Raw genomic sequence first — 57,671 nt, 5'->3', positions numbered from 1 at the left:
TGGCAATGCAACCGGCTGGATGGCCTGGCGTAACAGCGTGATGTGCGGATGAAACGGCTGTGGGCTTTGATAACAGCCATGTCGGGCGGCCTGCGCCCGCAGCAGGCTGGCGAGCTGAAGCAGGCCGCGAGGCGCGCGCTGGCAGCCGAGCCAGACCACGCCGGGACGCGGCCAGTGCCCGGCATCATCCAGGTCGAGATCGAAACCGGGCTGGACGATGCGGGAGGCCAGCGTCTGCAGGCGTTGTGAGGTTTCCGGTGCAACCTCACCCAGAAACGCCAGCGTCAGGTGCAGATTCGCTGCGACCACGGGCGTGCCGGCCTCTGCAGGAAAGGTGTCGGCCCGCCAGCGCACCAGCTGTTGCTGCATGTCGTCAGGCAGGCTGATGGCAAAAAATAAGCGTTGTGTCGCCATGGCGCTCTCCGGCAAATATCACGGATGGATGCTACAATGCGCGCCATCTTAGCACAGGCAGAAGCGGAGTTTGCTGTGAGCGATTTACCGGTCAGCGCGGTGCTGCCAGACATCCTGGCGGCACTGCGTGACGCCTCTCAAATCCTGCTGGCCGCCCCTACCGGCGCGGGCAAATCGACCTGGCTGCCGCTGCAGTTGTTGCAGCAGGCGGCGCTGCCGGGACGCATCATTATGCTGGAGCCACGCCGGCTGGCAGCGCGTAATGTGGCGCAGCGGCTGGCGGAACAGCTCGGCGAACAGCCGGGTGCCACGGTGGGATTTCGGATGCGTGGCGAAAGCTGCGTCGGGCCAGAAACCCGGCTGGAAGTCGTTACCGAAGGGATGCTCACGCGCATGCTTCAGCACGATCCGATGCTGGAGGGCGTGTCGCTGGTCATCCTCGATGAGTTTCACGAGCGCAGCCTGCAGGCCGATCTGGCGCTGGCGCTGCTGCTCGATGTGCAGCAGGGGCTGCGCGACGATCTTAAAATCATGCTGATGTCGGCCACGCTGGATAATGCCCGGCTGGCGGCGCTGCTGCCGGATGCGCCACTGATTATTTCAGAAGGGCGCAGCTATCCGGTTGAGCGGCGTTACGCGTCGCTGAATCAGAACGTACGCTTTGAAGAGGCGGTCGCGCGTGAAGTCGCTCAGCTGCTGCGCGATGAAGAGGGTTCACTGTTACTGTTTCTGCCGGGCGTGGCGGAAATTGAACGGGTGAAGCGCGAGCTGGAATCACGCATCAGTGACGATGTGGATCTGACGCCGCTCTACGGTGCACTACCGCTGGCGGCGCAGCGCCGGGCGATTCTGCCCGCCGCTGCTGGACGTCGCAAAGTGGTGCTCGCCACCAATATTGCCGAGACCAGCCTGACCATTGAGGGGATTCGTCTGGTCGTCGACAGTGCGCTGGAACGCAGCGCCCTGTTTGATGCCCGCAGCGGCGTAACGCGTCTGCAGACCCAGCGCATCAGCCAGGCCTCAATGATCCAGCGCGCAGGTCGCGCCGGGCGACTGATGCCAGGGATCTGCCTGCATCTGCTGCCGCAGGAGCAGGCGTCACGTGCAGCAGCGCAGAGCGAACCGGAAATCGTGAACAGCGATCTCTCGTCGCTGTGGCTGGATCTGCTGCAGTGGGGCTGTACCGGGCCGCAACAGCTGCAGTGGTTGGATCAGCCGCCCGCCAGAAATCTGATTGCAGCGCAACAGCAACTGACCCGTCTGGGTGCTCTGGACAGCAACGGCCTGCTCAACACACTGGGACGGCGTATGGCACAGCTGGGTTGCGATCCGCGGCTTGCTGCTATGCTCTGTGCCGCAGGCGATGAGCCGGATGCGGTCGCCAGCGCCGCGCTGCTGGTGGCAATTCTGGAAGATCCTCCGCGCAGCGGCAGTGCCGATCTGCGTGATGCGCTGCATCGGCCACAGGCTCAATGGCAGAGGCGGGCGCAGCAGTGGCAGCAGCGGCTTAAAATCCGTGGCGGACGGGTCGATGAAGATCGCTTCGCTGGCCTGCTGGCGGTAGGGTTTGGCGATCGGCTGGCGCGGCGTCGCGACCAGAGCGGTCGCTATCAGCTGGCCAACGGGCTGGGGGCCAGACTCGATGAGCAGGATGGCCTGACGCGCAACGAATGGCTGATTGCACCCGCTCTGTTGCAGGGCAGTGCGACGCCGGATGCCCGGATGTTGCTGGCACTGCCGGTCGATATTGAAACGCTGTGCCAGCAGCAGCCCGCACTGATTGAGCGCCGGACCGAAGTGGAGTGGGACGAAGAGAAGGGCACGCTGCGTGCGTTCAGACGTGAGCAGATTGGCGCGCTGATCCTGAAGACCCAGCCGATGGCGCGCCCGGAGCCGGATGTGCTTCACGCGGCTATGCTGCGCTGGATCGCCGAAAAAGGGCTGTCGGTATTGGGCTGGACGCCGGATGCCGAACAGTTGCGCCTGCGCATTCAGTGTGCGGCGCAGTGGCTGCCGGAAGAGAACTGGCCCGCCATGGATGACGAAAGCCTGCTTGAGAGCCTGCCGCAGTGGCTGCTGCCGCAAATGTCAGCAGTACGCGATCTGCGTAGCCTGCAGTCAGTAAACCTGACCACGGCGCTCTTACATTTACTCACATGGTCACAACGTCAGCGGCTGGATAGTGTGCTGCCAACTCATTACACTGTGCCGACCGGAAGCCGGCTTCCAATCCGCTACGATGCGGATAAGCCGCCCGCGCTGGCAGTCAGGATTCAGGAGATGTTTGGCGAAGCGCAGAATCCCACCGTGGCGGAAGGACGCATCCCGCTGGTGCTTGAGCTGTTATCGCCCGCCCAGCGCCCGTTGCAGATTACCCGTGATCTGGCGGCGTTCTGGCGCGGTGCCTGGCCGGAGGTCAGGAAAGAGATGAAGGGACGCTATCCGAAACACCTCTGGCCAGAGGATCCGGCCACCGCCTTGCCAACAAGGCGAACCAAAAAAATGTCCCCGCAGGGTTGAGTCCGCTGGATCGAATTCAGAGGGTTCTGCCATGCGGCACGCGAGAAAGCAGTTAGAGTAGCGGCGCTGCCGTAAGCACTGCCTGGAGAAGAAAAGTAATGTCTGGGAACGATCGCGAACCAATAGGGCGCAAAGGTAAACCGTTGCCGCCGCGCAGCAGTGCGGGCCGGGGACGACGCAGGGATATCGAACAGGATATCGATCAGGACGATTTTAATGATGACGAGGAGGAAGCGCCGGTGCCACGTAAAGGTAAAGGTGGAAAACCGCCGCGCGGCAAACGCCGTTGGCTGGGATGGATAATTAAACTGTTCCTGGTGTTTGTGGTGGTCATGGCCGCGTGGGGCATCTACCTCGACTCGGAAATTCGCAGTCGTATTGACGGTAAGGTGTGGCAACTGCCCGCCACCGTCTATGGCCGCATGGTCAGCCTGGAACCGGGCATGGCCTACAACAAAAGTGAAATGGTGGCGCTGCTGGAAGGGACTCAGTATCGCGAAGTCTCCCGTATTACGCGCCCCGGCGAGTTTTCGGTGAAGGGCAACACCATTGATCTGCTGCGTCGCCCGTTTGATTTCCCCGACAGTAAAGAGGGGCAAATCCACGCGCGCATGAGCTTTACCAAAGATGAGCTGAGCGAGATTAAAAACCTCGAAACCGGCCGTGATTTTGGCTTTTTCCGCCTCGATCCGCGTCTGATCACCATGCTGCAGTCGCCGAATGGTGAACAGCGACTCTTCGTGCCGCGTACCGGTTTCCCGGATCTGCTGGTCGATACGCTGATCGCCACTGAAGATCGCCATTTCTATGAGCATGATGGCATCAGCCCGTACTCCATTGGTCGCGCCTTCCTGGCGAACATCACGGCCGGGAAAGCGGTGCAGGGTGGCAGTACGCTGACGCAGCAGCTGGTGAAGAACCTGTTCCTGACCAATGAGCGTTCGCTGTGGCGCAAAGCGCGTGAAGCCTATATGGCGGTGATCATGGATGCGCGCTACAGCAAAGATCGCATCCTGGAGCTCTACCTGAATGAGGTCTATCTCGGTCAGGCGGGTAGCGATCAGATTCGCGGCTTCCCGCTGGCGAGCCTCTACTACTTTGGCCGTCCGGTGGATGAGCTGAGTCTGGATCAGCAGGCGATGCTGGTCGGCATGGTGAAAGGGGCGTCGCTCTATAACCCGTGGCGCAACCCGAAACTGGCGCTGGAACGCCGCAACCTGGTGCTGCGCCTGTTGCAGCAGCAGCAAGTGATCGACCAGGAGCTGTACGACATGTTGTCGGCGCGTCCATTGGGCGTGCAGCCGAAGGGCGGTGTGATCACGCCACAGCCTGCCTTTATGCAGATGGTGCGTAACGAGCTTCAGGCGAAACTGGGCGATAAAGTGAAAGATCTCTCCGGCGTGAAGATTTTTACCACGCTGGATCCGGTCTCTCAGGATGCGGCCGAAAAAGCGGTGGTTGACGGCATCCCGACGCTGAAAAAACAGCGCGGCCTGAAGGATCTGGAAACCGCAATGGTGGTGGTTGACCGCTTCAGCGGCGAAGTCCGTGCCATGGTCGGTGGTGCCGATCCGCAGTATGCCGGTTACAACCGTGCGCTGCAGGCGCGTCGCTCTATTGGTTCCCTGGCGAAACCGGCGACCTATCTCACCGCGCTGAGCCAGCCAAACAGCTACCGCCTGAACAGCTGGATCGCCGATGAGCCGATTGCGCTGAAGCAGCCAAATGGCACCGTGTGGAAACCGATGAACGACGACCGTCGCTTCAGCGGCAAAGTGATGCTGGTGGACGCGCTGACCAACTCCATGAACGTGCCGACGGTTAACCTCGGTATGACGCTGGGGCTGGATGCGGTGGTCGATACCTGGAACAAGCTGGGTGTGCCGAAAGAGCAGCTCAATCCGGTGCCAGCGATGCTGCTGGGTGCGCTTAACCTGACGCCGGTTGAAGTGGCGCAGGCGTTCCAGTCGATTGCCAGCGGCGGTAACCGCGCTGAGCTGTCGGCGGTGCGGTCGGTGATCGCAGAAGATGGCAGCGTGCTCTATCAGAGTTATCCGCAGGCGCAGCGTGTTGAACCGGCTCAGGCCGCCTATCTGACGCTCTATACCCTGCAGCAGGTCGCCGATCACGGCACCGCCCGTGCGCTGGGCGCGCGTTTCCCGAATGCGCATCTGGCCGGGAAAACCGGTACCACCAACGATCTGGTCGATAGCTGGTTTGCCGGTATTGATGGCAAAGAAGTGGCGATCACCTGGGTGGGACGCGATAACAACCAGCCGACCAAACTCTATGGTGCCAGCGGTGCGATGCAGCTCTACCGTCGCTACCTCGACAATCAGGCACCGATGCCGTTGCAGCTGACGCCGCCAGAAGATGTGTCACTGATGAATGTGGATTCTGCCGGTAACTTTGTCTGCGGTACGGGCAGCAGCACCTGGCGATCTCTGCCGGTGTGGGCGCTGGATCCGAATGCGCTGTGTCAGCAACAGCAGCAGCAGGTTCAGCAGCAGCAACAGCTGTTTGACCAGCAACAACAGCAACAACAGCAACAACAGCAACCGGCCCAGCAACCGCAGGAGCAGAAAGACAGCGACGGCGTAGCCGGTTGGATAAAAGATATGTTTGGCAAATAAATCAGTCAGACAGGTTAAAAAGGGCGCTTCGGCGTCCTTTTTTTGTTTTTGATTAATACGGGTAAACGGCCCTGCAAACGGCGTCACTGCTGGGATTTCTGCTTGCAGTCGTCGCTGAAGTTCGCATATTATCCAATCCGTTATAATAATCATTATCGTTTCGATTCGCTCGCCTGAGCCTATTTTAAGAGACACCTTTTTATGAATGCGCGAACGACTTTTGCAGACAACACCAAAAAAACATTTTCCCGGCCGCTTCTGGGCGTCATGATCTCACTGAGCCTGAGTACCTCGCTTTACGCTGCTCAGACGGAGACCATGGTGGTCTCAGCGGATGGCGGCAGCGGCGTCGAGGCGGAAAGCGCCTGGGGACCGGCACCGACGGTGGCGGCGAAACGCAGCGCCACCGGCACCAAAACCGATACCCCGATTGAAAAAAATCCGCAGTCTGTCTCCGTGGTTACCCGCGAAGAGATGGAAATGCGCAACGTGACCAGCGTGAAAGGGGCGTTTAACTATACGCCTGGCGTGCTGACCGGCAACCGTGGCAGCTCAGACGTGATTGATGCGCTTTCGATTCGCGGCTTCAGCGAAACCAATACCAACCAGTATCTGGATGGCCTGAAACTGCAGGGAGATAACTACTCCGAGTTTGCCATCGATCCCTACTTTCTGGAGCGCGCCGAACTGCTGCGCGGTCCGGTGTCGGTGCTCTACGGTAAAAGCAATCCGGGCGGTGTTGTCTCACTGGTGAGCAAGCGTCCCACCCAGGAAACCCTGCGCGAAGTACAGTTCCAGATGGGTAACGACAATCTCTTCTCGACCGGCTTTGACTTTGGTGGCGCGCTGGATGATAACGGCGTCTACAGCTATCGCCTGACCGGTCAGGCGCGCAGTCAGGATGCGCAGCAGTCGATGAATAAAGAGAAGCGCTACACCATCGCGCCGTCATTCAGCTGGCGTCCCGACGATCGCACCCGCATTGATCTGCTGACCTATTTCCAGAACGAGCCAGAAACCGGCTATTACGGCTGGCTGCCGCGTCAGGGCACCGTGGTGCCGATCACCCGTGCCGATGGCAGCCAGTACAAACTGCCGACCGACTTCGACGAGGGCGAGCAGAGCAATAAGATATCGCGCACCACCAAAATGGTGGGCTATAACGCCGAGCATACCCTCAATGACACCTGGACGCTGCGCCAGAACCTGCGTTACGCCGACCTGCGCACCGATTACCGCAGTATTTATGGCAATGGTTTCAATACCGCAACCCAGGAGATTACCCGTGGTTCTGCGGCCTCCAGCGAAAAGCTGAATCAGTTTGCCGTAGATACTCAGGCACAGGCAAAGTTTGCCACCGGCCAGGTCGATCATACGCTGCTGCTGGGTGTGGACTTCCAGCGTACGCGTAATGATATCGACGCACAGTTTGGCTCGGCATCCAGCCTGAATGCGGTTAACCCGCAATATGGCGATGATAGCGTGACGCCGTTTGCCGATCCTTATCAGCATCTGAATAAGCAGCGTCAGACCGGCCTCTATGCACAGGATCAGATGGAATGGAACCGCTGGGTGCTGACGCTGGGTGGCCGCTACGACTACGCCATGACCTCGGTTTATGATCGGGTGGCGAATAGCGTTGATCGCCAGAACGATCAGGCCTTTACCTGGCGTGGGGGGCTGAACTATGTGTTTGATAACGGAATCGCGCCTTACTTCAGCTACAGCGAAGCCTTTATTCCGAATGCGGGTTCAACCTATGAGGGGCAGGCATTTGATCCGTCACGCGCTAAGCAGTATGAAGCGGGCGTGAAATATGTACCGAAAGATCGTCCGGTGGTGCTCACCGCCGCGCTTTACCAGCTTACCAAAACCAAAAACCTGACTGCCGATCCGGATACGGTTAATCATCCGTTTGCCAGCGTACAGAGCGGTGAAATCCGGTCGCGCGGCGTAGAGCTGGAAGCTAAAGCGGCGCTGAACGCTAACGTCAATCTGACGGCCTCCTACACCTACACCGATGCGGAATATACTGAAGACACCCAGCTCAAAGGCAAAACGCCGGTGCAGGTGCCGAAGCATATGGCTTCACTCTGGAGCGACTACACCTTCCACGAAACCGCCTTGTCAGGTGTGACAGTGGGCGCAGGTGTGCGTTACGTTGGGGAAAGCCAGGGGCTTTACAGCACCGGCACTGAGCAGAACCAGAACTTTAAGGTAGCCGGTTACACCACGGTGGATGCGGCGCTGAAATACGATCTGGGTCGCTTCGGCCTGCCTGGCTCGACGGTAGGCGTCAACGTCAACAATCTGTTCAATCGCGAGTATGTCGCCAGCTGCTACCGTGAATACGCCTGCTACTGGGGTGCGGAACGCCAGATTGTCGGCACCGCGACCTTCAGATTCTGATTTAACCGGGCGCTTCGGCGCCCGTTCACAGGGATAACCATGCCGCATCCGCACGCAGAAGAGGCAACCTTCAGGCTGGAGAATGCCAGTTTCGAAGTGCCCGGCCGCACTCTCCTCCAGCCCCTGTCGCTGACTTTTCCACCGGGTAAAATGACCGCGCTGATTGGTCATAATGGCTCGGGCAAATCGACGCTGTTGAAAATGCTGGGCCGTCATCATGCGGCCAGTAGTGGAGAGGTTTTGCTGAATCAGCAGCCGGTCGGGCGCTGGCACAGTAAAGCCTTTGCCCGCGAGGTGGCCTATCTGCCTCAGCAGTTACCGGCCGCCGAAGGGATGACGGTGCGTGAACTGGTGGCGATTGGCCGCTATCCCTGGCACGGGGCGCTGGGGCGCTTTGGTCAGGAGGATCGCGATAGGGTAGAGGATGCGATTGCGCAGGTCGGGCTAAAGCCCTTTGCCGGCCGGCTGGTGGACAGTCTGTCAGGCGGTGAGCGTCAGCGCGCCTGGCTGGCAATGATGGTGGCGCAGAACAGTCGCTGTCTGCTGCTGGATGAACCGACCTCGGCGCTGGATATTGCCCATCAGGTTGAGGTACTGGCGCTGATCAAAGATCTGAGCCAGCAGCGCGGCCTGACCGTCATTGCGGTGCTGCACGATATCAATATGGCGGCACGCTACTGCGATCATCTGGTGGCGCTGCGTCAGGGCGCGATGATTGCCGAAGGTGACGCGGAGGCGATTATGCAGCCAGAGGTGCTCGGTGCAATTTATGGCATTCCGATGGGCATTTTACCGCACCCGCAGGGCGGCTCGCCGGTTAGTTTTGTCTGTTAAGGAAAGGATGATGCCCGATCTTTATCGCCGCCGCCTGTTGCTGGCACTGGCGGCCTCGCCGCTGTTTTGTGCGCTTCCTCTGCGTGCTGCCACGCCGAATCCGGGCCGGATTATCGCACTGGAGTGGTTACCCACCGAACTGCTGATAGCGCTGGGCGTTACGCCCTGGGGCGTGGCCGATCTGCACAACTACAACATCTGGGTCGGGGAGCCGAAGCTGCCTGCGGACGTGATTGACGTAGGCCTGCGCACCGAACCCAATCTTGAGCTGATGGCGCAAATGCAGCCGTCGCTGATCCTCTGCTCCAACGGCTACGGCCCGCCTAAAGAGAAACTGACGCGCATCGCACCCATCATGGGCTTCGACCTTCACAGCGGCGACGGAAAACCCTTCACCGCCGCGCGCGCATCACTGCGTCAGCTGGCGGCGCGCCTGGGATTAAATGAGCGCGCGGAGCAGCATCTGCGCGAGGTCGATGATCGGCTGGCAGCGGCGCGTGAGCGGCTGGCACCCTATGCCGGACGCACGCTTCTGCTGATGTCGCTGCTCGACAGTCGTCACGCCATTACCTTCGGTAAAAACAGCCTGTTCCTGGAAGTGATGACGCTGCTGGGCCTGAAAAATGGCTGGCAGGGCGAAACCAACTTCTGGGGCAGCGCAGTGATCGGCATCGAACAGCTGGCGCAGGCCGGGGAGGTGGATGTTATCTGTTTCGATCATGACAATGACGTGGAGATGCAGCAGCTGATGCGCAGTCCGCTGTGGCAGGCCATGCCGTTTGTTCGCACCGGACGCTTTCAGCGCGTCCCGGCGGTCTGGTATTACGGTGCAACGCTCTCGGCGCTGCACTTTGTTCGCGTGCTGGAACGCGCGCTGGAGACGCACTGATGCGCCATGCACTGTTTCCCGCAGTCTTCCTCAGCCTGCTGTTTCTGCTCTCACTCAGCCTGACGCTGGTTAATCTGCACCAGGCACTGCCACAGGCTGAATGGTGGCAGGCATTCTGGTCACCAGCCGTCGATAGTCTGCCGCAGATGGTGTTTCACTACAGCCTGCTGCCGCGCACGGCGCTGGCGCTGCTGGTGGGTGCCGGGCTGGGGTTAGCCGGTCTGCTGTTTCAGCAGATCCTGCGCAACCCACTGGCGGAGCCAACCACGCTTGGCGTCTCTTCCGGCGCGCAGCTGGGCATTACCGTGGCGACGCTGTGGCATCTGCCAGGCGGGGCGTTGACACAGCAGTTTGCTGCGCTTAGCGGTGCGTTGCTGGTGGGCGCGCTGGTGTTTGGTGTGGCCTGGGGCAAACGTCTGTCGCCGGTGACGCTGATTCTGGCCGGACTGGTACTGAGCCTGTATAGCGGCGCGGTGAATCAAATCTTCGCAATCTTCAATCACGATCAGCTGCAAAACATGTTTCTGTGGAGCACCGGCGCGCTGAATCAGATGAGCTGGGAAAACGTGCAGCAACTCTGGCCGCGCCTGCTGCTGGCGTTTGTGCTGGCGCTGGCGCTGATGCGTCCGCTGACGCTGATGGGGCTGGATGATGGTGTCGCAAAAAATCTGGGTCTGACACTCTCTGTGGCACGTATTGGCGGTCTTGGACTGGCGATTCTGCTCAGCGCACAGCTGGTCAATGTCGCCGGTATCATCGGTTTTATCGGGCTGTTTGCGCCGCTGCTGGCGAAGATGCTGGGTGGACGACGACTCCTCACCCGGATGCTGCTGGCACCGCTGGCTGGCGCGCTGCTGCTGTGGCTTGCAGATAGCTGTGTGTTATGGCTCAGCGCACACTGGCGCGATATTCCGACCGGCACGGCCACGGCCCTGCTTGGCGTACCGATTCTGCTGTGGCTGCTGCCGCGACTGCGCACTGGTTCAGTGCCGCCCGCGCTGAATCAGGGTGACTATGTGCCCGCCGAGCGACAGAACCTGCTGCGCTGGGCGCTGATCGGTCTCGCTGTTCTTGCCCTGCTGGCGTGGGGTGGTCTGGCGTTTGGACGTGATGCGCAGGGCTGGAGCGGGGCAGCGGGCGAGATGCTGCAATCACTGCTGCCGTGGCGCGCGCCGCGCGTGCTGGCGGCACTGGTAACCGGTCTGATGCTGGGCGTGGCGGGGAGTCTGATTCAGCGGCTGACCGGCAATCCCATGGCCAGCCCGGAAGTGCTGGGCATCAGTTCCGGAGCTGCCTGCGGTGTAGTGGTCATGATGTTCTTTGTGCCAGGCGATGCGATGGTCTGGCTGCTGCCCGCCGGTGCGTTGGGTGCCGCGCTGACGCTGCTGGTGATTATGGCGGTAGCCAGCCGTGGCGGCTTCTCGCCGGAGCGGATGCTGCTGGCGGGTATGGCGCTTAACAGCGCCTTTGTCACCCTGCTGATGTTGCTGCTGGCCAGCGGCGATCCGCGTATGGGCGGGCTGCTGAGCTGGATCTCCGGCTCGACCTATAACATCAGCGGCAGTCAGGCGATTCAGAGCGCAATTTGCGCGCTGGTGCTGGTGTCGCTTGCTCCATTGGCGAGCCGCTGGCTGACGCTGCTGCCGCTAGGAAGTGCGACCGCGCGCTCGGCGGGCATGGCGCTGACGCCCGCGCGGCTGAGTCTGCTGCTGCTGGCCGCCGCGCTGACCGCCAGCGCGACGCTGACTATCGGTCCGCTGAGTTTTGTCGGACTGATGGCACCGCATATGGCGCGGATGTTGGGGTTCCGGCGGGCCTTGCCGCAACTGCTGCTGTCGGGATTGCTGGGCGGGGGATTGATGATACTGGCTGACTGGTGCGGGCGAATGCTGGCATTTCCGGATCAAATCCCTGCCGGATTGATGGCGACGTTTTTAGGTGCGCCTTACTTTATCTGGCTGCTGCGGCGTTCAGGTTAAAAAAAGACCAGCGCAAACCGGTCTGAGATTATTAACAAAGTCTGGCCCGATTGGCTGTGAGACTGAGCCTGCGAAGGGAACACGGTCAGATCGGAAAGACGCAAAAGCCGTCATCCCTGACACGCTCGGCCCGCGCCGTCCATGGCGCGGGACGCTTTCCTCCTCTGCCCGTGTTCCCTGCGCGTTGAGTTTTATGTTGCTGTGAGATCCTGGACCGGGTGCTGCTGCCGGTCTTCGTCTTTAACGCTGCCGCAATTACAGCTTCGCGAAACAACGACGCGCGGCGTCGACCGTGCGCTGAATATCCTCTTCGCTGTGTGCCAGCGACATAAAGCCTGCTTCATAAGCTGATGGCGCAAAGTAAACGCCCTCCTCCAGCATCAGATGGAAGAAGGTTTTAAAGCGCGCTACATCGCAGCGTGTCACATCGGCATAACAGGTCACGCTGTCAGCGTCGGTGAAGAACAGGCCAAACATCCCGCCCACATGGTTGATCACCAGCGGGATATTTTGCTGTTGTGCTGCCTCCCGCAGACCCTCAGCCAGCTGGCGGGTCAGGGCATCCAGCTTTTCGTGCGTGCCAGGCTGCGCGATCTGCGTCAGGCAGGCAAAACCGGCGGCCATCGCGATTGGGTTACCGGAGAGCGTGCCCGCCTGATAAACCGGACCGGTCGGGGCCAGCGCAGCCATCACGTCGCGACGGCCACCGAATGCACCAACCGGCATCCCGCCACCGATAATCTTTCCGAGGCAGGTCAGGTCAGGACGCACATTGTAGTGAGCCTGCGCGCCACCCAGCGCCACGCGGAAACCGGTCATCACTTCATCAATAATCAGCAGTGCGCCGAACTCATCGCAGATCGCGCGCAGGCCTGGCAGGAATTCCGGCTGCGGCGGAATGCAGTTCATGTTGCCGGCAACCGGCTCAACGATGATGGCTGCGATGGCGTCAGGATATTGCTCAAAGGCGCTGCGCACTGAGTCGAGGTCATTAAAGGTGCAGGTCAGGGTGTGTTTAGCGAAATCAGCCGGTACGCCCGGCGAGTTTGGCTGACCCAGCGTTAAGGCACCGGAACCGGCTTTCACCAGCAGATGATCGGCGTGACCGTGATAGCAGCCTTCAAACTTGATAATTTTATCGCGGCCGGTAAAGCCACGTGCCAGACGAATCGCGCTCATGGTCGCTTCGGTGCCGGAGTTGACCATCCGCACCATCTCCATAGAAGGCACCAGCTCACACACCAGCTGTGCCATGGTCACTTCCATTTCGGTCGGTGCGCCAAAGCTCAGGCCGCGCTGGGCCGCTTCGATCACGGCATTGCGGATCGCCGCGTTGTTATGGCCCAGCACCATCGGACCCCATGAGCCCACGTAGTCGATATAGGCTTTGCCATCGGCGTCATAGAGATACGCGCCATCAGCATGTTCAATAAACAATGGAACGCCGCCCACACCGGTAAATGCGCGTACTGGCGAGTTTACCCCGCCCGGGATCAGGCGTTGTGCCTCGGCAAACAGTTGTTCGGACTTACTCATTTTCGGCTCCAGCGGTTCACAAAAAATATTGCACTATTCTACGGAAGAGGGGCAGCAGACGAAAGGCGGATTCACCCGCAGCGCCCTTAACAGAGGTAAAAGCGGCACAGAGTGCGAAGGGGAGAGCTTGATTGCGCTGAGGTGCTGGCTGATAATAGCGTAATTAAGGTCGTTTTCTGACCTGGGCGTTTACCGGAGTAAAACATGAGTGATGAAGTAGTAGCACTGCCGTTGCAGTTTACCGACGCCGCAGCCACCAAGGTGAAGAACCTGATTGCCGACGAAGAGAACCCGGCGCTGAAACTTCGCGTCTATATCACCGGTGGCGGTTGCAGTGGTTTCCAGTACGGCTTCACCTTTGATGACCAGCTGAATGATGGCGACATGACGATCGAAAAGCAGGGCGTCTCGCTGGTGGTTGACCCGATGAGCCTGCAATATCTGGTGGGCGGTTCAGTGGATTATACCGAAGGTCTGGAAGGCTCACGCTTTATCGTGACCAATCCGAATGCCAAAACCACCTGTGGCTGTGGCTCTTCCTTCAGTATCTGATGACGAAGGCCGTCATCACGACGGCCTCGTTTACCACTCTATTGTGACCAGCCGGTTACTCTGTTTCACACTTCCCTGCGACTGAATCTGACTATGGGTCACGCGTGGCTGCGCGCTTGCCTGTCTGCCGCAGTTCACCTGCGGCGCGGGCTGACCGTTAGCCGTGTTGATTTCACAGCGTGAATAGATGACAAGCCTGGCGCCTATAGAGCCATTAATCGATCCCGCAAATGCAGATCCGGCGATCGATAGCCCTATGGCCAGCAGCAGTGCTCTGGTCATAGATGGTTCCTGGTGTTTTAAAAAAGCGCCGTGGCGCTAAAAGGACGGCAAGCATACGTGGCCGGCTCGTCTCTGGTATTGATTAACGGCAAAAAATGCAGCAACTTTAATCATTTCGCTGGTTTATTCAGCGGGATGCAGGGCCACACAGAGTTGCTGCGCCGCCAGCAGCAGTCGCGGGCCTGGCCGGCTCAGCCAGTCCTCGTTGATGGCAATCACCGGCACAGTGAGCTGTGGCCGCCAGAAGTCACGGATGTTTTCCGCCTGCTGTGCACTGCCCGCTGTCACCACGGCCTGAGGATGGCGCATCAGTACCTGCTCACGGCTAACCTGTGGCCAGCTGACGCGACTGTCGGCAAAGATATTCCTGCCACCACATAATGTAATAATCTCATTCTGCAGCGTGGCTCTGGCGGCGGTAAACAGCGGCTGCTGTCCAAACTGTAAAAAAAGCGGAACCGCAGTCAGGTGAGTATAGCGCTGACGCAGTGCGGCTTTCTGCTGCCGTAACGCCTGAGCCGCTCTGCTTGCCTGCTCCGGGCTGGGACTCCAGCGGCCCAGATCGACCAGCGCCGTGAACATCTCCTCCAGCGTCTGCGGATCAATCCATTTAACCGGTACCCCAAGCTGCTGCAACTGGTCAATCTGACGTTGCGGATTACCGCCGCGCCAGGCTAAGACCAGATCCGGTTTGAGCTGCAGAATGCGTTCGGTCTTGATGCCCTGCCAGTTGGCGACCTGTTCAATCTGTTTCGCCTGCGGCGGGTAGTCAGACCACGCACTGACCGCAATCGGCGTAATCCCGGCAGCAAAGGCGAGTTCAGTAAGGTGGGGAGCGAGGGTGATAACACGGGGCGGGGAGGCAAGCAGGCTGCCGCTCAACAGCAGCAGCCAGCAGAAAAGCAGCGTTTTAGCCACGCGCCAGATGCGCCAGCAGGTTCTCCACCAACAGCGAAGATTGCTTCGCTGCTACGCTTAAGAACTCATCAAAGCTGAGATGAGATTCCTTATCGGCCACGTCGGAAATCGCACGGACCACCACAAACGGTACCTGGAACTGATGACAGACGTGACCGATGGCAGTCGCTTCCATCTCAACGGCAATCGCCTGTGGGAACAGGTTGCGAATGCGCGCCAGCGGTTCGGCACCATTGATAAAGGCATCACCGCTTACCACCAGACCGCGTACGGCATTCAGGTCCAGCTGCTTAATGCAGGCTTCCGCTGCGGCGATAAGCTTGCTGTCTGCCATAAACGCGGCCGGGCAACCCGCCATCTGCCCTGGCTCGTAACCAAAAGCGGTGACATCCGCATCGTGATAACGCACTTCATCTGACACTACGATATCGCCGACGCTGAGCGACGGCGCTAAACCGCCCGCCGAACCGGTGTTGATCACCACATCGGGTTTGCAGAGCTGCAGCAGCAGCGTGGTGCCCAGCGCCGCAGAGGTTTTACCAATGCCTGATTTCAGCAGTGCCACCTCAACGCCCTGCAGGGTGCCGGTATAGATTTCACAACCCGCCAGCGACAGCGTTTGACGGTTTTCAATTTTGTCGCGCAGCAGTGTGACTTCCTGCTCCATCGCGCCAATAATGCCTGCTTTCATAGTGAGTTCCGCTAATGTAAAGAATCAAAATTTAGGGCATAGTCTACCATGGCATCCAGGGGATTAATTCACGAAAAAGTCAGGGGTAATTCATGTCGGCGATCAATTTCAGGAAGAAGATCAGCTTCTCGCGCCCTTATACCAGCCGAAAAGATCCGGAAGGCGAATATTACATTACCCGCCATTTTGAGAGCGATCGTGGACGGATTATCAACTCTGCCGCCATCCGGCGACTGCAGCAGAAAACGCAGGTCTTTCCGCTGGAGCGCAATGCCGCCGTCCGTTCCCGACTGACGCACTCGCTGGAGGTGCAGCAGACCGGACGCTACATCACCAAAGAGATCCTGCAAACCCTGAAGATGCAGGGTGGACTGGCACAATATGGTCTGGATGAGCTTGAAGGCGCTTTTGAAAGCCTGATCGAAATGGCGTGTCTGCTGCATGACGTGGGTAATCCGCCGTTTGGTCATTTTGGCGAGGCGGCTATTAACGACTGGTTTGAAGATAACCTGGCTGCCGAGCTGGTCGATCCGCTGGTGGCGGGGGTTGAAGGCGATGCGCAGCGTAAAGCCTTTGATGAGCTGAACGCCATGATACGCCAGGATCTCTGCCATTTTGAGGGCAACGCGCAGGCTATCCGTATGGTGCATACGCTGCTGCAACTCAATCTCAGCTACTCTCAGGTCGCCTGTATTCTGAAATACACTGCACCTGCCTGGTGGCAGGGTGAAAAGCCTGCCGAATTTAGCGTGTTAATGAAGAAGCCCGGTTTTTATCTCTCTGAGCAGGATTATATTGCCGACCTGCGTGCTGCCACCAATATGGAAGAACACCACCGCTTTCCGCTCACCTATATAATGGAAGCGGCGGATGATATCTCCTATTGTATTGCCGATTTGGACGACGCTGTAGAAAAAGATATCTTTAATGTTGAGAGTTTGTTTGAATTTCTCAATAAAGCCTGGGGGCCGGTTAAAAATAATGACGCTTTCAGCCGAACTATTGGTGAAGCCTGGCGTGAAGCCTGCAGTAAAAAACGCCGCAGCCGCAGCGATCAGTTTTTTATGTCATTACGCGTAAATGTTCAGAGCGTGCTGGTCAGTTACGCGGTGAAACGTTTTGTTGATAATCTTCCTGCAATATTCGAGGGAAGTTTTAACCATGCGCTGCTGGAAGATGAGGGTGAAGAGGGTCGCTTACTGCAACTGTTTAAGACCGTTGCGCGCCAGCAGGTGTTTAATCACTCCGAAGTTGAACAGCTGGAGCTGCAGGGTTACCGCGTGATTAAAGGGCTGCTGGAGATCTATCAGCCGCTGATGCGCCTCAATTATGAAGCCTTTACCACGCTGATGAATGAGGATTTTTTACGCCAGCACCCGATTGAAACGCGACTTTTTCATAAGCTCTCCGGGAAACACCGCAAAGCCTATTTGCACAAGATGCGTAATCTGGTTGTGGAGCATAAATATCAGCGGCTGTTGTGGGAGCGTTATTATCGCTTCCGGCTTATTCAGGATTATATTAGCGGTATGACCGATCTCTATGCCTGGGATGAGTACCGGCGTCTGATGGCAGTAGAATAAGCCGCCGATTGTAAAGAGCGCGAATAAATTTTTACCTTTGACTTAAACTTTTAAAGGAACTTCGCGCTAAAACATTTATCTCACCTTTCGACCACAGCAATGGTCTGAACAGTAATCTTATTGAGAAACGAAAAATGAAAAAAAAGACTTTAGTGTTAAGTGCGCTGGCGTTGAGCCTGAGCATGGCGCTCGCCCCTGTTACTGTTTCTGCTGCGCAAACGGCCTCTTCCGAAAGCCAGCAACTGCCAAGCCTGGCTCCCATGCTGGAAAAAGTGATGCCGTCTGTGGTCAGTATCAGCGTTGAGGGCACCACCACAGTCAAAACGCCACGCATGCCACAGCAGTTTCAGCAATTCTTTGGCGACAATTCGCCATTCTGCCAGGACGGTTCACCGTTCCAGGGTTCACCCATGTGCCAGAACGGTGGTAACGGCGGAGCGCCAGGCCCGGATACCCAGCAGGAGAAATTCCGCGCGCTGGGATCGGGTGTCATCATTAACGCCGAGAAAGGCTATGTGGTCACCAACAACCACGTGGTGAACAATGCCACCAAAATTCAGGTGCAGCTGAGCGATGGCCGTCGCTATGACGCCAAAGTCATTGGCAAAGATCCGAGTTCCGATATTGCGCTGGTGCAGCTGCAGGACGCCAAAAACCTGACCGCAGTGAAGATCGCCGACTCTGACAGCCTGCGGGTGGGTGATTACACCGTGGCCATCGGTAACCCTTACGGACTGGGCGAAACCGTGACGTCAGGTATCGTCTCTGCGCTGGGACGCAGCGGCCTGAATGTGGAAAATTATGAGAACTTTATTCAGACCGATGCGGCGATTAACCGGGGCAACTCCGGTGGTGCGCTGGTTAACCTCAACGGTGAGCTGATCGGGATTAACACCGCGATTCTGGCACCGGATGGCGGCAACATCGGTATCGGCTTTGCTATCCCCAGCAACATGGTGAAAAACCTGACGGCGCAGATGGTGGAGTTTGGACAGGTGAAACGCGGCGAGCTGGGCGTGCAGGGCACGGAACTCAATTCCGAACTGGCTAAAGCGATGAAGGTGGACGCACAGCGTGGTGCGTTTGTCAGCCAGGTACTGCCAGACTCCGCTGCCGCGAAAGCGGGTATTAAAGCCGGTGACGTGATTGTCTCCATGAACGGCAAACCGCTGAGCAGCTTTGCTTCACTGCGTGCAGAAGTGGGTTCACTGCCGGTTGGCACCACCCTGAAGCTGGGCCTGCTGCGTGACGGCAAACCGGTCGATGTTTCTGTTAAGTTGCAGCAGAGCAGCCAGGCGAAAGTGCAGTCCGCCACCATCTACAACGGCATTGAAGGCGCTGACCTCAGCAATGTTGAAACCGGCGATAAAGGCGTTCGCGTTGATAATGTGAAAGCGGGCAGTGCCGCAGCGCGTATCGGCCTGAAGAAGGGTGACGTGATTCAGGGCGTTAACCAGCAGCCGGTAACCAACCTCGGCGAGCTGCGCAAAGTCCTCGATACCAAGCCCGCTGTTCTGGCGCTGAATGTGAAGCGCGGCGATAGCAGTATCTACCTGCTGATGCAGTAACGGAACGATCACTGATAAAGAGGCGGACTGCGGTCTGCCTTTTTTATGCCCGGCGTTTGCCCCGGCAGAGTGTGATGCTTACCGCAAATTCGGCAAATGACCGGCTGGCTCTATGCAAATGCACAATGTGCTGCCTGCTTCCCATGCGTATTCTGTTTCTCCCCCCTCTTTTTCAGGAGTAATGGATGGCTACCTATCACCTTGATGCCCGGCTGGCACAGGATATCGTGGCGCGCACCATGAAAATTATTGACAGCAATGTCAATGTGATGGATGCGCGGGGCCGCATTATCGGCAGCGGTGACCGGGAACGCATTGGGGAGTTGCACGAAGGTGCGCTGCTGGTGCTTTCGCAGGGCCGCGTAGTCGACATCGATGAAGCGGTAGCTAAACACCTTCATGGCGTACGGCCCGGCATTAACCTGCCGCTGCGCATTGATGGTGACATCGTCGGGGTGATTGGCCTGACCGGCGAGCCGCTGGCCTTGAGACACTACGGCGAGCTGGTCTGCATGACCGCAGAAATGATGCTGGAGCAGGCGCGGCTTCTGCATATGCTGGCACAGGACAGCCGTCTGCGTGAAGAGCTGGTGCTGAATCTCATCCGCAGCGATACTCTGTCGCCACAGCTCACCGAATGGGCTCAGCGGCTTGGCATCGATCTTAATCAACCGCGAGTGGTGGCCGTTCTGGAGGTGGATAGCGGTCAGCTTGGTGTCGACAGTGCGATGTCAGAGCTACAGCAACTGCAAACGCTGCTGACCACACCGGAGCGCGATAATCTGATCGCCATTGTGTCACTGACCGAAATGGTGGTGCTGAAACCCGCCCTGAATGGGCATGGACGTTACGATCAGGATGATCATCGACGCCGCGTTGAGCAGTTGCTGCAGCGGATGAAAGAGAGTGGTCATCTTCGGATGCGCATCGCGCTGGGTAACTTCTTTACCGGGCCGGGCAGTATCGCACGCTCTTACCGGACGGCGCGCACCACCATGATGGTGGGCAAGCAGCGTATGCCCGAAGTGCGCAGCTATTTTTATCAGGATCTGGTACTGCCGGTGCTGCTCGACAGCCTGCGAGGCGGCTGGCAGGCCAATGAACTCGCCCGGCCGCTGGCGAAGCTCAAGAGCATGGATAACAACGGTTTGCTGCGCCGCACGCTAATCGCCTGGTTCACCCATAACGTCCAGCCGAGCGCTACCGCACGTGCGCTGTTCATTCATCGTAATACGCTGGAGTACCGCCTGAACCGGATTTCTGAACTGACCGGACTGAATCTGGGCCATTTTGACGACAGGCTGTTGCTCTATGTGGCTTTGCAACTGGATGAGCAGGGGTAGGGAGCAGATTTGCGGCATAAAAAAGGTCAGCAAAGCTGGCCTCTCTTGTCGTAAAGGACATTAACGGCTGTTGCGGGTTAATTTTTCCAGGTCCGATTCAATTTCTGAGATCTTGTGGGCGACAACGCTTTCCAGATGACGCAGGTCATCCAGAATTTTGCGTTTCAGATCCACTTCGACCTGATCGCGCTGGCAAATCTGGTCCAGTTCATCGATGACATAACGCAGATTCGGGCTGATTTCCTGAACTTCTTTGTAGCCCTGCGTCGCGTGATCGGCAACGACAGTTTTGCGCTGGCGCGGATATTTGAATTTAACGCTCTTCGCGAAAAACTCGCCTTTATCTTTGCGGAAGTAGATCTTCAGAATGTCGTTATTGGCTTCCTGACGCAGGCTGTAGCGGTCAATGTCGTCCGGATTACTGATACCTAAGCTTTTCAGATTGTCATACATAGCGTTGTTTCCATCAAAAGTGAGAAGCGCGCAGACTTGTTCATGACGTCCGTCAACTGTAGACATAAATAAGCGGGATGAACATTGCGCGACAGGATTTAACTGGCGCGGATTATGACCTGGATAAAAACTAAACGCACCAGTTAATTCGCGGCGCGAAGCATGTTATTTGATAATGACTGTAAAGAAAAGATGACGGGCTGGTTTCCAGCCCGTCAGATTAATCACTCTATAGTGCGCAGCAGTTCGTTGATACCGGTTTTGCCCAGCGTTTTCGCATCGACTTTCTTCACGATCACCGCACAGTAGAGACTGTAGCTGCCATCTTTGGACGGCAGGTTACCTGAAACCACCACGGAACCGGCAGGCACACGACCATAATGGACTTCGCCCGTTTCGCGGTCATAAATTTTGGTGCTCTGACCGATGTAAACGCCCATTGAGATCACTGAGCCTTCTTCAACAATTACGCCTTCAACGATTTCAGAGCGTGCGCCAATGAAGCAGTTGTCTTCGATAATGGTCGGGTTAGCCTGCAGCGGTTCCAGCACACCACCGATACCCACACCGCCAGAAAGGTGAACGTTTTTACCAATCTGCGCACAGGAGCCGACGGTCGCCCAGGTGTCTACCATGGTACCTTCATCCACGAAAGCGCCAATGTTGACGTAAGAAGGCATCAGCACCGTATTGCGGGCGATACAGGCACCCTGACGGACAGCCGCAGGCGGCACGACGCGGAAGCCTGCAGCTTTGAAACGCGCTTCGTCCCAGCCGGCAAACTTCATTGGCACTTTGTCGTAAAAGCGGGTTTCTGCACCTTCCATCACCTGATTGTCATTGATGCGGAAAGAGAGCAGCACTGCTTTCTTCAGCCACTGATGCGTTACCCACTCGCCGTCGATCTTCTCAGCAACGCGCAGCTCACCGCTGTCCAGCAGAGAGATCACCTGGTTGATGGCATCACGGGTTTCGCTGTCAACGCTGGCAGGGGTGATGTCAGCGCGACGTTCGAAGGCGGATTCAATAACGCTCTGTAACTGTTGCATATTTTTTTCCTGATCTGTCATGTGCGATGCCGGGCAATAACCCGACACAAGTAAAGAGATTAATGTTTACAAATCGAGTCTGGTCACACTTTATCGTTTGGATTAAGGGCCTCTGTCAACCGTTGTTGCAACGCTTTGCGCATTTCTTCGTCCAGCGCCTGACGTTCACTGTTGGCCAGAATAAACAAATCTTCGACCCGCTCGCCGATGGTACTGATGCGTGCGCCGTGCAGCGACACACCGAGATCGGCAAAAACTTCGCCGACCCGCGCCAGCAGGCCTGGCTGATCCAGCGCCACCAGCTCCAGGTAGCTGCGACGATCGGTATGCGTTGGCAGAAAATTGACCTCGGTATCCACGCTGAAATGCCGAAGTTTGGCTGACGGACGGCGGGTACGCGGTGGTACCCAGTCAGACTGGGTGATCGCCTGCTCCAGCGCCTGAATGATCATCGGATGGCGATCCGGCGACAGCGGGCTGCCATCCGGTTCCAGCACAATAAAGGTATCCATGGCCATGCCGTCGCGGCTGGTAAAGATCTGCGCGTCGTGAACGCTGAGATTGCGGCGGTCGAGTTCTCCGGCGACGGCGGCAAACAGGTGCGGACGATCGGGACTCCAGATGAAAATTTCGGTTCCGCCGCGCGTGGCCTGCGGACTGACCAGCACCAGCGGTTTCTTCAGATCGTGAACCAGTAAGTGGCGGGCATGCCAGGCAATCTGATTAGGCGTATGGCGCAGGAAATAATCTGCCCGGCAGCGATTCCAGATCTGGTGCAGGCGCTCTTCATCGATGTTGTCCATCCGAAGCAGCGCCAGCGCCTGCAGGCGATGGTGACGCACCCGCTCACGCAGGTCCGGACTGTTTTCCATGCCGCGTCGCAGCTGCTTCTCGGTGGCGAAAAAGAGCTCGCGCAACAGGCTCTGCTTCCAGCTGTTCCACAGGCTTTCGTTGGTGGCGCAGATATCGGCGACGGTCAGGCAAACCAGATAGCGCAGCCGGTTCTCATTCTGCATCACCTCAGCGAACTGCTGGATCACCGTCGGGTCCTGAATATCGCGCCTTTGCGCTGTCACTGACATCAGCAGATGATGACGCACCAGCCAGGCCACCAGCTGCGTTTCCCGCGAGTTCAGGCCATGCATTTCAGCGAAGTCGAGCGCGTCCTGTGCGCCGAGAATCGAGTGATCGCCACCGCGCCCTTTGGCAATGTCATGCAGCAGTGCTGCCATCAGCAACAACTCCTGCTGCGGCAGACGCGGCCATAACTCTACGCAGAGCGGATGCTGCGGACGGGTGGTTTCATTGGCAAAGCTTTCCAGCTTCTGCAACACGCGGATAGTGTGCTCATCCACGGTGTAGGCGTGAAACAGATCAAACTGCATCTGGCCGACAATATGGCCCCACAGCGGCGTGTAAGCCCATAACACGCTGTGACGGTGCATCGGTACGAGTGCCCGGCTGACCGCGCCGGGATGACGCAGAATCGACATAAAAGTGCGACGCGCTTCCGGAATCTGACACAGCGGCTGTTTAAGATGACGACGCGCATGGCGCAGATGACGCAGGGTAGTGGAGTAGATCCCTTTGATGCTGTCGTTACGCACCATGACATAGAACATGCGCAGAATTGCCTGCGGTTCCCGGGTAAACAGCGTTTCATCGCGCAGGTCGATCAAATCGCCACGCAGCTGGAAATCATCATCGACAGGTCTCGGTTTTTCGCTGGTAGAGAGCGCCAGAATCGCCTCATCAAACAGCTGCAGCAGCATCTGATTCAGTTCGCCGATGCGCCGCGTGACGCGATAGAAATCTTTCATCATTCGCTCGACCGGCTCATTACCTTCACCCTGGTAATTCAGGCGCTGCGCCACGCTGAGCTGGCGATCGAACAGCAGCCGATTATCGTAGCGGGGCAGGGAGAGATGCAGGGCAAAGCGGATGCGCCAGAGAAATTCCTGGCATTCGTTGAGTTCGCTGCGCTCCGCATCGGTGAGGAAACCAAAGCCAACCATCTCATCCAGCGTGGTGGCACCAAAATGGCGTCGGGCGACCCACTGCAGCGTATGGATATCGCGCAGACCACCCGGACTGCTCTTGATGTCCGGCTCAAGGTTATAGCTGGTGCCGTGGTAACGCTTGTGGCGTTCCTGCTGTTCTTCAATTTTGGCGGCAAAGAAGGTGGATGAGGGCCAGAAGCCGTCACTGAAGATGTTTTTCTGCAGTTCCAGAAACAGCGCCACGTCGCCGGTCAGCATTCGCGACTCAATCAGGTTGGTGGCAACAGTAAGGTCTGACAGTCCTTCCAGCAGACACTCTTCCAGCGTGCGGACACTATGGCCCACTTCCAGCTTGAGGTCCCACATCAGCGTCAGCAGATCGCTGGTGCGCTGTGCGGCCTGTTCGTCCAGCGGCTGTCGGCTGAGGATCAGCACATCAATATCAGAGAGCGGATGCAGTTCGGCACGACCATAGCCGCCCACGGCGACCAGCGCGATAGAGGGCATCGCATCAAAGCCAAAGAAGCGCCACAGGCGACACAGTAGCCGGTCAATAAACAGCGTACGCGCATCAATCAGCGGCTCAACGGCTTCACCGGCATCAAATGCGGCAGCCAGGTGCTGCTGAAACTGCTCCAGCCGCGGCTTCAGAATGTCGCGGGTCAGCTGGTCGTTACCCCATTCGGCCGGCGAATCGACCAGACCGTTTTTTACCTCTTCTGACAGACTCACGCTCATGCAGCTTTTCTCTATTTTTAGCCAAAAAAAAGCCGGCTCATCGCCGGCTTGATCTGTGTGAGGAAAATCACCCTTCAGCAACGAGCACGGCAGGGATCGTGTCATCTTTACGCAGGGTTAAAATCTCACAGCCGTTTTCCGTCACCACAATAGTATGCTCATACTGTGCGGACAAGCTGCGATCTTTGGTTTTTACCGTCCAGCCATCTTTCATTGTGCGGATGCGGTAATCACCGGCATTGACCATCGGTTCTACCGTAAAGGTCATGCCTGCCTGCAGTACCACGCCGCTGTCATCGGCATCGTAATGCAGCACCTGCGGCTCTTCGTGGAAGCCCTTACCGATGCCATGGCCGCAATATTCGCGCACCACGGAGAAGTCATTCGCTTCCACATACTTCTGGATAGCCCGGCCCAGCTCGCGCAGACGAATGCCGGGCTTAATCAGACGCAGGGAAAGATAGAGGCTCTCCTGCGTGACGCGGCACAGGCGCTCGCCCTGAATGGTCGGCTTGCCGACGATAAACATCTTAGAGGTGTCGCCGTGGTACTCATCTTTAATCACGGTGACATCAATATTGACGATATCGCCATCTTTTAACGGGCGATCGTCGCTGGGGATGCCGTGGCACACCACTTCATTAACGGAGATGCAGACCGATTTCGGAAAGCCGTGATAGCCGAGGCAGGCAGAGACCGCCTGTTGCTTTTGGGTAATGTGCTCGTGGCAGATGCGGTCCAGTTCACCGGTGGTCACACCCGGTTTAACGTAGGGTTCGATCATCTCCAGCACTTCGGCGGCCAGTCGGCCCGCGACGCGCATTTTTTCGATTTCTTCAGGGGTTTTAATTGAAATTGCCATTAAATTAATCCGCAGTTGTCGAAATTTTCGACAATAATAAGTTCTGTGCTGTCATGTTAGCAGTCAGCAAATGGGCTGCCAAATAGAGAACGCGCTGGCCTCTGTCAGCGATCATTTATTGGCGTCACTGGGCTGGTTGTGATATAAAGCGCGCCGACGATTCTCTGTATGGCCGTCTCGGTCAGCAGGAAACGCATAACTCTCATTATGTGTACTAAAACACACATGTATCGACACATACGCCGGGGTGCCTTGAAAGAGGTCGGTCGTATGGGATACATGGAGGCCCAACCCCAATCAAACTTTAGAGGTTTTATCATGGCAACTGTTTCCATGCGCGACATGCTCCAGGCTGGTGTTCACTTCGGTCACCAGACCCGTTACTGGAACCCAAAAATGAAGCCATTCATCTTTGGTGCTCGTAACAAGGTTCACATCATCAACCTGGAAAAAACGGTTCCTATGTTCAACGAAGCTCTGGCTGAACTGAACAAGATCGCTTCCCGTAAAGGTAAGATCCTGATCGTAGGGACTAAGCGCGCTGCTGCTGAAGCGGTAAAAGAGTCTGCACTGAGCTGCGACCAGTTCTTCGTAAACCATCGCTGGTTAGGTGGCATGCTGACTAACTGGAAAACCGTGCGTCAGTCAATCAAACGTCTGAAAGATCTGGAGACTCAGTCTCAGGATGGTACGTTCGACAAACTGACCAAAAAAGAAGCGCTGATGCGTGCGCGTGAGCTGGCCAAGCTGGAAAACAGCCTGGGCGGTATCAAAGACATGGGCGGTCTGCCAGACGCGCTGTTTGTTGTTGATGCTGACCACGAACACATCGCAATCAAAGAAGCAAACAACCTGGGTATCCCGGTATTTGCTATCGTTGATACCAACTCAGATCCAGATGGCGTTGATTTCGTTATCCCAGGTAACGACGATGCGATCCGTGCTGTAAACCTGTACCTGACTGCCGTTGCGACCACCGTTCGCGAAGGCCGCTCTCAGGACCTGGCTGAGCAAGCTGAAGAAGCGTCTTTAGAAAACGCTTAATTAAGGTTTGCTCTGCATAAGAGCCCTTAGCATTCAGATGTGATCTGTAAGGGGCCTATAGTGGCCCCTTTATTTATCTAAGTCTGTTACGCCCCCAACCGGACGGCGGGACAGAGTAAATTTTCCGCAAATAAGTGTCTGCGGGTACCTATGTACACAGGCACGAACCGAGGATTCTGGAATGGCTGACATTACCGCTGCATTGGTAAAAGAACTGCGCGAGCGTACTGGCGCTGGCATGATGGATTGCAAAAAAGCGCTGACTGAAGCGAACGGCGACATTGAGCTGGCGATTGAGAATATGCGTAAGTCTGGCGCAATCAAAGCAGCGAAAAAAGCAGGCAACGTTGCTGCTGATGGCGTAATCAAAACCAAAATCGTTGGCGACTACGGTGTGATTCTGGAAGTTAACTGCCAGACTGACTTCGTAGCAAAAGATGGCGGTTTCCAGGCTTTCGCAGACAAAGTTCTGGATGCGGCTGCCGCTAATCGCGTCACTGACGTTGAAGTCCTGAAAGCGCAGTTCGAAGAAGAGCGCGTTGCACTGGTTGCTAAAATCGGTGAGAACATCAACATCCGTCGCGTTGCAATCCTGGAAGGCGCAGAGCTGGGCAGCTACCTGCACGGCGCGCGTATCGGCGTTCTGGTTTCAGCGAAAGGCGCTAATGAAGATCTGATCAAACAGATCGCGATGCACGTTGCAGCGAGCAAGCCTGAATTCGTTAAGCCAGAAGACGTTTCTGCTGACGTGGTTGATAAAGAGTACCAGGTTCAGCTGGACATCGCGATGCAGTCTGGCAAGCCAAAAGAGATCGCAGAGAAGATGGTTGAAGGCCGTATGAAGAAATTCACCGGCGAAGTCTCTCTGACAGGTCAGGCTTTCGTTATCGACCCAAGCAAAACCGTTGGCCAGGCTCTGAAAGAGCAGGGCGCTGACGTGATCAACTTCATCCGCTTCGAAGTGGGTGAAGGCATCGAGAAAGTTGAGTCTGACTTCGCTGCAGAAGTTGCAGCAATGTCCAAACAGTCTTAATGCTCTGAAAGAACCGCCAGATGGCGGTTCTTTTTTGTCTGTGAATCGCAACAGACACGTTTTCAGTTTCATCCCAATAGCATTTTCTTTGCGGTAAGCGGATGATCGATCAGAATTTACTTCTCCTTTACACCCAATCTTCCAGGAAGAACTGACCATGGCGACCAACGCAAAACCTGTTTATCAACGTATCCTGCTTAAACTCAGCGGCGAAGCTCTGCAAGGCGCTGAAGGTTTTGGTATCGACGCGAGTGTGCTTGACCGCATGGCACAAGAGGTAAAAGAGCTGGTTGAGCTGGGCATCCAGGTTGGCGTGGTAATTGGCGGAGGGAACCTGTTCCGCGGCGCGAGCCTGCAGCAGGCAGGTATGAACCGTGTCGTAGGTGACCACATGGGTATGCTGGCGACTGTAATGAATGGCCTGGCGATGCGTGATGCACTGCACCGCGCCTATGTGAATGCACGCCTGATGTCAGCGATTCCACTCAATGGCGTCTGTGACAACTACAGCTGGGCAGAAGCGATCAGCCTGCTGCGTAACAACCGCGTCGTCATCTTCTCTGCGGGTACCGGCAACCCGTTCTTTACCACCGACTCTGCGGCGTGTCTGCGTGGCATTGAGATTGAAGCGGACGTGGTACTGAAGGCGACCAAAGTTGACGGCGTCTACTCTGCCGATCCGGTGAAAAGCCCGGATGCGACACTGTATGATCAACTGACCTATGCCGAAGTCCTGGATAAAGAGCTGAAAGTGATGGATCTGGCGGCCTTTACTCTGGCGCGTGACCACAAATTACCTATCCGTGTTTTCAACATGAATAAACCTGGCGCACTGCGTCGCGTAGTGATGGGTGAAAAAGAAGGCACCCTGATTACGCATTAATACCCGAGGCGAGATAAAATAAGGTATATTCTGTCAGCGCGATGAGAATGCATCGCGCACCAGTCAGGATTATCGATGATTATCGATCCCGCTTCCGGTTATGCCGGAACTGGCCAGGTCAAACCGAATCCAAGGGTTTCAACGTGATTAACGACATCAAAAAAGATGCTGACACGCGCATGGAAAAATGCGTTGAAGCATTCAAAACGACCATCAGCAAAGTGCGCACCGGTCGTGCGTCACCTACGCTGCTCGACGGCATCGTCGTCGAATATTACGGCACGCCGACGCCACTGCGTCAGCTGGCTTCTGTCACTGTGGAAGATTCACGCACGCTGAAAATCAACGTGTTTGATCGTTCACTGAGTTCGGCAGTCGAAAAAGCGATCATGAAGTCTGATCTCGGTCTGAACCCAAGTTCAGCCGGTACTGACATCCGTGTTCCGCTGCCAGCGCTGACAGAAGAGCGTCGTAAAGATCTGATTAAAATCGTGCGCGGCGAAGCCGAGCAGGGCCGTGTGTCGGTACGTAACGTCCGTCGCGATGCCAACGATAAAATCAAAGCACTGCTGAAAGATAAAGAAATCAGTGAAGACGACGAACGTCGTGCGCAGGACGAAGTGCAAAAAATGACCGATGCATACATCAAGAAAGTTGATGCTGCACTGTCAGAAAAAGAGACGGAGCTGATGGATTTCTGATTCCATCACTGCCGGACAAAACGCCGTACAGAGAGGTATTCGTATGAATGCGACATCTGGCGGCGTTTTACATTGTGCCTGCGGGCACGCTGACTTCACACGGATAGCCTCATGAAGCGATTAACTCTGCTGGGATCCACCGGCTCGATCGGCACCAGTACGCTGGCGGTGGTTCGCGCCAACCCAGAGCTTTATCAGATTACGGCGCTGGTTGCCGGCCATAACGTGGCGCTGATGGCCGAACAGTGTGCGGCTTTCAGGCCACGCTATGCCTGCATGGCAGACGAGACTTCTGCCGCTGCGCTGCGTGAGCGACTGAGAGCAATCAGGGTCAATACTGAAGTGCTCTCCGGCGTTCAGGCAGCCTGTGAGCTGGCCGCGCTGGATGAGGTGGATCAGGTGATGGCGGCCATTGTCGGTGCATCAGGTTTGCTGCCAACGCTGGCCGCTATTCGCGCCGGTAAAACGGTGCTGCTGGCCAACAAAGAATCGCTTGTCACCTGCGGCCGTTTGTTTATGGAGGCGGTGCGTCATCATAACGCACAGTTACTACCAGTCGACAGCGAGCATAACGCCATTTTTCAGAGTTTACCGGCTACCATCCAGCATCAGTTAGGTTACGCTGGCCTGCGGGATAATGGCATTGAGTCAATTATCCTTACGGGATCGGGTGGTCCTTTTCGTGACACAGATTTAGCGGATCTCAGCGCCATGTCGCCGGATCAGGCCTGTGCACATCCGAACTGGTCGATGGGGAGAAAAATCTCTGTCGATTCGGCCACCATGATGAATAAAGGTCTTGAGTACATTGAAGCCCGTTGGCTGTTTAATGCCAGCGCAGCGCAGATGGAAGTGATCCTTCACCCACAGTCGGTGATTCACTCCATGGTGCGATACTGCGATGGCAGCGTGCTGGCTCAGTTAGGTTCTCCCGATATGCGTACGCCCATTGCCCATAGTATGGCGTGGCCTTCGCGCATCAAAGCAGGCGTGACGCCGCTGGATTTTACCCGCATGTCGGCGCTGAGCTTTGCAGAACCTGATTTTAGTCGCTATCCCTGCCTGAAGCTGGCCATTGATGCCTGTGAGGCAGGGCAGGCGGCGACCACCACGCTGAATGCAGCCAACGAGGTTGCCGTCGCGGCTTTCCTGAATAACCAGATCCGCTTCACCGACATCGCTGCGCTTAATAGCGCGGTGATGGCGGCACAAGTGTGTCCGGAGCCGGATTCGGTGGACGCTGTCCTTGAAATTGATTGCTCCGCGCGCGCGCTGGCGGCAGAAATGTTGCCGCGCTTCACCTCGTGAAGCCGATCGTTATGAGGCCATTTGTTCGCTTCAGGTGAAAATGGTATAGTCGCTGGCTCGCGTTTCACGGTCTGTCACCGAATTCGGTGTGGCCCGGCACCAAAAGCGTGTCGGGATTTGAATCGGGCGCAATGTATTCAGAAACCACAGCATTTCTGATGAAAGGAATTGGTTAAGCGTTATGTCGTCTAACAATCACAACAACACTGATGACCAGCAGGGAAACGGTCCGCGCCATGTCGCTATCATCATGGATGGCAACGGTCGCTGGGCCAAAAATCAGGGAAAATTGCGTATTTCAGGACACAAAGCGGGCGTTAAATCGGTGCGCCGTGCCGTCAGCTTTGCGGTCAGCAACAATCTTGAAGCCCTGACGCTTTACGCCTTCAGCAGTGAAAACTGGAGCCGTCCGGCACAGGAAGTCACCGCATTAATGGAACTGTTTGTCTGGGCGCTCGACAGCGAAGTAAAAAGCCTGCACAAACACAATGTTCGCTTACGCGTCATTGGCGATACCAGCCGTTTCAGCCCGCGTATTCAGGAACGTATTCGCCGTTCTGAGACGCTGACCGCAAATAATAGTGGCCTGACGCTCAACATTGCTGCCAACTATGGCGGCCGTTGGGATATTATCGAAGGCGTGAAAAAACTGGCTGAGCAGGTGCAGGAAGGATTACTGCGTCCTGACCAGATTACCGAAGAGAGCCTGACGTCGCAGCTCTGTATGCAGGAGCTGGCGCCAGTGGATTTAGTGATAAGGACCGGGGGAGAGCATCGGATTAGCAACTTCCTGCTGTGGCAGATTGCCTATGCTGAATTCTATTTTACCGATGTGCTCTGGCCGGATTTCGATGAACACGTTTTTGAAGGTGCACTGAATGCATTCTCTCTGCGGGAGCGTCGTTTTGGCGGCGCTGCACCAGGCGGCGCCTGAGCAATCTGGGGGTAACCTTTGCTGAAGTCTCGTCTGATTACCGCGTTGATATTAATTCCGCTGGTAATAGCTGCACTGTTCTGGTTACCACCTGTGGGCTTTGCTCTCACTACCATCGTTATCTGTATGCTGGCCGCCTGGGAATGGGGCCAGTTTGCAGGGATGGCATCACGGCAACAGCGCGTCTGGCTGGCTGTACTTTGTGGTCTGCTGCTGGCGCTGATGCAGTTTACGCTTCCACCTTATCAACACACGGTGCATCTGCCCCAGGTCGCGACATCGCTTTGGGCGTCGCTGGCGTGGTGGGTCGTTGCACTGCTGCTGGTACTCTCCTATCCCACTTCTGCGGCCTTCTGGCGTCATTCGCGCCCGCTTCGCTTACTGTTTGGCGTGTTAACGCTGGTGCCTTTTTTCTGGGGCATGGTGGCGCTGCGCCAGTATCACTATGAAACCGATCACTTCGCTGGTGCCTGGTGGCTGCTGTTTGTGTTGCTGCTGGTGTGGGGGGCGGATTCAGGTGCCTATATGTTTGGCAAGATGTTTGGTAAACATAAGCTGGCACCGAAGGTCTCGCCAGGTAAAACCTGGGAAGGCTTCCTGGGCGGCCTGGTCTCCTCAGCGCTGATTGCGCTGCTGTTTGCCTCACTGGCACCGCTGACGGTCTCGACCGGTACGCTGGTGATTTGCGCGGTTATCGCAACGCTGGCCTCTGTGCTGGGCGACCTCACTGAGAGCATGTTTAAACGTGAAGCAGGTATCAAAGACAGTGGCAATCTGATACCGGGTCACGGCGGCATTCTTGATCGCATTGATAGTCTGACTGCGGCGGTGCCGGTGTTTGCCTGTTTATTGCTGCTGGTGTTCCGCACCCTTTAAGGACAGGCAAAGATGTTGAGCATAATCTGGAGTTTCTTCGCCTTTATCGTTGCGCTGGGCGTATTGATTACCGTTCATGAGTTTGGCCATTTCTGGGTCGCTCGTCGCTGTGGCGTCAAAGTTGAGCGTTTTTCCATTGGGTTTGGTAAGTCGCTCTGGCAGCGTCGTGACCGCCACGGCACGGAATTTGTCATCGCGCTGATTCCCCTTGGTGGCTACGTTAAAATGCTCGACGAACGTGTCGAAAGCGTGCCATCCGAGCTGCGTCATCAGGCTTTTAATAATAAAGCCGTCTGGCAACGCGCCTCCATCATCGCGGCAGGTCCTGTCGCTAACTTCCTCTTTGCCATCTTTGCCTGGTGGGTGGTGTTTATTCACGGCGTGCCTGGTGTGCGTCCGGTAATTGGTGAAATTTTAAACGGTTCGGTCGCTGCGGAAGCGCAAATTGCGCCCGGCATGGAACTTAAGGCCGTTGACGGTATCGAAACGCCTGACTGGGATGCTGTGCGTATGGCGCTGGTGGGTAAAATCGGCGACAGCAGCACCACGTTAACGGTGGCACGATTTGGCGAGGACGCGACTCAGCAGAAGCAGCTGGATTTGCGTAACTGGCAGTTTGAGCCTGATAAGCAGGATCCGGTCGTCGCGTTAGGCATTCAGCCTCGCGGTCCGCAAATTGAGACCACACTGGCAGAAGTTCAGGCGAATTCGCCAGCCAGTGAAGCCGGTTTGCAAGCAGGCGACAGGATCGTTAAAGTCGATGGTCAGCCATTATCGCAGTGGCAGACGTTTGTCACCCAGGTCCGGGACAATCCCGGCAAAAGCATGACGCTTGAGGTGGATCGCGGCGGTGAATCAATTGCGCTGACGATGACGCCAGAAGCGAAAGCTGGCACGACAGCGGGCTTTGCGGGTGTGATTCCGCGCATTGTTCCGCTGCCCGAAGAGTACAAGACGGTAAGGCAGTATGGCGCGTTTGCGGCTATCGGTGAGGCCAGTGTAAAAACCTGGCAACTGATGAAGCTTACCGTTTCCATGCTGGGCAAGTTAATAACCGGTGATGTGAAGCTGAACAACCTGAGCGGGCCAATCTCGATTGCGCAGGGTGCAGGGTTGTCAGCAGAGTATGGGTTGATTTACTACCTGATGTTCCTGGCGTTGATTAGCGTCAACCTGGGCATTATCAACCTGTTCCCTCTGCCGGTTTTAGATGGTGGGCACCTGCTGTTCCTGGCGATCGAAAAGATCAAAGGTGGACCGGTGTCCGAGCGAGTTCAGGACTTTAGTTATCGCATCGGCTCAATTTTGCTGGTGCTGTTAATGGGGCTTGCACTTTTCAATGATTTCTCACGTTTGTAACCGCTGGAACGCGAACATTCGAGGGATGTGTTAGGAAAACGCATAACAACGATGGCGATGAAAAAGTTGCTCATAGCGTCGCTGCTGTTTAGCAGCGCCACCGTTTACGGTGCAGACGATTTCGTGGTGAAGGATATTCATTTCGAAGGGCTGCAGCGAGTCGCCGTCGGCGCGGCTCTGCTGAGCATGCCAGTACGGGTTGGCGATACGGTGAATGACGATGATGTCAGAAATACCATTCGCTCGCTGTTCGCTACTGGCAACTTTGAGGATGTTCAGGTCCTGCGAGACGGTACAACGCTGATTGTCCAGGTCAAAGAACGTCCTACCATTGCCAGCATTACCTTCACCGGTAACAAAGCGGTGAAAGAGGATCAGCTCAAACAAAATCTGGAAGCTTCAGGTGTCCGTGTCGGCGAAGCGCTGGACCGCACTACTATCTCTTCTATCGAGAAGGGACTTGAAGACTTCTATTACAGCGTCGGTAAATATACCGCTAACGTAAAAGCCGTGGTCACGCCACTGCCGCGTAACCGCGTTGATCTGAAGCTGGTCTTTACGGAAGGTGTTTCTGCCAAAATTCAGCAGATAAACATTGTCGGTAATAAAGCCTTCAGCTCAGATGAACTGATCTCCCGTTTCCAGCTGCGCGATGAAGTGCCATGGTGGAACGTGGTGGGTGATCGTAAATACCAGAAACAGAAACTGGCGGGCGACCTCGAAACCCTGCGCAGCTTCTATCTGGATCGCGGCTACGCACGCTTCAACATCGATTCGACCCAGGTCAGCCTGACGCCAGATAAAAAAGGCATCTACATCACGGTAAATATCACCGAGGGCGATCAGTACAAAATTGCTGGTGTGATCGTCAATGGCAGCATGGCGGGCCATTCAGCAGAAATTGAACATCTGACCAAAATTCCGGCTGGCGAGCTTTATAACGGCGCCAAAGTCACGAAAATGGAAGATGACATCAAGAAACTGCTGGGCCGCTATGGCTATGCCTATCCGCGCGTAGCCACACAGCCTGAAATCAACGACACCGATAAAACCGTAAAACTGCATATCAACGTGGATGCGGGCAACCGTTACTACGTGCGTAACGTCCGTTTCGAAGGCAATGACACGTCAAAAGACTCGGTGTTACGTCGCGAAATGCGTCAGATGGAAGGTGCATGGCTGGGCAGCGATCTGGTTGAACAGGGTAAAGAGCGTCTGAACCGTACCGGTTACTTTGAAACCGTCGATGTGGATACGCAGCGTGTACCAGGTGCGCCGGACCAGGTTGATGTGGTCTACAAGGTTAAAGAGCGTAACACCGGCACCTTTAACTTCGGCGTCGGTTACGGCACTGAAAGTGGTGTGAGCTTCCAGGTCGGGGTCACGCAGGATAACTGGCTGGGCACCGGTAATACCGTTGGCATCAGCGGGACCAAAAATGATTACCAGACCTATGCTGAATTCTCGCTGACTGATCCTTACTTCACCGTTGATGGTGTGAGTCTGGGTGGCCGTCTGTTCTACAACGACTTTAAAGCAGACAATGCGGACCTGTCTGACTATACCAACAAAAGTTATGGTCTGGATGGCACGCTTGGCTTCCCGGTTAACGAAAACAACACATTGCGTGTCGGTCTGGGCTATGTGCACAACGACCTGTCAAACATGCAGCCGCAGGTTGCGATGTGGCGTTATCTGGATTCAGTCGGCAAGCCGCAGCAGCTTAATGATAAAGGCGAATTCTCAGCCGATGACTTCACCTTTAACTATGGCTGGACGTACAACACGCTGGACCGCGGCTTCTTCCCGACATCCGGTAACCGTACCAACCTGAACGGTAAGGTAACGATTCCAGGCTCAGATAACAGCTTCTATAAGGCCACGCTGGATACTCAGCAGTATGTGCCAATTAACCAGGATCGTACCTGGGTGCTGCTGGGCCGTGGTCGTGTGGGTTATGGAGATGGACTCGGCGGCAAAGAGATGCCGTTCTATGAGAACTTCTACGCCGGTGGTTCGAGCACCGTGCGTGGCTTCCAGTCCAACACTATTGGACCGAAAGCGGCTTACTACAATAACAACTCGTCGAACTGCCGAATCGCCGATCCCAATGGCGTCTGTAAGTCTGACGATGCGGTGGGCGGTAACGCCATGGCGATTGCCAGCCTTGAGCTGATTACGCCAACGCCGTTCCTGAGCGAGAAGTATGCTAACTCGGTGCGTACCTCGGTGTTTGTCGATACCGGTACCGCATGGGATACCCATTGGGAAAATACCGCTGAAACACGTGCGGCGGGTATTCCTGACTACAGCGATCCAAACAATATCCGCGTATCAAGCGGTGTGGCGCTGCAGTGGATGTCACCGCTCGGTCCGCTGGTGTTCTCGTACGCCCAGCCGATTAAGAAAGTCGATGGAGACAAGTCAGAACAGTTCCAGTTTAACATTGGTAAAACCTGGTAATGTTCTGAGCATGGATGCATAGCTGAAGTCTTGCTGCCGGACAGTACCTGTTGCTGTTCCGGGGCAAACACTGTGTCGCTGACACAAACGTTGATGGTAAGGAGTTTATAGTGAAAAAGTTGTTGTGTGCCGCAGGTCTGGGTCTTGCTTTAGCGGTTTCCGCTGGTGTTCAGGCTGCTGACAAAATTGCAGTGGTAAACGTGTCCAGCATTTTCCAACAGTTACCGCAACGTGCGACTGTTGCTAAACAGCTGGAAAACGAGTTCAAAGGCCGTGCAACTGAGTTGCAGAGCCAGGAGCGCGATCTGCAAACCAAAATGCAGCGTCTGCAGCGTGACGGTTCTACCATGAAGGCCAGCGAACGCAGCCGTATGGAAAAAGATGTCATGTCTCAGCGTGAAGCCTTCTCTTCAAAAGCGCAGGCTTTTGAGCAGGATAATCGCCGTCGTCAGATGGAAGAGCGTAACAAGCTGCTGAGCCGTATTCAGGATGCCGTGAAGAAAGTCGCTGACAGCGATGGTTATGACGTCGTGATCGACGCTAACGCGGTGGCTTATGCATCAAACGCAAAAGACATCACTGCTGACGTGCTGAAACAGGTTAAATAATTCATGTCATCTATTCGACTGGCTGATTTAGCCCAGCAGTTGGATGCAGAATTGCACGGAGATGGCGATATCGTCATCTCCGGCATTGCTTCTATGCAATCCGCCACAACTGGCCAAATCACTTTTCTTGCAAACAGCCGTTACCGCGAGCAACTCGCCCTGATAAAAGCCTCAGCCGTGGTGCTGACGGAAGCGGATCTGGAGTGGTGCAAAACCGCAGCCCTGGTAGTCAAAAACCCCTACCTGACCTATGCGCGTATGGCACAGATACTCGATACCACCCCACAGCCAGCGCAAAATATTGCCCCCAGCGCGGTAATCGATCCCTCGGCCCGACTTGGCAATAACGTTGCCATTGGTGCCAATGCGGTAATCGAAGCGGACGTTGAGCTGGGTGATAACGTGGTGATCGGCGCAGGCTGTTTCGTGGGCAAAAAAACCCGTATCGGCAGCGGAACCCGTCTCTGGGCCAACGTCTCGGTTTATCACGAGATCGAAATCGGCCAGGATTGTCTGATTCAGTCAGGGACCGTAATCGGTTCTGATGGTTTCGGCTATGCCAACGATCGTGGTAACTGGGTGAAAATCCCGCAGTTAGGCGCGGTAATTATCGGCGATCGGGTGGAAATTGGTGCCTGCACTACTATCGATCGCGGTGCGCTGGATAACACTCTGATAGGCAATGGTGTTATCATTGACAACCAGTGCCAGATCGCTCACAACGTAGTTATTGGTGACAATACTGCGGTTGCAGGCGGTGTGATCATGGCGGGTAGTTTGAAAATTGGACGTTACTGTATGATTGGCGGTGCCAGCGTCATTAACGGCCATATGGAAATCTGTGACAAAGTCACCGTGACCGGTATGGGCATGGTCATGCGTCCTATCACAGAGCCTGGCGTCTATTCCTCAGGCATTCCGCTGCAACCCAACAAAACCTGGCGCAAAACTGCAGCGCTGGTGATGAACATCGATGACATGAGCAAACGCTTAAAAGCCATCGAGCGCAAGGTCGGCAAAGACGACTGACCGCCATCCCAAAACTGACCGGCTTTCATAATAAAAATGTTAAGCAGGGAAGCCCGGCGCCACAGAACCTATTTGCGGCCTGCGGAAGATCATGTTGATCTGTGCAGGCCGTGTTATTGATGTCATCAGATTTTTAGGACAGGAAGAGTATTTTGACTACTGAAACTCATACTCTGAAAATTGAAGAGATTTTAGAGCTGCTGCCGCACCGCTATCCGTTTCTGCTCGTAGACCGCGTGCTGGAATTTGAAGAGCACAAATACCTGCGTGCAGTGAAGAACGTTTCTGTTAATGAACCGTTTTTCCAGGGGCATTTCCCTGGTAAACCGATTTTTCCTGGCGTTCTGATCCTGGAAGCGATGGCGCAGGCCACCGGTATTCTGGCGTTTAAAAGCGTAGGTAAACTGGAACCAGGTGAACTCTATTACTTTGCCGGTATCGACAGTGCCCGTTTTAAGCGCCCTGTGGTACCAGGCGACCAGATGATCATGGAAGTCACTTTCGAGAAAACCCGCCGTGGTCTGACCCGCTTTAAAGGCGTGGCGACTGTCGACGGTAAAATCGTTTGTGAAGCGACCATGATGTGTGCCCGCAGCCGGGAGGCATAATTCGTGATTGATCCAACCGCCACTATCCATCCCAGTTCTGTCATTGAAGAGGGCGCGATTATCGGTGCCCGCGTTCACATTGGCCCATTTTGCTTTATTGGTGCTAATGTGGAGATCGGTGAAGGAACGGTACTGAAGTCACACGTTGTGGTGAACGGCCACACGCGTATCGGTAAAGATAACCAGATCTATCAGTTCGCCTCTATCGGCGAAGTGAACCAGGATCTGAAATATGCCGGTGAGCCAACACGGGTTGAAATCGGCGATCGCAACCGCATCCGTGAAAGCGTGACGATTCATCGCGGCACCATTCAGGGTGGACATGTCACCACGGTGGGCAGTGATAATCTGCTGATGGTTAACGTTCATATTGCGCACGACTGCGTAATCGGCAACCGCTGTATCTTCGCCAACAACGCGACCCTGGGTGGACATGTTACGGTGGATGATTTCGCCATTATTGGCGGCATGACAGCGGTGCATCAGTGGTGCACGATTGGTGCGCACGTGATGGTGGGTGGCTGTTCCGGCGTGGCGCAGGATGTGCCGCCTTACGTTATTGCGCAGGGCAACCACGCTACTCCGTTCGGGATCAATATCGAAGGTCTTAAGCGCCGTGGCTTCAGCAAAGAGTCGTTGCACGCGATTCGCAACGCCTACAAGCTGCTTTATCGCAGCGGCAGAACGCTGGAAGACGTGAAGCCGGAGATTGAAGCGCTTGCGCAGCAGCATAGCGAAGTGCAGCCTTTCTACGATTTCTTTGCCCGTTCAACCCGTGGATTAATTCGTTAATCCATGTCAGCGCGTCCTCTAACGATTGCCCTGGTCGCCGGAGAAACCTCCGGCGATATTCTTGGTGCAGGTCTCATTCGTGCCCTGAAAGCCCGTCATCCTGATGCACGTTTTGTCGGCGTGGCGGGACCACTGATGCAGGCGGAAGGGTGCGAGGCCTGGTATGAGATGGAAGAGCTGGCAGTGATGGGAATCGTCGAGGTGCTGGGTCGCCTGCGACGTCTGCTGACAATCCGCCGCGATCTCACCCGGCGTTTTACCGAACTCCGACCCGATGTCTTTGTCGGCATTGATGCGCCCGATTTCAATATCACGCTGGAAGGCAATCTTAAACGCACGGGCATTCGCACGATCCACTATGTCAGTCCCTCTGTATGGGCATGGCGGCAAAAGCGTGTGTTTAAAATTGGCCGCAACACCAATCTGGTGCTGGCCTTCCTGCCGTTTGAAAAAGCCTTCTACGATCGCTATAACGTTCCCTGTCGCTTTATCGGCCATACCATGGCCGATGCTATGCCGCTGCAACCCGATAAGCAAGCTGCGCGGCGTCATCTCGGTATTGCCGATGATGCGCTCTGTCTGGCTTTGTTGCCCGGCAGTCGTGGAGCAGAAGTGGAAATGCTCAGTGCTGATTTCCTGAAAACAGCACAATTGTTGCGTCGTCACTATCCGGCACTGGAAATCGTGGTGCCGCTGGTTAATGCCCGTCGTCGCGAACAGTTTGAGAAAATCAAAGCCGACGTCGCTCCCGAGCTGCCGATGCATCTGCTGGATGGTCAGGGACGTGAAGCGATGATTGCGAGCGATGCCGCACTCCTGGCGTCAGGTACGGCTGCACTGGAGTGCATGCTGGCAAAATGCCCTATGGTCGTCGGTTATCGGATGAAGCCGGCCACGTTCTGGCTGGCGAAACGGCTGGTAAAAACGCCTTACGTCTCGCTGCCGAATCTGCTGGCCGGGCGTGAACTGGTCAAAGAGCTATTGCAGGACGAGTGTCAGCCTGAAGCCCTGGCCGCGGCGTTAGATCCGCTGCTGCATGCCGGGCCTGAACGCAAAACCCTGCTGCAGACGTTTCATGAATTGCATCAACAGATCCGCTGGAACGCCGATGAGCAGGCAGCGGACGCGGTACTGGAGCTGGTGAATGCCTGATTTTATCTACCCTGTTGCCAGACTGATTGCCGGTGTGGACGAAGTCGGTCGCGGTCCGCTGGTCGGTGCGGTCGTCACGGCTGCCGTCATCCTCGACCCGGCTAATCCGATTACCGGCCTGGCTGACTCCAAGAAACTGTCGGAAAAGCGCCGCCTGGCGTTGTATGACGAAATCAAAGAGAAGGCGCTGGCCTGGAGTCTGGGACGCGCAGAGCCGGAAGAGATCGACCAGCTCAACATCCTGCACGCCACTATGCTGGCGATGCAGCGTGCTGTTGCTGGCCTGAGTATTCAGCCCGACTATGTGCTGATTGATGGTAATCGTTGTCCGGCGTTGCCTGTGCCTTCACAGGCCGTAGTGAAAGGGGATAGTCTGGTGGCCGAAATCAGTGCCGCCTCCATCATCGCCAAAGTGTCGCGCGATCGTGAGATGACTGAGCTGGATCAGCTGTTCCCGCAGTATGGTTTTGCTCAGCACAAAGGTTATCCGACGGCGCTGCATATGGAAAAACTGACGCAGTATGGTGCCACGCCGTTCCACCGTCGCAGTTTTGCGCCCGTACGCAACGCGCTGCTCGATGCTGAAGTACTGGCTGCCCGCCAGGCCCTTACGCTTTAATAGCCTGACGCTGTTTTAACCGGAAACTGATATGGCTGAACCCCGTTTTATACATCTGCGTGTCCACAGTGACTATTCGATGGTTGATGGCCTGGCGAAAACCGGGCCGTTGATAAAGAAGGCGGCTGCCCTTGGCATGCCTGCTATCGCGATTACCGACTTCACTAACCTGTGTGGTCTGGTGAAATTCTACGGTGGCGCGCACAGCGCAGGGATAAAGCCGGTCATTGGTGCCGATTTTAAGGTCGCCAGCGAGCTGATGGGGGATGAACTCACGCAGCTGACCGTGCTGGCGGCGAACAATACCGGCTATCAGAACCTGACGCTGTTAATCTCCCGCGCCTATCAGCGTGGCTATGGCGTGGACGGGCCGATTATCGATCGTGACTGGCTGATCGAATTGCAGGAAGGGTTAATCCTGCTGTCAGGCGGGCGGCGTGGCGATGTGGGCCGCAGCCTGTTGCGTGGCAACAGTACCCTGGTGTCGCAGTGCCTGTCGTTTTACCAACAGCACTTCCCCGATCGTTACTACCTGGAACTCATTCGTACCGGTCGTCAGGACGAAGAGAGCTATCTGCATGCCGCTGTTGAACTGGCGATTGCCGAGGGCATCCCGGTCGTCGCCACCAATGAAGTCTGCTTTATCAATGCGGAAGATTTCGATGCGCACGAAATTCGCGTTGCGATTCATGACGGCTATACGCTGGATGATCCTAAACGTCCGCGCAACTACAGTCCTCAGCAATATATGCGCAGCGAAGAGGAGATGTGCGAGCTGTTCTCGGACATCCCGGAAGCGCTGGAAAACAGCGTAGAGATTGCTAAGCGTTGTAATGTGACAGTCCGGCTCGGGGAGTACTTCCTGCCACAGTTCCCGACCGGCGATATGACCACTGAAGATTATCTGGTGGTGAAATCCCGTGAGGGGCTGGAAGAGCGTCTGGTGTTCCTGTTTCCGGACGAGGCTGAGCGCGCGGAAAAACGCCCGGAATATGATGAGCGTCTGGAAGTTGAACTGAACGTTATCAACCAGATGGGCTTCCCTGGCTACTTCCTGATCGTCATGGAGTTCATCCAGTGGTCCAAGGATAACGGCGTACCGGTTGGACCGGGCCGTGGCTCGGGTGCGGGGTCGCTGGTGGCCTATGCGCTGAAAATCACCGATATCGATCCGCTGGAATTCGACCTGCTGTTCGAACGCTTCCTGAACCCGGAACGTGTTTCGATGCCCGACTTCGACGTCGATTTCTGCATGGAGAAACGCGATCAGGTAATCGAACACGTCGCCGATATGTACGGACGTGAAGCGGTTTCGCAGATTATTACCTTCGGCACCATGGCAGCGAAAGCGGTTATCCGCGATGTGGGCCGCGTGCTGGGTCATCCTTACGGCTTTGTCGATCGTATTTCAAAACTGATCCCGCCTGATCCCGGCATGACGCTGGAAAAAGCCTTTATTGCTGAACCACAACTTCCTGCGATGTATGACGCAGATGAAGAGGTGAAAGCGCTGATCGACATGGCGCGCAAGCTGGAAGGCGTCACGCGAAACGCTGGTAAGCATGCGGGTGGCGTGGTCATCGCGCCAACGAAAATTACCGACTTTGCGCCGCTCTACTGCGATGAGCACGGCCAGTTCCCGGTCACCCAGTTCGATAAAAATGATGTGGAATATGCCGGCCTGGTGAAGTTCGATTTCCTGGGACTGCGAACGCTGACCATCATCGATTGGGCGCTGAAGATGATCAACCCGCGCCGGGAAAAAGAGGGACTGGAGCCGATCGATATCGCCGCGATCCCGCTGGATGATAAGAAAAGCTTTGATATGCTGCAGCGCTCAGAAACCACCGCGGTGTTCCAGCTTGAATCGCGCGGCATGAAAGATCTGATTAAGCGTCTGAAGCCCGACTGCTTCGAAGATATGATCGCACTGGTAGCGCTGTTTCGTCCTGGCCCTCTGCAGTCCGGCATGGTAGACAACTTCATCGACCGTAAGCATGGCCGGGAAGCGATCTCCTATCCCGACATCCAGTGGCAGCATGAAAGCCTGAAGCCAGTACTGGAGCCGACCTACGGCATCATCCTCTATCAGGAACAGGTGATGCAGATCGCCCAGGTGCTCTCTGGCTATACCCTGGGCGGTGCAGATATGCTGCGTCGTGCCATGGGTAAAAAGAAACCTGAGGAGATGGCTAAGCAGCGTTCAGTCTTCCGTGACGGTGCTGAAAGCATGGGCATCGACGGCGAACTGTCGATGAAGATCTTCGATCTGGTGGAAAAATTTGCAGGTTATGGCTTTAACAAGTCACACTCTGCGGCCTACGCGCTGGTCTCCTATCAGACGCTGTGGCTGAAAGCGCACTATCCGGCTGAGTTTATGGCGGCGGTTATGACCGCCGATATGGATAACACCGAGAAAGTGGTCGGTCTGGTCGATGAGTGCTGGCGGATGGGGCTGAAAGTCCTGCCGCCCGATATTAACTCCGGTCTCTATCCGTTCCACGTTAACGAAGCGGGCGAGATCGTGTACGGCATAGGCGCGATCAAAGGCGTGGGCGAAGGTCCGATCGAAGCGATCATCGACGCCCGTAACGAGGGCGGCTATTTCCGCGAGCTGTTTGATCTCTGCGCCCGTACCGACACCAAAAAGATCAACCGTCGGGTGATGGAGAAACTGATCATGTCCGGGGCCTTTGACCGCCTCGGACCACACCGCGCTGCGCTGATGAGCGCACTCGGTGATGCACTGAAAGCGGCCGACCAGCACGCGAAAGCGGAAGCGATTGGTCAGGCGGACATGTTTGGCGTACTGGCAGAAGAGCCGGAGCAGGTCGAGAAATCGTACGCCAGCGTCACACCGTGGCCTGAGCAGGTGCAGCTGGATGGGGAACGGGAAACGCTGGGCTTGTACCTGACCGGCCACCCGATTAATCAGTATCTGAAAGAAATTGAGCGTTACGTTGGCGGGGTGCGGCTGAAAGATATGCATCCTACCGAACGGGGTAAAATTACCGTGGCGGCCGGTCTGGTGATCGCAGCGCGTGTAATGGTAACCAAACGCGGCAACCGAATTGGTATCTGTACTCTGGACGATCGCTCCGGTCGTCTTGAGGTGATGTTATTTACCGATGCGTTAGATAAATACCAGCAGTTGCTGGAGAAAGACCGAATCCTGATCGTCAGCGGACAGGTCAGCTTTGATGACTTCAGTGGTGGACTTAAAATGACCGCGCGTGAAGTCATGGACATCGACGAAGCTCGCGAAAAATACGCGCGCGGACTTGCTATCTCGCTGACGGACAGGCAAATTGATGACCAGCTATTAAACCGACTCCGTCAGTCCCTGGAACCCCATCGATCAGGGACTATTCCGGTGCATCTCTACTATCAGAGAGCCGACGCGCGAGCGAAGCTGCGCTTTGGTGCAGCGTGGCGAATTTCGCCCAGCGATCGTTTACTTAACGATCTGCGCTCGTTGATTGGATCGGAGCAGGTGGAACTGGAGTTTGACTAGAACAGGAACATTATGAGTCTTAATTACCTGGATTTTGAACAGCCAATTGCAGAACTGGAAGCGAAGATTGATTCGCTGACCTCAATTGGTCGTCAGGATGATAAACACGTTAATCTGGATGAAGAAGTTCAGCGTCTGCGTGAGAAAAGCGTTGAGCTGACCCGTAAAATCTTCGCCGATTTAGGCGCATGGCAAATTGCCCAACTGGCACGCCATCCTTTACGTCCTTACACCTTTGACTATGTTCGCAACGCTTTCGACGATTTCGATGAGCTGGCGGGCGACCGTGCTTATGCGGATGACAAAGCGATTGTCGGCGGGATTGCGCGTCTTGATGGACGTCCGGTGATGATTATCGGACACCAGAAAGGCCGTGAAACCAAAGAGAAGATTCGCCGTAACTTCGGCATGCCTGCACCGGAAGGCTATCGCAAAGCGTTGCGTCTGATGGAGATGGCTGAACGTTTCAAAATGCCAATCATCACCTTCATCGACACACCGGGTGCTTATCCGGGCGTGGGCGCAGAAGAGCGTGGGCAGTCTGAAGCGATTGCCCGTAACCTGCGTGAAATGTCTGGCCTGAAAGTACCGGTGATCTGTACGGTCATCGGTGAAGGCGGTTCAGGTGGTGCGCTGGCAATTGGCGTGGGCGATAAAGTGAATATGCTGCAGTACAGCACCTACTCAGTGATCTCGCCAGAAGGCTGTGCTTCCATCCTGTGGAAAAGCGCTGACAAAGCCCCGCTTGCCGCCGAAGCGATGGGCATTACCGCGCACCGTCTGAAAGAGCTGAAGCTGATTGACACTGTGATCCCTGAGCCGCTGGGTGGCGCACATCGCCGTCCTGTGGATATGGCGCAGTCACTCAAGCAGCAGCTGCTGGCTGACCTGGCCGACCTCGATGGATTAACCACCGAAGAGCTGCTGGATCGTCGTTATCAGCGTCTGATGAGCTACGGCTACGCCTGATTTTAGCTCATCCATAAAAGCGGACTCCGGTCCGCTTTTTTTATGCCGCCAGTTCAGCCCCGCACGCGGTCTGACGCCTTTCAGCCTCATCTGATCGTCCCCTTGCTACACCTTCCCTGAGTTAGCGGTTATGCTTGTCCGGTTCCACAACAATCAGGGAGAGGGGCATTGAATATTCTGGCGATCATGGGCGCGCACGGCGTGTTTTATAAAGATGAACCGTTACGCGAACTCGACGCGGCGTTAAATCTGCAAGGCTTCCAACTGCTTTACCCGAAAAACAGTGACGATCTGCTGAAGCTGATCGAACACAATCCGCGAATCAGCGGCGTCATCTTCGACTGGGACGCGCACAATAGTCCTGAGCTGTGCGGTGAGATTAATCAGCTCAACGAATACCTGCCGCTGTACGCCTTTATCAATACCCACTCACAGATGGACATCAGCATCAATGAGATGCGCATGCCGCTGCATTTTTTTGAATATGCGCTGAACGCCGCCGACGATATCGCGCTGCATATCCGCCAATATACCGATGACTATCTCGACCACATTACGCCGCCGCTGACTAAAGCGCTGTTCACCTATGTGAAAGAGGGTAAGTACACTTTCTGCACGCCGGGCCATATGGCGGGCACCGCCTTTCAGAAAAGCCCGGTCGGCTGCCTGTTCTATGATTTCTTCGGGGCTAATACGCTGAAGTCGGACATTTCCATTTCAGTGACCGAACTGGGTTCGCTGCTGGATCACACCGGCCCGCACCTCGAAGCGGAAGAGTACATCGCACGCACGTTTGGTGCCGAGCAGAGTTATATGGTGACCAACGGCACCTCTACATCGAACAAAATTGTCGGTATGTATGCAGCACCGGCGGGCAGCACCGTATTGATCGATCGCAACTGCCATAAGTCTCTGACTCATCTGCTGATGATGAGCGATCTGGTCCCCATCTGGCTGAAGCCGACCCGCAATGCGCTGGGGATTCTCGGTGGTATTCCGAAGCAGGAGTTCACCCGCGAGAGTATTACGCACAAAGTGGCGGCTACCGATCGTGCCACCTGGCCGGTGCATGCGGTGATTACCAACTCTACTTATGATGGGCTGCTCTACAACACTCAGTTCATCAAAGAGACGCTGGATGTGCCGTCGATCCATTTCGATTCGGCTTGGGTGCCATATACCAATTTCCATCCGATTTATGCCGGTAAAAGCGGCATGAGTGGCGATCGTATTCCGGGCAAGGTGGTATACGAGACGCAATCGACCCACAAACTGCTGGCGGCGTTCTCGCAGGCCTCCATGATTCACATTAAAGGCGACTACGACGAACAGACGTTTAACGAAGCCTACATGATGCACACCACCACCTCGCCCAATTACGCTATCGTCTCCTCGATTGAAACTGCCGCCGCCATGCTGCGCGGTAACCCCGGTAAGCGGTTGATCAATCGCTCGGTGGAACGTGCGCTGCACTTCCGTCGGGAAATCCAGCGCCTGCGCGAAGAGTCTGACAGCTGGTTCTTTGATATCTGGCAGCCGGAACAGATCGACGAAGCGCAGTGCTGGGCGATCCAGCCCGGTGAAGAAGAGTGGCATGGATTTACTCAAGCCGATCGCGATCACATGTACCTCGATCCGATCAAAGTCACTATCCTGACGCCAGGTATGAGCGAACTGGGGGAGATGGCAGAAGAGGGGATTCCGGCCGCGCTGGTAGCGAAGTTTCTGGATGAGCGCGGCATTGTAGTGGAGAAAACCGGTCCCTATAACCTGTTGTTCCTGTTTAGCATCGGCATCGACAAAACCAAGGCGATGAGTGTGCTGCGCGGTCTGACCGAGTTCAAACGCGCCTACGATCTCAATCTGCGGGTGAAAAACATGCTGCCGGATCTCTACGCGGAGGATCCCGACTTCTATCGCAATATGCGCATTCAGACCCTGGCGCAGGGAATCCATCAGCTGATCCGCCATCACGATCTGCCGCGTCTGATGCTGCAGGCATTCGACGTGCTGCCAGAAATGAAGATGACACCGCATCAGGCATTTCAGCAGCAGGTGAAGGGCAACATCGAAACGGTAGATCTCAGTGAACTGGTCGGGCGGGTGTCGGCCAACATGATTCTGCCCTATCCGCCGGGCGTTCCCCTGGTGATGCCGGGCGAGATGATTACCGAGAAAAGCCGTGCCGTGCTCGACTTCCTGCTGATGCTGTGCAGCATTGGCCGGCATTATCCGGGCTTCGAAACCGATATTCACGGTGCCAGCCTGACGGAAGAGGGCGAGTACCGCGTCCGCGTACTGAAAAACGATCCCGCTTAACCCTTAAATGACTCACAGCGGCAGGCGGTCTGCGGACAGCCTGCCCGAATCAGGACTTTCACTATGTTGCAGTTAACCGCTATTCACCACATCGCCATCATCGCCTCCGACTATCAGCGCAGCAAAGCGTTCTATTGCGACGTACTCGGCTTTCGTCTGATGAGCGAAGTTTACCGCGAGGCTCGCGACTCCTGGAAAGGCGATCTGGCCTTACAGGATCGCTATACCATTGAACTATTCTCTTTTCCCGAGCCGCCAGCACGTGTCAGTCATCCGGAGGCGTGTGGTCTGCGTCATCTGGCCTTTACCGTACCGGATGTGGCCGCTGCCGTTGCGACGCTGGCCGATAAAGGCGTGGTCTGCGAGCCCATTCGCATCGATGAACTGACCGGTAAACCGTGTACGTTCTTTGCGGATCCGGATGGTTTGCCGCTGGAGCTTTATCAGGCGTAAAATAGCCGCTCAGCGGGCGACATTCAGTGGCCCAATTTTTCGGATGCCGCTATGTCTTTGCCCGCTTTTGACACCCTGTTGCAAAATGATGCCGCGCTGGTAGTCGCATTCAGCGGTGGACTCGATTCAACGGTGCTGTTGCATCAGCTTCGTGGCTGGCAGCAGCAGCATCCTGAATCGCACCTGCGAGCGTTACATGTGCATCATGGTCTCAGCCTGAATGCCGATGCATGGGCCGCCCATTGCCAGACGCTATGCGAGCAGTGGCAGCTGCCATGTGACGTGCTGCGCGTAACCGTGGATTGCAGGGAAAACGGGATTGAAGCAGCCGCTCGCACCGCCCGTTATCAGGCGCTGAGCGCCGCGCTGAAGCCGGGCGAGATATTGCTTACCGCCCAGCACCTCGACGATCAGTGTGAAACCTTAATGCTGGCGCTGAAGCGCGGCAGTGGTCCGGCCGGGCTGGCGGCAATGCCTTCATCGCGCATGCTGGGTTCCCATCAGCTGGTGCGTCCGCTGCTGAATCAGTCGCGGCAGTCGCTGGAAGCTTACGCCGACGCCCATCAGCTGGTGTGGATAGATGATGAGAGTAATCAGGATATTCGCTACGATCGTAACTTCCTTCGTCAGCGGCTGCTGCCTGAGCTTTATCAGCGCTGGCCCCATTTTGCCGAGGCAACGGCCCGAAGTGCGGCATTGTGTAGTGAGCAGGAGCAGTTGCTGGATGAACTGCTGGCCGGGCAACTGGCTGAGCTCATCCAGCCAGATGGCAGTCTGCACTTTCCGCCTTTAATGGCCATGAGTGAGCTGCGCGCTAATGCGTTACTGCGTCGCTGGATCGCCGGGCAGGGCGGCGCGATGCCGTCCCGGGAGGCGCTGAAACGGATCCGCGATGAAGTGATGGCAAGCCGGGAAGATGCACAGCCCCGGCTTCGCTTCGGCCAGGCTGAATTGCGTCGTTACCGTCAGCGACTCTACTGGCTGCCGTTGTTCCCTTCACTGCGCGACACTGAGCTGGCATGGCCCGATCTCCGCCAACCGCTGGATTTACCACAGGACCTCGGCACGCTGCGTGCCAGCCAGTCGCAGAGCCTGTTGCGCTATCCTCAGCCGGATGAGCAGATCAGCGTGCGCTTCCATGTGCAGGGTCACGTCCATCTGGTGGGCCGCAATGGCGGAAGAGAAATGAAAAAGCTGTGGCAGGAATTACAGATACCGCCGTGGCAGCGAGAACGGCTGCCGTTAATTTTTTACAACCAGGCGCTGGTCTGTGTACCGAATCTCTTTGTCACCCATGCTGGCGCGGCCAGTGATCAGCAGGGCTGGCAGATAGTCTGGGACATGACATCCCGCGCAGGAGAGCAATAATAATGAAGCAATGGCTTATCGCCTGTTTCGTGGCGGCCGTGTTACCGGCGTGGGCGGCGGGTGATGCGCAGCGCGGCGCAGAAAAAGCGGCCAGTTGCATGGCGTGTCATGGCGCAGCGGGAAAAGCGGCGGTGCCGTTTTACCCAAACCTGGCCGGACAACACGCTCCTTATCTGGAGCATGCGCTGCAGGCCTACAAAAAGGGTGAACGCAGTGGCGGTCAGGCTGAGGTCATGAAGGCGTTTGTAGCGGGATTAAGCGATAGCGATATGGCGGATCTGGCGGCGTACTACAGTTCGTTACAGCCCTGAAGATTAACAGGGCGGGAAGGTCCCGCCCGGAATGCGTGGATTACTCTGCGCTGACCACGACCGTACCCAGTTCGGGATGGGTAAAGCTGGCGATATGATCGAGACGTAATTCGCGATGTTCACCGGAAAGATCGATAGCCAGATACTCCACATTCTTGCGTGAAAAGATCTCTTTAGCCTTTGCCTTCAGCTGCTCGCCATCTTTCATTTCCAGCGACAGCATCCAGTGATTCTGGCAGGCGAGCTCCAGATTATCGTAATCATCGCAATTGATAGGTTGGTACGCTTCATTTATCAACATAGTCGCTCACCAATAAGTTAGCAGCGGCGTAGGCCGCCTGTTCCCTGACAGAAGAGTTTAGCTCAGTATTTGCGGCAATATCATTAAGTGCCTTTAATGCGCAGCCAATCGCATCCGGTATGTAACCTAAATCCCCGCTGCCGATTTCGGCATATTTCCGGCGAACTAACTCACAATAATTTTGCACGTGGCCCTCCTCAGCAGAGCGTAAATACTCTGGTTAACTGGCGACTATATCATAGCCATTTGGAGGAAATCAGCCCGCGTAAAGCAGGATCAGTGCGCGAATCACTGCTAAAGTGACAGATTCCGCTGTCTCAGGCGGAATGAATCAGAGCACAAAAGGTTAATTTGATGAACAGGTTATCGGAGGTCAATGTGATTAAGGTGTGGGGAGCGCGCTGATGATTATGCTATCCCGTTCGGTTGAGATTCCGGAAAGTGAGATCGAGCTGACGGCGATTCGTGCCCAGGGTGCAGGCGGACAGCATGTCAACAAAGCCAGTACCGCCATTCATCTGCGCTTCGATATTGCGGCCTCTTCACTGCCTGCGTTTTATAAAGAGCGGTTACTGACCGCCAGTCATCACCTGATTACCGGTGAAGGTGTCGTGGTGATTAAGGCGCAGGAGTATCGTAGTCAGGAGATGAATCGCGAAGCGGCATTGCAGCGTCTGGTCAATCTGATCCGGGAGTTGAGCACGGTCGAAAAAGCCCGGCGCGCCACGCGCCCGACCCGCGCCTCGAAAGAGCGGCGTCTGGAAGGAAAAGCGCGACGCAGTTCGACGAAAGCGATGCGCGGCAGGGTGCAATAAAAAACGCCCCGCAGGTGGGGCGTTTAGGATCTGATCAACCAGACCAGCGTGAATCTGGCAGCAACGAATAAGCTCAGAGCGCAGGGAACAGGGGCAGAAGAGGAAAGCGTCCCGTGCCATGGACAAAAACGCCATGCGTTGGCCCGGTTAGGGCACACCTCATTCTTCGGCTGTCAGACGCCCCACAAGCGAGGCATCTGACCATTCCTTCAAAGCTTACTTATTCAGCGCCTTCAGCAGGAAATCAACGATCTCATCCTGCTTAATCATCTGCTTCTCACCGGCGCGACGTGATTTATATTCAATCTCCTGATTGTCGAGATTGCGGTCGCCGATGACGATGGTGTGTGGCACACCGATCAGTTCCATATCAGCGAACATCACGCCCGGACGCTCTTTACGGTCATCCAGAATAACGTCAACGCCTTTGGCACGCAGAGTGGCATACAGCTCTTCCGCCAGCTCTTTAACGCGGAACGATTTCTGCATATTCATTGGCAGAATCGCCACCTCGAACGGTGCCAGTGCGGCTGGCCAGATGATGCCGCGATCGTCATGGTTCTGCTCAATGGCTGCGGCAACCACGCGAGTGATGCCGATGCCATAGCAGCCCATGCTCATCACCTGATTACGGCCATCTTCACCCTGAACGGAGGCTTTCAGCGCGTCAGAATACTTGGTGCCGAGCTGGAAGATGTGACCGACTTCGATGCCGCGTTTAATCTGCAGCGTACCTTTGCCATCCGGGCTTAAATCGCCTTCGACCACGTTACGGATATCTGCAACGCTGGCCAGCGGCAGATCGCGCTCCCAGTTAATACCGAAGTAATGCTTGCCATCGACGTTGGCACCGGCGCTGAAATCGCTCATCTTCGCCACGGTACGGTCAGCGATGATCGGCATCTGCAGACCCACTGGCCCGATGGAACCCGGACCGGCTCCCACAGCGGCGCGAATCTCTTCTTCTGTCGCGAACACCAGCGGTGATGCAACGATAGCTGACTTCTCTGCTTTGATCTCATTCAGCTGATGATCGCCGCGAACCAGCAGGGCAACCAGTGCATGACCGCTCTCTTCAGCACCTTTAACAATCAGCGTTTTCACTGTCTTTTCAACAGGTAAACTGAATTGCTCAACCAGCTCCGCGATGGTTTTGGCATCTGGCGTCTCGACCAGCTGCATCTCCTGCGACGGCGCGGCACGTTCACCGGCGGGGGCGACGGCTTCGGCCAGCTCGATGTTGGCGGCGTAATCGGAATCGGTAGAGAAGATCACATCATCTTCACCGCTCTGCGCCAGCACCTGGAACTCATGTGATGCGCTGCCACCGATAGAGCCGGTATCGGCCTGCACGGCACGGAAATCCAAACCCATACGGCTGAAGATCTGGCTATAGGCGCGATACATCGCGTCATAGGTTTCCTGCAGCGATTCCTGCGAAACGTGAAACGAGTATGCATCTTTCATGATGAACTCGCGTGAACGCATCACGCCAAAGCGTGGACGCACTTCATCACGGAATTTGGTCTGAATCTGATACAGGTTGAGCGGCAGTTGCTTATAAGAGCTCAGCTCATTGCGGATCAGGTCAGTGACTACTTCTTCATGCGTCGGACCCAGCACGAACGGACGCTCGTGGCGATCGGCAATACGTAACAGTTCCGGGCCATATTCCTCCCAGCGACCGCTCTCCTGCCACAGGTCGGCAGGCTGCACAACCGGCATTAAAATCTCAACCGCGCCCGCGTTGTTCATCTCTTCGCGCACGATATTTTCGACTTTCTTCAGCACGCGAACACCGGTCGGTAACCAGGTGTACAAGCCAGAAGCCAGTTTGCGGATCATACCGGCGCGCAGCATCAGCTGGTGGCTGATGACTTCAGCGTCGGAAGGCGTCTCTTTCTGAGTAGAGAGCAGATATTGAGTAGTACGCATTGATTACGGTTCCAGTTGATCGGAAAGTCACAGACAGAATTTTGCTGGCGGCTAGTGTACCAGTGAGATCACCGGCTCAAAAGCGGGTTTTAACGCGGGTCGATAGCGGTCACTTCAGTACCGGCATCGTCAATGCGCCAGCGTACATTAAAATCCATCAGCCAGGCCGCATATTCACGATCCTGCGTTTCACCCTGGCGGTAAGCGGGACGGGGATCCTGTGCCAGCACTTCACTGATAAAACGTGCGAGATTGGGATAGCGCGCCTGTTGCTGAAGCTGCTGCTGTGCCAGCGCGGAGAAGCGAACCGGCATATCCGCCGCCGGTGCCGCCTGAGCAAACCCGGCCTGCGCATGAGGCAGCGCTTCGGCGAAGGGCAGATAAGGTTTGATATCCACCACCGGCGTGCCATCGACCAGATCCAGACTGCCAAGCTGCAGGATCACCTGCTGTTTTTCAATCCTGATCCCTTTTAGTTCAACCAGCGACATGCCAATGGGATTGGGACGGAACGTTGACCGTGTGGCAAAAACACCCATGCGCGCATTGCCGCCCAGCCGGGGAGGGCGAACCGTAGGACGCCAGCCGCCCGCCATCGTCTGATGGAAGACAAACAGCAGCCAGAGGTGACTAAAGTCTTCCAGCCCGCGAACGGCTTCCGGCTGATTGTAAGGTGGCAGCAGGTGAAGTTCGCCGCCGCCATCCTGCACCAGACCCGGCTGGCGCGGCACGGCAAATTTCTCCTTCCACGGCGAATGGATTACCCCAATTTGCGCAAAGGCGAATTCACTCATTGATTGCTGACTTTCAGCGCTGAACCCTGGCAGACGGCCTGACGATAGCAGCCCGGCGTGCCGGTGACGATTTCACACTGATGCAGCAGCACCGCATTGGCTTTCATCTGTGATGCTTTAATCTGCAGACGTTTTCGTGCTGTGGCGATGTTGGCCGGGGAGTTCTGATTACTGATCTGGCAATCTTCAGCGGAGACTTCACCCAGATCGCGGAACGGTTTGCTGACCAGATCGGCGGCATCGGTATAGAGCTTAACCGGGGCCGGTCGTACCACGGGTTTGCGGGTCGGTTGGCTGGATTGCTGCGGCCGGGACGGTGCGCTGCTTATCGGGTGATACTCATGAACACACCCTGTCAGCATCAATGCTAACAAGCAGAGCGGTAAAAAACGCATGGCAACATCCTCAGATTTCAAAAAGTGGCGTTATTGAAACAAGGACGGGAATAAATAACAAGTCGGGCAGGGTACCCAATAACAGAAAGGGCGGCATAGCGCCGCCCTGAAGGAGATGATGAGCTGAATTACCAGCCTTTAACTGCACCGCCGTTAAAGACTTTGTTCGCGGCTTCGTTCACTTCGTCAGACTGGTAAGCCTGGACAAACTTCTTCACGTTTTCCGCATCTTTATTATCTTCGCGGGCAACAATCAGGTTCACGTAAGGCGAATCTTTATCTTCGACGAAAATGCCATCTTTAGCCGGGGTCAGGCCAATCTGGCTGGCGTAAGTGGTATTGATTACGGCCAGCGCGATCTGCTGATCGTCCAGTGAGCGCGGCAGCTGTGGCGCTTCCAGCTCAACAATTTTCAGATGCTTAGGATTCTCAGTGATATCCAGCGAGGTTGGCAGCAAGCCCACGCCATCTTTCAGTTTGATCAGCCCCACTTTCTGCAGCAGCAGCAGTGTACGGCCCAGGTTGGTCGGGTCATTCGGAATGGCAACCTGCGCGCCATCCTGCAGCTCATCCAGCGACTTGATCTTCTTCGAATAGCCCGCAATCGGGTAGACGAAGGAGTTACCTACTGAAACCAGCTTGTAACCACGATCTTTAATCTGCTGATCCAGATACGGTTTGTGCTGGAAAGCATTGACGTCGATATCGCCTTTGCTCAGCGCTTCATTCGGCAGCACGTAGTCGTTAAAGGTGACCAGCTCAACGTCCAGACCATATTTCTCTTTAGCCACTTTCTGTGCGGCTTCAGCAACCTGCTGCTCAGCACCAACAATGACGCCCACTTTGATGTGGTTAGCGTCTTTCTCTTTTTGATCGCATCCTGCCAGCGCAATCGCGCCAATCAGAGCACCCACAGCGGCAATTTTTTTGAATCTGAAAGACATATCCTTTCCTTCTTAATAATGTGAGATTGCTGGCTTACTTATGGGACACTGCACGCACGATGCGGTCACCACAGAATTGAATGAGATACACCAAAACCACTAACAACACCAATACCGTATTCATCACCGTGGCGTTGTATCCGATATAACCATACTGATAGCCGATCTGACCCAGACCACCGGCACCCACTGCGCCACCCATGGCGGAGTAACCGACCAGAGTAATCAGGGTAATGGTTGCAGCATTCACCAGGCCCGGCATCGCTTCCGGCAGCAGGACCTTACGGACGATCTGCATTGGCGTTGCGCCCATGGCTCGCGAGGCTTCGATCAGGCCGGTAGGCAATTCCAGCAAGGCATTTTCAACCATACGCGCAATAAACGGTGCAGCGCCAACGGTCAGCGGAACGATAGCTGCCTGCAGTCCGATGGAGGTGCCGACGATAACGCGGGTAAAAGGAATCATCCAGACCAGTAAGATAATGAAAGGAATAGAGCGGAAGATATTCACCAGCGCGGAGAGCACGCGGTACAGCCCCTGATTCTGCAGAATCTGTCCTGGACGGGTGACATAAAGTAAAACGCCGACCGGCAGGCCCAGTACAAAACCGAAAAAGCCAGAGACGAAGGTCATCATCAGCGTTTCCCATACGCCCCGTCCCAGCAACCACATCATCGCTTCAGACATAACCTAACACCTCTACTTTCACATGATTCTCCTTCAGCCAGGCTATCGCCTCGCGCGTATCGCTTTCTGCGCCATGCATTTCGGCCAGCATAATGCCGAACTTCACACCACCGGCGTAATCCATCTGGGCACTGATAATGTTGTTATTCACGTTGTAACGCCGGGCCGCTTCGGAAAGCAGTGGCGCATCAACCGATTTACCGGTGAACTCCAGTCGCAGCAGCGGTACGGTGCCTTCAGTGGCAGTGGCTGAAAGACGCTGCTGGTAATCATCCGGAATATCCAGATGCAGAGTCGACTGAATAAACTGTTGCGCCAGAGGCGTCTTAGGGTGTGAGAACACTTCACTGACGCTGTCTTTCTCGATCAGCTCACCGTGACTAATGACCGCAACCTGGTCGCAGATGCGTTTCACCACATCCATCTCATGAGTGATCAGGAGAATCGTCAGCCCAAGGCGGCGATTGATATCTTTCAGCAGCTCCAGAATAGAGCGGGTTGTAGCGGGATCCAGTGCGCTGGTGGCTTCATCACACAGCAAAACCTTGGGATTGCTGGCCAGCGCACGGGCAATCGCGACACGCTGCTTCTGACCACCCGAGAGATTTGCAGGCCAGGCATCATGCTTATCAGACAATCCCACCAGTTCCAGCAGCTCAGTGACACGAGCGTTGATCTGAGCGCGGGAGAGATTACCGAGTTCCAGTGGCAGAGAAACGTTGCCCGCAACGGTGCGTGAGTTCATCAGGTTAAAGTGCTGGAAGATCATGCCAATCTGGCGGCGCGCCTGGGTTAACTGACGTTCATTAAGAGCAGTCAGATCGGCTCCGTCGACCAGTACGCGACCCGAAGTCGGGCGCTCCAGCAGATTCACGCAACGAATCAATGTACTTTTACCGGCCCCGGAAGCGCCGATAACGCCATAAATCTGTCCGGCAGGCACGTGCAGGCTGACATCCGTTAATGCCGGAATAGTCCGCGAGCCTTGCTGAAACACCTTAGTAATATTTTCTAGTTTAATCATTATGTTATTAATTATCGTGTTGCGTTGTCCGTGGTGTGGGAAGCCTCGTCACTTTTAATCGCTATAAAAGCTGGATGGATGTTAAGGCATCCAGACGTCTAAATCAATGGAAGTGATTCAATCTGACATTCTCCCTTTTACAGCAATCATGCGATACTGATCGGCAATTTTTACAGCAGGAGTTTCTACGTGGCGAATAAAGTCCCCGCTATTTTTCTTGATCGTGATGGCACCCTTAATATCGACAGTGGCTATGTCCATGAGATCGATGACTTCCAGTTTATTGACGGCACGATTGAAGCGCTGCAGCAGTTGAAGGCAATGGGGTATGCGCTGGTGATCGTGACCAATCAGTCTGGCATAGCACGCGGTATGTTTACCGAAGATACCTTTATGCGTCTGACAGAGTGGATGGACTGGTCGCTGGCCGATCGCGACGTCGATCTTGATGGCATCTATTTCTGTCCTCACCATCCCGAAGCAACTGTAGAAGAATTCCGTCAGGAATGTGATTGCCGTAAGCCACAGCCAGGCATGCTGCTGACCGCACAGGAAGAGTTGCATATTGATATGGCTGCTTCCTATATGGTGGGTGACAAGCTGGAAGATATGCTGGCAGGAAAGGCTGCGGGCGTTGGCACCAAAGTGCTGGTGCGTAGCGGTAAACCCGTCACAGCTGAAGGCGAAGCTGCAGCAGACTGGGTAATTAATAGCCTGGCAGAGCTGCCTGCACGCATTAAACAGGGCTAAAACGGCGCTTTTGTGCAAATTTCAGACGAACAGTAAAAAAGTCTCAATTTGCACTTGCGCTATCTGAACCGTTCCCTATAATGCGCCTCCATCGACACGGCACACCGGCAACGGGAAACGGGTTGAAGGTTCAGGAGACTGACCCGCCGGAGAAAAACTTCTGAAATAGAGGTTGACTCTGCAGGAGGAAAGCGTAATATACGCCACCTCGCGACAGGACGCTAACGCACTGTTCGCACTGCTCTTTAACAATTTATCAGACAATCTGTGTGGGCACTCGCAGGATTGATATCAGCGTCTCCGGACGCACAAAAATATCAAAGCCTCACGAGTGAACACATAATGAAATTCATTATGACGTTTTACAGATGAGCATCGCTGCACTTGTTGCAGCAAATCAAACTTAAATTGAAGAGTTTGATCATGGCT

At 55.7% G+C, this 57,671-nt stretch carries 50 protein-coding genes (1 of these 50 running past the window's edge); 33 read left to right on the top strand and 17 right to left on the bottom strand.

The features are described from left to right. Positions 1-414 carry the 5' portion of an RNA 2',3'-cyclic phosphodiesterase gene (thpR, locus tag F3I44_RS08535; RefSeq protein WP_150010735.1) on the bottom strand. It extends 144 nt beyond the left edge of the window, so the window shows 414 of its 558 coding nt (coding positions 1-414); its start codon is at positions 412-414; its stop codon lies off the left edge, out of view. A 36-nt stretch (positions 415-450) separates the two neighbouring features. Between thpR and hrpB the strand changes: the two genes are divergently transcribed. The 6 genes from hrpB to fhuB all read left to right on the top strand — a co-directional run bounded on the left by hrpB (position 451) and on the right by fhuB (position 11,678). Beyond that, a complete protein-coding gene (gene hrpB, locus F3I44_RS08530) occupies positions 451-2,934 on the top strand; it encodes an ATP-dependent helicase HrpB (protein WP_150010733.1) in 2,484 nt (827 codons plus the stop codon). Between the two features lie 98 nt (positions 2,935-3,032). After that, positions 3,033-5,567, top strand: coding sequence for a bifunctional glycosyl transferase/transpeptidase (mrcB, locus tag F3I44_RS08525; protein ID WP_150010731.1), 2,535 nt, complete (start codon positions 3,033-3,035; stop codon positions 5,565-5,567). A 201-nt stretch (positions 5,568-5,768) separates the two neighbouring features. After that, positions 5,769-7,976, top strand: coding sequence for a ferrichrome porin FhuA (gene fhuA / locus F3I44_RS08520; protein ID WP_150010729.1), 2,208 nt, complete (start codon positions 5,769-5,771; stop codon positions 7,974-7,976). A 39-nt stretch (positions 7,977-8,015) separates the two neighbouring features. Further along, complete coding sequence (gene fhuC / locus F3I44_RS08515; protein WP_150010727.1) at positions 8,016-8,810, top strand: Fe3+-hydroxamate ABC transporter ATP-binding protein FhuC; 795 nt, start codon at positions 8,016-8,018, stop codon at positions 8,808-8,810. A gap of 10 nt (positions 8,811-8,820) precedes the next feature. After that, positions 8,821-9,699 (top strand): Fe(3+)-hydroxamate ABC transporter substrate-binding protein FhuD, encoded by an 879-nt coding sequence (fhuD, locus tag F3I44_RS08510; RefSeq protein ID WP_150011003.1) that lies wholly within the window; start codon positions 8,821-8,823, stop codon positions 9,697-9,699. After that, positions 9,699-11,678, top strand: coding sequence for a Fe(3+)-hydroxamate ABC transporter permease FhuB (gene fhuB, locus F3I44_RS08505; protein ID WP_150010725.1), 1,980 nt, complete (start codon positions 9,699-9,701; stop codon positions 11,676-11,678). The genes fhuD and fhuB overlap by 1 nt, the downstream gene beginning before the upstream one ends. Before the next feature lie 255 nt (positions 11,679-11,933). Here fhuB and hemL read toward each other — a convergent pair whose 3' ends face one another. Beyond that, positions 11,934-13,214, bottom strand: coding sequence for a glutamate-1-semialdehyde 2,1-aminomutase (hemL, locus tag F3I44_RS08495; protein WP_150010721.1), 1,281 nt, complete (start codon positions 13,212-13,214; stop codon positions 11,934-11,936). Between the two features lie 204 nt (positions 13,215-13,418). Here hemL and erpA point away from each other — a divergent pair, with 204 nt between their 5' ends. After that, positions 13,419-13,766, top strand: a complete 348-nt coding sequence (gene erpA, locus F3I44_RS08490; protein WP_008925625.1) for an iron-sulfur cluster insertion protein ErpA — start codon at positions 13,419-13,421, stop codon at positions 13,764-13,766. Between the two features lie 30 nt (positions 13,767-13,796). Here erpA and F3I44_RS08485 read toward each other — a convergent pair whose 3' ends face one another. The 3 genes from F3I44_RS08485 to mtnN all read right to left on the bottom strand — a co-directional run bounded on the left by F3I44_RS08485 (position 13,797) and on the right by mtnN (position 15,657). Further along, complete coding sequence (locus F3I44_RS08485) at positions 13,797-14,048, bottom strand: hypothetical protein (protein WP_150010719.1); 252 nt, start codon at positions 14,046-14,048, stop codon at positions 13,797-13,799. 123 nt (positions 14,049-14,171) lie between these two features. Continuing rightward, positions 14,172-14,966, bottom strand: coding sequence for a vitamin B12 ABC transporter substrate-binding protein BtuF (btuF, locus tag F3I44_RS08480; RefSeq protein WP_150010717.1), 795 nt, complete (start codon positions 14,964-14,966; stop codon positions 14,172-14,174). Beyond that, the gene (gene mtnN, locus F3I44_RS08475; protein ID WP_150010715.1) at positions 14,959-15,657 is read right to left on the bottom strand and encodes a 5'-methylthioadenosine/S-adenosylhomocysteine nucleosidase; all 699 of its coding nucleotides are present in this window, start codon (positions 15,655-15,657) and stop codon (positions 14,959-14,961) included. The genes btuF and mtnN overlap by 8 nt, the downstream gene beginning before the upstream one ends. A 92-nt stretch (positions 15,658-15,749) precedes the next feature. On the opposite strand from mtnN, the gene dgt reads away from it, so the two are divergent. The 3 genes from dgt to F3I44_RS08460 all read left to right on the top strand — a co-directional run bounded on the left by dgt (position 15,750) and on the right by F3I44_RS08460 (position 20,151). Next, positions 15,750-17,240: a dGTPase gene (gene dgt, locus F3I44_RS08470; RefSeq protein WP_150010713.1), complete on the top strand. Its 1,491-nt coding sequence runs from the start codon at positions 15,750-15,752 to the stop codon at positions 17,238-17,240. Between the two features lie 134 nt (positions 17,241-17,374). Then, complete coding sequence (gene degP / locus F3I44_RS08465) at positions 17,375-18,808, top strand: serine endoprotease DegP (protein WP_150010711.1); 1,434 nt, start codon at positions 17,375-17,377, stop codon at positions 18,806-18,808. Positions 18,809-18,993: 185 nt separating this feature from the next. Beyond that, positions 18,994-20,151, top strand: a complete 1,158-nt coding sequence (locus F3I44_RS08460; protein ID WP_013356833.1) for a CdaR family transcriptional regulator — start codon at positions 18,994-18,996, stop codon at positions 20,149-20,151. 60 nt (positions 20,152-20,211) lie between these two features. Here the strand turns inward: F3I44_RS08460 and F3I44_RS08455 are convergent, their stop codons facing one another. From F3I44_RS08455 to map, 4 genes are all read right to left on the bottom strand, one after another. Further along, entirely contained in the window at positions 20,212-20,604 is a 393-nt protein-coding gene (locus F3I44_RS08455) for a DUF3461 family protein (RefSeq protein WP_033731626.1), read from the bottom strand. A 224-nt stretch (positions 20,605-20,828) separates the two neighbouring features. Beyond that, a complete protein-coding gene (dapD, locus tag F3I44_RS08450; RefSeq protein ID WP_150010709.1) occupies positions 20,829-21,653 on the bottom strand; it encodes a 2,3,4,5-tetrahydropyridine-2,6-dicarboxylate N-succinyltransferase in 825 nt (274 codons plus the stop codon). 83 nt (positions 21,654-21,736) lie between these two features. Continuing rightward, complete coding sequence (glnD, locus tag F3I44_RS08445; protein WP_150010707.1) at positions 21,737-24,391, bottom strand: bifunctional uridylyltransferase/uridylyl-removing protein GlnD; 2,655 nt, start codon at positions 24,389-24,391, stop codon at positions 21,737-21,739. A 67-nt stretch (positions 24,392-24,458) separates the two neighbouring features. Further along, positions 24,459-25,253: a type I methionyl aminopeptidase gene (gene map / locus F3I44_RS08440; RefSeq protein WP_041456646.1), complete on the bottom strand. Its 795-nt coding sequence runs from the start codon at positions 25,251-25,253 to the stop codon at positions 24,459-24,461. A gap of 318 nt (positions 25,254-25,571) precedes the next feature. Between map and rpsB the strand changes: the two genes are divergently transcribed. The 21 genes from rpsB to F3I44_RS08335 all read left to right on the top strand — a co-directional run bounded on the left by rpsB (position 25,572) and on the right by F3I44_RS08335 (position 49,596). Beyond that, a complete protein-coding gene (gene rpsB, locus F3I44_RS08435) occupies positions 25,572-26,297 on the top strand; it encodes a 30S ribosomal protein S2 (RefSeq protein WP_031375276.1) in 726 nt (241 codons plus the stop codon). A 181-nt stretch (positions 26,298-26,478) separates the two neighbouring features. Further along, positions 26,479-27,330, top strand: a complete 852-nt coding sequence (gene tsf, locus F3I44_RS08430; RefSeq protein WP_150010705.1) for a translation elongation factor Ts — start codon at positions 26,479-26,481, stop codon at positions 27,328-27,330. 157 nt (positions 27,331-27,487) lie between these two features. After that, positions 27,488-28,213 carry a UMP kinase gene (gene pyrH, locus F3I44_RS08425; RefSeq protein WP_013356840.1) on the top strand — a complete coding sequence of 242 codons (726 nt, stop codon included), beginning with the start codon at positions 27,488-27,490 and terminating at the stop codon, positions 28,211-28,213. Between the two features lie 143 nt (positions 28,214-28,356). After that, complete coding sequence (frr, locus tag F3I44_RS08420) at positions 28,357-28,914, top strand: ribosome recycling factor (protein ID WP_150010703.1); 558 nt, start codon at positions 28,357-28,359, stop codon at positions 28,912-28,914. A 111-nt stretch (positions 28,915-29,025) separates the two neighbouring features. Further along, positions 29,026-30,222, top strand: a complete 1,197-nt coding sequence (ispC, locus tag F3I44_RS08415) for a 1-deoxy-D-xylulose-5-phosphate reductoisomerase (RefSeq protein ID WP_150010701.1) — start codon at positions 29,026-29,028, stop codon at positions 30,220-30,222. A gap of 181 nt (positions 30,223-30,403) precedes the next feature. Then, positions 30,404-31,156, top strand: coding sequence for a (2E,6E)-farnesyl-diphosphate-specific ditrans,polycis-undecaprenyl-diphosphate synthase (ispU, locus tag F3I44_RS08410; RefSeq protein WP_009091989.1), 753 nt, complete (start codon positions 30,404-30,406; stop codon positions 31,154-31,156). An 18-nt stretch (positions 31,157-31,174) separates the two neighbouring features. Continuing rightward, the gene (gene cdsA, locus F3I44_RS08405) at positions 31,175-32,032 is read left to right on the top strand and encodes a phosphatidate cytidylyltransferase (protein ID WP_150010699.1); all 858 of its coding nucleotides are present in this window, start codon (positions 31,175-31,177) and stop codon (positions 32,030-32,032) included. A 12-nt stretch (positions 32,033-32,044) separates the two neighbouring features. Next, positions 32,045-33,391 (top strand): sigma E protease regulator RseP, encoded by a 1,347-nt coding sequence (rseP, locus tag F3I44_RS08400; protein ID WP_150010697.1) that lies wholly within the window; start codon positions 32,045-32,047, stop codon positions 33,389-33,391. Between the two features lie 51 nt (positions 33,392-33,442). Continuing rightward, positions 33,443-35,854 carry an outer membrane protein assembly factor BamA gene (gene bamA, locus F3I44_RS08395; protein WP_150010695.1) on the top strand — a complete coding sequence of 804 codons (2,412 nt, stop codon included), beginning with the start codon at positions 33,443-33,445 and terminating at the stop codon, positions 35,852-35,854. A 110-nt stretch (positions 35,855-35,964) separates the two neighbouring features. Beyond that, complete coding sequence (gene skp / locus F3I44_RS08390; protein ID WP_003852644.1) at positions 35,965-36,462, top strand: molecular chaperone Skp; 498 nt, start codon at positions 35,965-35,967, stop codon at positions 36,460-36,462. 3 nt (positions 36,463-36,465) lie between these two features. Beyond that, a complete protein-coding gene (lpxD, locus tag F3I44_RS08385; protein ID WP_013356846.1) occupies positions 36,466-37,491 on the top strand; it encodes a UDP-3-O-(3-hydroxymyristoyl)glucosamine N-acyltransferase in 1,026 nt (341 codons plus the stop codon). Positions 37,492-37,643: 152 nt separating this feature from the next. After that, positions 37,644-38,099 (top strand): 3-hydroxyacyl-ACP dehydratase FabZ, encoded by a 456-nt coding sequence (fabZ, locus tag F3I44_RS08380; RefSeq protein WP_003852639.1) that lies wholly within the window; start codon positions 37,644-37,646, stop codon positions 38,097-38,099. 3 nt (positions 38,100-38,102) lie between these two features. After that, on the top strand, positions 38,103-38,891 hold the full coding sequence (gene lpxA / locus F3I44_RS08375) for an acyl-ACP--UDP-N-acetylglucosamine O-acyltransferase (RefSeq protein ID WP_150010693.1): 789 nt from the start codon (positions 38,103-38,105) through the stop codon (positions 38,889-38,891). 3 nt (positions 38,892-38,894) lie between these two features. Next, complete coding sequence (gene lpxB, locus F3I44_RS08370; protein WP_150010691.1) at positions 38,895-40,043, top strand: lipid-A-disaccharide synthase; 1,149 nt, start codon at positions 38,895-38,897, stop codon at positions 40,041-40,043. Continuing rightward, positions 40,036-40,662, top strand: coding sequence for a ribonuclease HII (gene rnhB / locus F3I44_RS08365; protein WP_150010689.1), 627 nt, complete (start codon positions 40,036-40,038; stop codon positions 40,660-40,662). The genes lpxB and rnhB overlap by 8 nt, the downstream gene beginning before the upstream one ends. Before the next feature lie 31 nt (positions 40,663-40,693). Next, complete coding sequence (gene dnaE / locus F3I44_RS08360; protein WP_150010687.1) at positions 40,694-44,176, top strand: DNA polymerase III subunit alpha; 3,483 nt, start codon at positions 40,694-40,696, stop codon at positions 44,174-44,176. A 12-nt stretch (positions 44,177-44,188) separates the two neighbouring features. Then, positions 44,189-45,145, top strand: coding sequence for an acetyl-CoA carboxylase carboxyl transferase subunit alpha (gene accA, locus F3I44_RS08355; RefSeq protein WP_150010685.1), 957 nt, complete (start codon positions 44,189-44,191; stop codon positions 45,143-45,145). Between the two features lie 168 nt (positions 45,146-45,313). After that, on the top strand, positions 45,314-47,464 hold the full coding sequence (locus tag F3I44_RS08350; RefSeq protein WP_150010683.1) for a lysine decarboxylase LdcC: 2,151 nt from the start codon (positions 45,314-45,316) through the stop codon (positions 47,462-47,464). A 63-nt stretch (positions 47,465-47,527) separates the two neighbouring features. After that, positions 47,528-47,917, top strand: coding sequence for a VOC family protein (locus F3I44_RS08345; RefSeq protein WP_150010681.1), 390 nt, complete (start codon positions 47,528-47,530; stop codon positions 47,915-47,917). Positions 47,918-47,968: 51 nt separating this feature from the next. Next, positions 47,969-49,285: a tRNA lysidine(34) synthetase TilS gene (gene tilS, locus F3I44_RS08340; RefSeq protein ID WP_150010679.1), complete on the top strand. Its 1,317-nt coding sequence runs from the start codon at positions 47,969-47,971 to the stop codon at positions 49,283-49,285. Positions 49,286-49,287: 2 nt separating this feature from the next. Beyond that, positions 49,288-49,596 carry a cytochrome c gene (locus F3I44_RS08335; protein ID WP_150010677.1) on the top strand — a complete coding sequence of 103 codons (309 nt, stop codon included), beginning with the start codon at positions 49,288-49,290 and terminating at the stop codon, positions 49,594-49,596. A 40-nt stretch (positions 49,597-49,636) separates the two neighbouring features. Here the strand turns inward: F3I44_RS08335 and rof are convergent, their stop codons facing one another. Both rof and F3I44_RS08325 read right to left on the bottom strand, forming a co-directional pair. Beyond that, a complete protein-coding gene (rof, locus tag F3I44_RS08330; protein WP_150010675.1) occupies positions 49,637-49,897 on the bottom strand; it encodes a Rho-binding antiterminator in 261 nt (86 codons plus the stop codon). Continuing rightward, positions 49,884-50,084 carry a YaeP family protein gene (locus F3I44_RS08325; RefSeq protein WP_003852623.1) on the bottom strand — a complete coding sequence of 67 codons (201 nt, stop codon included), beginning with the start codon at positions 50,082-50,084 and terminating at the stop codon, positions 49,884-49,886. Before F3I44_RS08325 ends, rof begins: the two co-directional genes overlap by 14 nt. Positions 50,085-50,301: 217 nt before the next feature. Between F3I44_RS08325 and arfB the strand changes: the two genes are divergently transcribed. Then, a complete protein-coding gene (gene arfB, locus F3I44_RS08320) occupies positions 50,302-50,712 on the top strand; it encodes an alternative ribosome rescue aminoacyl-tRNA hydrolase ArfB (RefSeq protein ID WP_033731644.1) in 411 nt (136 codons plus the stop codon). Positions 50,713-50,928: 216 nt separating this feature from the next. Here arfB and proS read toward each other — a convergent pair whose 3' ends face one another. The 6 genes from proS to metN all read right to left on the bottom strand — a co-directional run bounded on the left by proS (position 50,929) and on the right by metN (position 56,492). Beyond that, complete coding sequence (gene proS / locus F3I44_RS08315) at positions 50,929-52,647, bottom strand: proline--tRNA ligase (RefSeq protein WP_150010673.1); 1,719 nt, start codon at positions 52,645-52,647, stop codon at positions 50,929-50,931. A gap of 89 nt (positions 52,648-52,736) precedes the next feature. Continuing rightward, positions 52,737-53,441, bottom strand: a complete 705-nt coding sequence (gene tsaA / locus F3I44_RS08310; RefSeq protein WP_150010671.1) for a tRNA (N6-threonylcarbamoyladenosine(37)-N6)-methyltransferase TrmO — start codon at positions 53,439-53,441, stop codon at positions 52,737-52,739. Continuing rightward, positions 53,438-53,836 (bottom strand): Rcs stress response system protein RcsF, encoded by a 399-nt coding sequence (gene rcsF / locus F3I44_RS08305; protein WP_013356860.1) that lies wholly within the window; start codon positions 53,834-53,836, stop codon positions 53,438-53,440. Before rcsF ends, tsaA begins: the two co-directional genes overlap by 4 nt. 128 nt (positions 53,837-53,964) lie before the next feature. Further along, a complete protein-coding gene (locus tag F3I44_RS08300) occupies positions 53,965-54,780 on the bottom strand; it encodes a MetQ/NlpA family lipoprotein (RefSeq protein WP_013356861.1) in 816 nt (271 codons plus the stop codon). A gap of 34 nt (positions 54,781-54,814) precedes the next feature. Beyond that, the gene (locus F3I44_RS08295) at positions 54,815-55,468 is read right to left on the bottom strand and encodes a methionine ABC transporter permease MetI (protein WP_009091958.1); all 654 of its coding nucleotides are present in this window, start codon (positions 55,466-55,468) and stop codon (positions 54,815-54,817) included. Continuing rightward, entirely contained in the window at positions 55,461-56,492 is a 1,032-nt protein-coding gene (gene metN, locus F3I44_RS08290) for a methionine ABC transporter ATP-binding protein MetN (protein ID WP_150010669.1), read from the bottom strand. Before metN ends, F3I44_RS08295 begins: the two co-directional genes overlap by 8 nt. A 189-nt stretch (positions 56,493-56,681) precedes the next feature. Here metN and gmhB point away from each other — a divergent pair, with 189 nt between their 5' ends. Continuing rightward, positions 56,682-57,242, top strand: a complete 561-nt coding sequence (gmhB, locus tag F3I44_RS08285) for a D-glycero-beta-D-manno-heptose 1,7-bisphosphate 7-phosphatase (RefSeq protein WP_150010667.1) — start codon at positions 56,682-56,684, stop codon at positions 57,240-57,242. Positions 57,243-57,671: the final 429 nt, after the last annotated feature.

Source organism: Pantoea sp. F_5 (assembly GCF_008631595.1).
Taxonomy (GTDB): domain Bacteria; phylum Pseudomonadota; class Gammaproteobacteria; order Enterobacterales; family Enterobacteriaceae; genus Pantoea; species Pantoea gossypiicola.
The sequence above is the reverse complement of the archived record's forward strand: the minus strand, read 5'-3'. Positions and strand labels throughout refer to the sequence as shown.

What these genes read in the sequence shown, in the direction of transcription:
- hrpB (WP_150010733.1), top strand. Translation starts at nt 451, where the DNA reads ATGCGCGCCATCTTAGCACAGGCAGAAGCGGAGTTTGCTGTGAGCGAT.
- mrcB (WP_150010731.1), top strand. Translation starts at nt 3,033, where the DNA reads ATGTCTGGGAACGATCGCGAACCAATAGGGCGCAAAGGTAAACCGTTG.
- fhuA (WP_150010729.1), top strand. Translation starts at nt 5,769, where the DNA reads ATGAATGCGCGAACGACTTTTGCAGACAACACCAAAAAAACATTTTCC.
- fhuC (WP_150010727.1), top strand. Translation starts at nt 8,016, where the DNA reads ATGCCGCATCCGCACGCAGAAGAGGCAACCTTCAGGCTGGAGAATGCC.
- fhuD (WP_150011003.1), top strand. Translation starts at nt 8,821, where the DNA reads ATGCCCGATCTTTATCGCCGCCGCCTGTTGCTGGCACTGGCGGCCTCG.
- fhuB (WP_150010725.1), top strand. Translation starts at nt 9,699, where the DNA reads ATGCGCCATGCACTGTTTCCCGCAGTCTTCCTCAGCCTGCTGTTTCTG.
- hemL (WP_150010721.1), bottom strand. Translation starts at nt 13,214, where the DNA reads ATGAGTAAGTCCGAACAACTGTTTGCCGAGGCACAACGCCTGATCCCG.
- erpA (WP_008925625.1), top strand. Translation starts at nt 13,419, where the DNA reads ATGAGTGATGAAGTAGTAGCACTGCCGTTGCAGTTTACCGACGCCGCA.
- F3I44_RS08485 (WP_150010719.1), bottom strand. Translation starts at nt 14,048, where the DNA reads ATGACCAGAGCACTGCTGCTGGCCATAGGGCTATCGATCGCCGGATCT.
- mtnN (WP_150010715.1), bottom strand. Translation starts at nt 15,657, where the DNA reads ATGAAAGCAGGCATTATTGGCGCGATGGAGCAGGAAGTCACACTGCTG.
- dgt (WP_150010713.1), top strand. Translation starts at nt 15,750, where the DNA reads ATGTCGGCGATCAATTTCAGGAAGAAGATCAGCTTCTCGCGCCCTTAT.
- degP (WP_150010711.1), top strand. Translation starts at nt 17,375, where the DNA reads ATGAAAAAAAAGACTTTAGTGTTAAGTGCGCTGGCGTTGAGCCTGAGC.
- F3I44_RS08460 (WP_013356833.1), top strand. Translation starts at nt 18,994, where the DNA reads ATGGCTACCTATCACCTTGATGCCCGGCTGGCACAGGATATCGTGGCG.
- F3I44_RS08455 (WP_033731626.1), bottom strand. Translation starts at nt 20,604, where the DNA reads ATGTATGACAATCTGAAAAGCTTAGGTATCAGTAATCCGGACGACATT.
- dapD (WP_150010709.1), bottom strand. Translation starts at nt 21,653, where the DNA reads ATGCAACAGTTACAGAGCGTTATTGAATCCGCCTTCGAACGTCGCGCT.
- glnD (WP_150010707.1), bottom strand. Translation starts at nt 24,391, where the DNA reads ATGAGCGTGAGTCTGTCAGAAGAGGTAAAAAACGGTCTGGTCGATTCG.
- map (WP_041456646.1), bottom strand. Translation starts at nt 25,253, where the DNA reads ATGGCAATTTCAATTAAAACCCCTGAAGAAATCGAAAAAATGCGCGTC.
- rpsB (WP_031375276.1), top strand. Translation starts at nt 25,572, where the DNA reads ATGGCAACTGTTTCCATGCGCGACATGCTCCAGGCTGGTGTTCACTTC.
- tsf (WP_150010705.1), top strand. Translation starts at nt 26,479, where the DNA reads ATGGCTGACATTACCGCTGCATTGGTAAAAGAACTGCGCGAGCGTACT.
- pyrH (WP_013356840.1), top strand. Translation starts at nt 27,488, where the DNA reads ATGGCGACCAACGCAAAACCTGTTTATCAACGTATCCTGCTTAAACTC.
- ispC (WP_150010701.1), top strand. Translation starts at nt 29,026, where the DNA reads ATGAAGCGATTAACTCTGCTGGGATCCACCGGCTCGATCGGCACCAGT.
- ispU (WP_009091989.1), top strand. Translation starts at nt 30,404, where the DNA reads ATGTCGTCTAACAATCACAACAACACTGATGACCAGCAGGGAAACGGT.
- rseP (WP_150010697.1), top strand. Translation starts at nt 32,045, where the DNA reads ATGTTGAGCATAATCTGGAGTTTCTTCGCCTTTATCGTTGCGCTGGGC.
- bamA (WP_150010695.1), top strand. Translation starts at nt 33,443, where the DNA reads ATGGCGATGAAAAAGTTGCTCATAGCGTCGCTGCTGTTTAGCAGCGCC.
- lpxD (WP_013356846.1), top strand. Translation starts at nt 36,466, where the DNA reads ATGTCATCTATTCGACTGGCTGATTTAGCCCAGCAGTTGGATGCAGAA.
- lpxB (WP_150010691.1), top strand. Translation starts at nt 38,895, where the DNA reads ATGTCAGCGCGTCCTCTAACGATTGCCCTGGTCGCCGGAGAAACCTCC.
- rnhB (WP_150010689.1), top strand. Translation starts at nt 40,036, where the DNA reads ATGCCTGATTTTATCTACCCTGTTGCCAGACTGATTGCCGGTGTGGAC.
- dnaE (WP_150010687.1), top strand. Translation starts at nt 40,694, where the DNA reads ATGGCTGAACCCCGTTTTATACATCTGCGTGTCCACAGTGACTATTCG.
- accA (WP_150010685.1), top strand. Translation starts at nt 44,189, where the DNA reads ATGAGTCTTAATTACCTGGATTTTGAACAGCCAATTGCAGAACTGGAA.
- F3I44_RS08345 (WP_150010681.1), top strand. Translation starts at nt 47,528, where the DNA reads ATGTTGCAGTTAACCGCTATTCACCACATCGCCATCATCGCCTCCGAC.
- tilS (WP_150010679.1), top strand. Translation starts at nt 47,969, where the DNA reads ATGTCTTTGCCCGCTTTTGACACCCTGTTGCAAAATGATGCCGCGCTG.
- F3I44_RS08335 (WP_150010677.1), top strand. Translation starts at nt 49,288, where the DNA reads ATGAAGCAATGGCTTATCGCCTGTTTCGTGGCGGCCGTGTTACCGGCG.
- rof (WP_150010675.1), bottom strand. Translation starts at nt 49,897, where the DNA reads ATGTTGATAAATGAAGCGTACCAACCTATCAATTGCGATGATTACGAT.
- arfB (WP_033731644.1), top strand. Translation starts at nt 50,302, where the DNA reads ATGATTATGCTATCCCGTTCGGTTGAGATTCCGGAAAGTGAGATCGAG.
- proS (WP_150010673.1), bottom strand. Translation starts at nt 52,647, where the DNA reads ATGCGTACTACTCAATATCTGCTCTCTACTCAGAAAGAGACGCCTTCC.
- tsaA (WP_150010671.1), bottom strand. Translation starts at nt 53,441, where the DNA reads ATGAGTGAATTCGCCTTTGCGCAAATTGGGGTAATCCATTCGCCGTGG.
- rcsF (WP_013356860.1), bottom strand. Translation starts at nt 53,836, where the DNA reads ATGCGTTTTTTACCGCTCTGCTTGTTAGCATTGATGCTGACAGGGTGT.
- F3I44_RS08300 (WP_013356861.1), bottom strand. Translation starts at nt 54,780, where the DNA reads ATGTCTTTCAGATTCAAAAAAATTGCCGCTGTGGGTGCTCTGATTGGC.
- F3I44_RS08295 (WP_009091958.1), bottom strand. Translation starts at nt 55,468, where the DNA reads ATGTCTGAAGCGATGATGTGGTTGCTGGGACGGGGCGTATGGGAAACG.
- metN (WP_150010669.1), bottom strand. Translation starts at nt 56,492, where the DNA reads ATGATTAAACTAGAAAATATTACTAAGGTGTTTCAGCAAGGCTCGCGG.